This is a genomic window from Caballeronia cordobensis, assembly GCF_001544575.2.
In the GTDB taxonomy this organism is placed as follows: domain Bacteria; phylum Pseudomonadota; class Gammaproteobacteria; order Burkholderiales; family Burkholderiaceae; genus Caballeronia; species Caballeronia cordobensis.
Genome location: NZ_FCNY02000015.1, coordinates 111,826 through 169,378, shown reverse-complemented (window position 1 = coordinate 169,378; position 57,553 = coordinate 111,826). Strand labels below are relative to the sequence as shown.

Annotated in this window: 51 protein-coding genes (2 of these 51 running past the window's edge); 17 read left to right on the top strand and 34 right to left on the bottom strand. The window is 62.6% G+C overall.

Features of this window, described 5'->3' with window-relative positions:
• The 10 genes from cas7e to AWB70_RS26520 form a co-directional block, all read right to left on the bottom strand.
• A protein-coding gene (cas7e, locus tag AWB70_RS26575; RefSeq protein WP_053569686.1) for a type I-E CRISPR-associated protein Cas7/Cse4/CasC crosses the window boundary here: on the bottom strand, positions 1-703 show its 5' portion. The gene continues 479 nt to the left of window position 1, outside the view; the window shows 703 of its 1,182 coding nt (coding positions 1-703); its start codon is at positions 701-703; its stop codon lies off the left edge, out of view.
• 50 nt (positions 704-753) lie between these two features.
• Positions 754-5,523: a CRISPR-associated helicase Cas3' gene (gene cas3, locus AWB70_RS39380; RefSeq protein ID WP_235024355.1), complete on the bottom strand. Its 4,770-nt coding sequence runs from the start codon at positions 5,521-5,523 to the stop codon at positions 754-756.
• A 184-nt stretch (positions 5,524-5,707) separates the two neighbouring features.
• Positions 5,708-7,126, bottom strand: a complete 1,419-nt coding sequence (locus AWB70_RS26555) for an MFS transporter (protein WP_053569687.1) — start codon at positions 7,124-7,126, stop codon at positions 5,708-5,710.
• A gap of 108 nt (positions 7,127-7,234) precedes the next feature.
• Positions 7,235-7,498 (bottom strand): hypothetical protein, encoded by a 264-nt coding sequence (locus AWB70_RS26550; protein WP_014251516.1) that lies wholly within the window; start codon positions 7,496-7,498, stop codon positions 7,235-7,237.
• Positions 7,495-7,932 carry a dihydroneopterin aldolase gene (locus AWB70_RS26545; protein WP_053569688.1) on the bottom strand — a complete coding sequence of 146 codons (438 nt, stop codon included), beginning with the start codon at positions 7,930-7,932 and terminating at the stop codon, positions 7,495-7,497. The genes AWB70_RS26550 and AWB70_RS26545 overlap by 4 nt, the downstream gene beginning before the upstream one ends.
• Positions 7,929-8,591: a sarcosine oxidase subunit gamma gene (locus AWB70_RS26540; RefSeq protein ID WP_045455365.1), complete on the bottom strand. Its 663-nt coding sequence runs from the start codon at positions 8,589-8,591 to the stop codon at positions 7,929-7,931. The genes AWB70_RS26545 and AWB70_RS26540 overlap by 4 nt, the downstream gene beginning before the upstream one ends.
• Entirely contained in the window at positions 8,581-11,583 is a 3,003-nt protein-coding gene (locus AWB70_RS26535; protein ID WP_014251519.1) for a sarcosine oxidase subunit alpha family protein, read from the bottom strand. Before AWB70_RS26535 ends, AWB70_RS26540 begins: the two co-directional genes overlap by 11 nt.
• Complete coding sequence (locus AWB70_RS26530) at positions 11,580-11,879, bottom strand: sarcosine oxidase subunit delta (protein WP_014251520.1); 300 nt, start codon at positions 11,877-11,879, stop codon at positions 11,580-11,582. Before AWB70_RS26530 ends, AWB70_RS26535 begins: the two co-directional genes overlap by 4 nt.
• Before the next feature lie 24 nt (positions 11,880-11,903).
• Complete coding sequence (locus tag AWB70_RS26525) at positions 11,904-13,148, bottom strand: sarcosine oxidase subunit beta family protein (protein ID WP_014251521.1); 1,245 nt, start codon at positions 13,146-13,148, stop codon at positions 11,904-11,906.
• Positions 13,149-13,191: 43 nt separating this feature from the next.
• Positions 13,192-14,586: an L-serine ammonia-lyase gene (locus AWB70_RS26520; protein ID WP_053569689.1), complete on the bottom strand. Its 1,395-nt coding sequence runs from the start codon at positions 14,584-14,586 to the stop codon at positions 13,192-13,194.
• Positions 14,587-14,949: 363 nt separating this feature from the next.
• Between AWB70_RS26520 and AWB70_RS26515 the strand changes: the two genes are divergently transcribed.
• From AWB70_RS26515 to AWB70_RS26505, 3 genes are all read left to right on the top strand, one after another.
• A complete protein-coding gene (locus tag AWB70_RS26515) occupies positions 14,950-15,264 on the top strand; it encodes a hypothetical protein (protein WP_045455372.1) in 315 nt (104 codons plus the stop codon).
• 136 nt (positions 15,265-15,400) lie between these two features.
• Complete coding sequence (locus AWB70_RS26510) at positions 15,401-16,492, top strand: GlxA family transcriptional regulator (RefSeq protein WP_014251524.1); 1,092 nt, start codon at positions 15,401-15,403, stop codon at positions 16,490-16,492.
• Positions 16,493-16,543: 51 nt separating this feature from the next.
• Positions 16,544-17,311 carry a class II aldolase/adducin family protein gene (locus tag AWB70_RS26505; protein ID WP_014251525.1) on the top strand — a complete coding sequence of 256 codons (768 nt, stop codon included), beginning with the start codon at positions 16,544-16,546 and terminating at the stop codon, positions 17,309-17,311.
• 23 nt (positions 17,312-17,334) lie between these two features.
• On the opposite strand, the gene AWB70_RS26500 is transcribed toward AWB70_RS26505, so the two are convergent.
• From AWB70_RS26500 to AWB70_RS26475, 7 genes are all read right to left on the bottom strand, one after another.
• A complete protein-coding gene (locus AWB70_RS26500) occupies positions 17,335-18,282 on the bottom strand; it encodes a choline ABC transporter substrate-binding protein (protein WP_041731969.1) in 948 nt (315 codons plus the stop codon).
• 95 nt (positions 18,283-18,377) lie between these two features.
• Entirely contained in the window at positions 18,378-19,370 is a 993-nt protein-coding gene (locus AWB70_RS26495; RefSeq protein ID WP_014251527.1) for a GlxA family transcriptional regulator, read from the bottom strand.
• A gap of 13 nt (positions 19,371-19,383) precedes the next feature.
• Complete coding sequence (gene choW / locus AWB70_RS26490; RefSeq protein ID WP_014251528.1) at positions 19,384-20,286, bottom strand: choline ABC transporter permease subunit; 903 nt, start codon at positions 20,284-20,286, stop codon at positions 19,384-19,386.
• Positions 20,279-21,442, bottom strand: a complete 1,164-nt coding sequence (locus tag AWB70_RS26485; protein ID WP_053569690.1) for a quaternary amine ABC transporter ATP-binding protein — start codon at positions 21,440-21,442, stop codon at positions 20,279-20,281. Before AWB70_RS26485 ends, choW begins: the two co-directional genes overlap by 8 nt.
• Before the next feature lie 457 nt (positions 21,443-21,899).
• Positions 21,900-22,052, bottom strand: coding sequence for a hypothetical protein (locus AWB70_RS39100; protein WP_167351001.1), 153 nt, complete (start codon positions 22,050-22,052; stop codon positions 21,900-21,902).
• Between the two features lie 257 nt (positions 22,053-22,309).
• Positions 22,310-23,248: a hypothetical protein gene (locus AWB70_RS26480; protein ID WP_053569691.1), complete on the bottom strand. Its 939-nt coding sequence runs from the start codon at positions 23,246-23,248 to the stop codon at positions 22,310-22,312.
• Between the two features lie 206 nt (positions 23,249-23,454).
• Entirely contained in the window at positions 23,455-24,138 is a 684-nt protein-coding gene (locus AWB70_RS26475) for an MgtC/SapB family protein (protein ID WP_041731971.1), read from the bottom strand.
• 137 nt (positions 24,139-24,275) lie between these two features.
• On the opposite strand from AWB70_RS26475, the gene AWB70_RS26470 reads away from it, so the two are divergent.
• A complete protein-coding gene (locus tag AWB70_RS26470; protein WP_082378111.1) occupies positions 24,276-25,388 on the top strand; it encodes an AGE family epimerase/isomerase in 1,113 nt (370 codons plus the stop codon).
• A 12-nt stretch (positions 25,389-25,400) separates the two neighbouring features.
• Here AWB70_RS26470 and AWB70_RS26465 read toward each other — a convergent pair whose 3' ends face one another.
• Positions 25,401-26,942 carry a methyl-accepting chemotaxis protein gene (locus tag AWB70_RS26465; RefSeq protein ID WP_053569871.1) on the bottom strand — a complete coding sequence of 514 codons (1,542 nt, stop codon included), beginning with the start codon at positions 26,940-26,942 and terminating at the stop codon, positions 25,401-25,403.
• Between the two features lie 273 nt (positions 26,943-27,215).
• Here AWB70_RS26465 and AWB70_RS26460 point away from each other — a divergent pair, with 273 nt between their 5' ends.
• Positions 27,216-27,656 carry a PaaI family thioesterase gene (locus tag AWB70_RS26460; RefSeq protein WP_045455378.1) on the top strand — a complete coding sequence of 147 codons (441 nt, stop codon included), beginning with the start codon at positions 27,216-27,218 and terminating at the stop codon, positions 27,654-27,656.
• 20 nt (positions 27,657-27,676) lie between these two features.
• Here AWB70_RS26460 and AWB70_RS26455 read toward each other — a convergent pair whose 3' ends face one another.
• The 10 genes from AWB70_RS26455 to AWB70_RS26410 form a co-directional block, all read right to left on the bottom strand.
• Positions 27,677-28,915, bottom strand: a complete 1,239-nt coding sequence (locus AWB70_RS26455; RefSeq protein ID WP_053569692.1) for an MFS transporter — start codon at positions 28,913-28,915, stop codon at positions 27,677-27,679.
• A gap of 192 nt (positions 28,916-29,107) precedes the next feature.
• Positions 29,108-29,956: an ureidoglycolate lyase gene (locus AWB70_RS26450; protein ID WP_014251537.1), complete on the bottom strand. Its 849-nt coding sequence runs from the start codon at positions 29,954-29,956 to the stop codon at positions 29,108-29,110.
• Positions 29,957-29,995: 39 nt separating this feature from the next.
• Complete coding sequence (locus tag AWB70_RS26445; protein ID WP_053569693.1) at positions 29,996-30,739, bottom strand: SDR family oxidoreductase; 744 nt, start codon at positions 30,737-30,739, stop codon at positions 29,996-29,998.
• 51 nt (positions 30,740-30,790) lie between these two features.
• On the bottom strand, positions 30,791-31,648 hold the full coding sequence (locus AWB70_RS26440; RefSeq protein WP_053569694.1) for an amidohydrolase family protein: 858 nt from the start codon (positions 31,646-31,648) through the stop codon (positions 30,791-30,793).
• Positions 31,645-32,694, bottom strand: coding sequence for an aldo/keto reductase (locus AWB70_RS26435; RefSeq protein ID WP_053569695.1), 1,050 nt, complete (start codon positions 32,692-32,694; stop codon positions 31,645-31,647). Before AWB70_RS26435 ends, AWB70_RS26440 begins: the two co-directional genes overlap by 4 nt.
• 34 nt (positions 32,695-32,728) lie before the next feature.
• Complete coding sequence (locus tag AWB70_RS26430) at positions 32,729-33,997, bottom strand: UxaA family hydrolase (protein ID WP_053569696.1); 1,269 nt, start codon at positions 33,995-33,997, stop codon at positions 32,729-32,731.
• Between the two features lie 8 nt (positions 33,998-34,005).
• Positions 34,006-34,323 carry a UxaA family hydrolase gene (locus AWB70_RS26425; RefSeq protein ID WP_014251542.1) on the bottom strand — a complete coding sequence of 106 codons (318 nt, stop codon included), beginning with the start codon at positions 34,321-34,323 and terminating at the stop codon, positions 34,006-34,008.
• A 9-nt stretch (positions 34,324-34,332) separates the two neighbouring features.
• On the bottom strand, positions 34,333-35,355 hold the full coding sequence (locus AWB70_RS26420) for an ABC transporter permease (protein WP_053569697.1): 1,023 nt from the start codon (positions 35,353-35,355) through the stop codon (positions 34,333-34,335).
• Complete coding sequence (locus tag AWB70_RS26415) at positions 35,345-36,850, bottom strand: sugar ABC transporter ATP-binding protein (protein ID WP_053569698.1); 1,506 nt, start codon at positions 36,848-36,850, stop codon at positions 35,345-35,347. Before AWB70_RS26415 ends, AWB70_RS26420 begins: the two co-directional genes overlap by 11 nt.
• A complete protein-coding gene (locus AWB70_RS26410; RefSeq protein ID WP_053569699.1) occupies positions 36,847-37,848 on the bottom strand; it encodes a sugar ABC transporter substrate-binding protein in 1,002 nt (333 codons plus the stop codon). The genes AWB70_RS26415 and AWB70_RS26410 overlap by 4 nt, the downstream gene beginning before the upstream one ends.
• A gap of 237 nt (positions 37,849-38,085) precedes the next feature.
• Between AWB70_RS26410 and AWB70_RS26405 the strand changes: the two genes are divergently transcribed.
• Positions 38,086-38,862 carry an IclR family transcriptional regulator gene (locus AWB70_RS26405; RefSeq protein ID WP_053569700.1) on the top strand — a complete coding sequence of 259 codons (777 nt, stop codon included), beginning with the start codon at positions 38,086-38,088 and terminating at the stop codon, positions 38,860-38,862.
• Positions 38,863-38,956: 94 nt separating this feature from the next.
• Positions 38,957-39,502 (top strand): hypothetical protein, encoded by a 546-nt coding sequence (locus AWB70_RS26400; RefSeq protein WP_053569701.1) that lies wholly within the window; start codon positions 38,957-38,959, stop codon positions 39,500-39,502.
• Positions 39,503-39,562: 60 nt separating this feature from the next.
• On the opposite strand, the gene AWB70_RS26395 is transcribed toward AWB70_RS26400, so the two are convergent.
• On the bottom strand, positions 39,563-41,983 hold the full coding sequence (locus AWB70_RS26395; protein WP_053569702.1) for a bifunctional acetate--CoA ligase family protein/GNAT family N-acetyltransferase: 2,421 nt from the start codon (positions 41,981-41,983) through the stop codon (positions 39,563-39,565).
• A 352-nt stretch (positions 41,984-42,335) separates the two neighbouring features.
• Here AWB70_RS26395 and parA point away from each other — a divergent pair, with 352 nt between their 5' ends.
• On the top strand, positions 42,336-42,998 hold the full coding sequence (gene parA, locus AWB70_RS26390) for a ParA family partition ATPase (RefSeq protein ID WP_053569703.1): 663 nt from the start codon (positions 42,336-42,338) through the stop codon (positions 42,996-42,998).
• Positions 42,999-43,022: 24 nt separating this feature from the next.
• Positions 43,023-44,087 carry a ParB/RepB/Spo0J family partition protein gene (locus tag AWB70_RS26385; RefSeq protein ID WP_045452508.1) on the top strand — a complete coding sequence of 355 codons (1,065 nt, stop codon included), beginning with the start codon at positions 43,023-43,025 and terminating at the stop codon, positions 44,085-44,087.
• Positions 44,088-44,138: 51 nt separating this feature from the next.
• Here AWB70_RS26385 and AWB70_RS26380 read toward each other — a convergent pair whose 3' ends face one another.
• Positions 44,139-45,503, bottom strand: a complete 1,365-nt coding sequence (locus AWB70_RS26380) for a replication initiation protein (protein ID WP_053569704.1) — start codon at positions 45,501-45,503, stop codon at positions 44,139-44,141.
• Positions 45,504-47,232: 1,729 nt separating this feature from the next.
• On the opposite strand from AWB70_RS26380, the gene AWB70_RS26375 reads away from it, so the two are divergent.
• Positions 47,233-48,432, top strand: coding sequence for a DNA-binding protein (locus tag AWB70_RS26375; protein WP_053569705.1), 1,200 nt, complete (start codon positions 47,233-47,235; stop codon positions 48,430-48,432).
• 15 nt (positions 48,433-48,447) lie between these two features.
• On the opposite strand, the gene AWB70_RS26370 is transcribed toward AWB70_RS26375, so the two are convergent.
• Positions 48,448-49,488, bottom strand: coding sequence for a tyrosine-type recombinase/integrase (locus AWB70_RS26370; RefSeq protein WP_053569706.1), 1,041 nt, complete (start codon positions 49,486-49,488; stop codon positions 48,448-48,450).
• Positions 49,489-49,674: 186 nt separating this feature from the next.
• On the opposite strand from AWB70_RS26370, the gene AWB70_RS26365 reads away from it, so the two are divergent.
• Positions 49,675-51,111, top strand: coding sequence for a DUF2252 domain-containing protein (locus AWB70_RS26365; RefSeq protein ID WP_053569707.1), 1,437 nt, complete (start codon positions 49,675-49,677; stop codon positions 51,109-51,111).
• A gap of 69 nt (positions 51,112-51,180) precedes the next feature.
• On the opposite strand, the gene AWB70_RS26360 is transcribed toward AWB70_RS26365, so the two are convergent.
• Positions 51,181-51,537 carry a DUF2471 family protein gene (locus tag AWB70_RS26360; RefSeq protein WP_014251555.1) on the bottom strand — a complete coding sequence of 119 codons (357 nt, stop codon included), beginning with the start codon at positions 51,535-51,537 and terminating at the stop codon, positions 51,181-51,183.
• Between the two features lie 266 nt (positions 51,538-51,803).
• On the opposite strand from AWB70_RS26360, the gene AWB70_RS26355 reads away from it, so the two are divergent.
• Positions 51,804-51,992 carry a CsbD family protein gene (locus AWB70_RS26355; protein ID WP_014251556.1) on the top strand — a complete coding sequence of 63 codons (189 nt, stop codon included), beginning with the start codon at positions 51,804-51,806 and terminating at the stop codon, positions 51,990-51,992.
• A 117-nt stretch (positions 51,993-52,109) separates the two neighbouring features.
• Here AWB70_RS26355 and AWB70_RS26350 read toward each other — a convergent pair whose 3' ends face one another.
• Entirely contained in the window at positions 52,110-52,712 is a 603-nt protein-coding gene (locus tag AWB70_RS26350; RefSeq protein WP_053569708.1) for a helix-turn-helix domain-containing protein, read from the bottom strand.
• Between the two features lie 155 nt (positions 52,713-52,867).
• Here AWB70_RS26350 and AWB70_RS26345 point away from each other — a divergent pair, with 155 nt between their 5' ends.
• Together AWB70_RS26345 and tdh are read left to right on the top strand one after the other, a co-directional pair.
• Entirely contained in the window at positions 52,868-54,070 is a 1,203-nt protein-coding gene (locus tag AWB70_RS26345) for a glycine C-acetyltransferase (RefSeq protein WP_045452527.1), read from the top strand.
• A gap of 100 nt (positions 54,071-54,170) precedes the next feature.
• Positions 54,171-55,202 (top strand): L-threonine 3-dehydrogenase, encoded by a 1,032-nt coding sequence (gene tdh, locus AWB70_RS26340; RefSeq protein WP_045452530.1) that lies wholly within the window; start codon positions 54,171-54,173, stop codon positions 55,200-55,202.
• Between the two features lie 28 nt (positions 55,203-55,230).
• On the opposite strand, the gene AWB70_RS26335 is transcribed toward tdh, so the two are convergent.
• Positions 55,231-55,869 carry a YceI family protein gene (locus AWB70_RS26335; protein WP_053569709.1) on the bottom strand — a complete coding sequence of 213 codons (639 nt, stop codon included), beginning with the start codon at positions 55,867-55,869 and terminating at the stop codon, positions 55,231-55,233.
• Between the two features lie 182 nt (positions 55,870-56,051).
• On the opposite strand from AWB70_RS26335, the gene AWB70_RS26330 reads away from it, so the two are divergent.
• The 3 genes from AWB70_RS26330 to AWB70_RS26325 form a co-directional block, all read left to right on the top strand.
• Positions 56,052-56,570, top strand: coding sequence for a hypothetical protein (locus tag AWB70_RS26330; protein WP_053569710.1), 519 nt, complete (start codon positions 56,052-56,054; stop codon positions 56,568-56,570).
• Positions 56,571-56,851: 281 nt separating this feature from the next.
• The gene (locus AWB70_RS38460; protein WP_143281705.1) at positions 56,852-57,103 is read left to right on the top strand and encodes a hypothetical protein; all 252 of its coding nucleotides are present in this window, start codon (positions 56,852-56,854) and stop codon (positions 57,101-57,103) included.
• Between the two features lie 179 nt (positions 57,104-57,282).
• Positions 57,283-57,553: the 5' end (the start) of a sterol desaturase family protein gene (locus AWB70_RS26325; RefSeq protein WP_060854214.1), read on the top strand. Its footprint extends 287 nt past the window's final position; 271 of the gene's 558 nt are visible here — the first part of the coding sequence; it begins with the start codon at positions 57,283-57,285; the stop codon falls past the right edge of the window.

Below are 57,553 nucleotides of genomic sequence, written 5' to 3'. Positions count from 1 at the left end.
CCGTATCGAAGATGCCCGCCGAGCCGCGTTCGCCCGTCTCGCGCAGAAGGTCGTCGACGACAGTGAAATAGTCGTTCTCCACTTGCGCCTCGTGCACCGTGAAGGCATGCGCGACATACACGGCGGCATCGCGCGAAGCGAGCACATCCGAGGTCACCATGCGGCCGAACAACGCCGACTCCAGTCCGCTTCCGTGCTTGAGCGCTTCGATGTTCGACTTCTCCTCTTTCAGGAAGGTCTTGATCGCGGCCTTCAATGCGGTCTCGTCCTTGTAATCGCGGGATAACGCCGCGCAGCGCGCGACGAGATAGTCGATCTCGGCCTTCCCGAGCAGTACGGCCTGGCCGGTTTCCAGCGCTTCCTTGCCTTTGAGATCCTTGCCGGCCTTGTCGAGCAAACCCTCGTGACGCAGCGCTTCGGCGGCGGCTTGCGCGAGCGCTTCCGGAACGTTCTGCCTGATCAGCTCATCGCGAATCAGCTTGAGCGTGATGCGCGAGCGAATCGCCATCGGCACGTCGAGCGACGCCAGCGAATGATGATCGTCCGCCACGCGCCAGTGCCGCTTCAGGCATTGCGACGATATGCGCGTGCGGATGGCGTCGCCCATCGGCAGGCGTTTGGCCAGCCCGGCGTCGTCGCGGTTGAGCAGCGCGGCGGGATAACTTTGCAGTGTATGAATCTGAATGAAGCGTGCTTGCGACATGGTGAGTTTCCTGTTCTGCATTGACTTATTGCATTCGATGGCACGCGGTTTTACTTGCGTTCGCTCTTGAGTCTGGCTCTGGCGTAGTCGCGGACGATCGCGATACGCGCCCGCTCGGCGATGCGCTTGCGCAGTGAATCCACCGCACCTTCATTGAGGATGAGCGTGCCCAGCTCGATCCAGTTCGGTGCGACGCCCCGGCTGGCCATCAATCGCACGACGCGCGGCAGGTTCTGGAAAAGCGCCTCGCCCCGCGCGTTGAGCAGACGCGTCACGCGCGCTTCGGATACGCCGGCGAGTTGCAGTTGTTGCCCGAGCCGCGGCGCGGCTTCATTGCGGGAGCAGTGAACGGACAGCGCAATGCCATGCGCGATGAGTCCCCAATGCCGCCATTGCTTCAGGCTGAATCGATCGCACTCGACCTTCGCGCGTTGCAGCACGCGGGTAAGCGCTGCGATCTGCTGCACGGTGAGCGTTTGCGCGTTGGGATCGAGCCGTGCAAGGGCGACATAATCCGCCTTCATCAAACCCTCGTTCCCCTTGCCCGCCTTCATGAAGCCGCTGATTGCGCCTATCTGCGCGTAGAAACTGCGTCTCGATCCGAGCACGGTGTCTTCAATTGATGTCATGTTTAACCTCTCCCATGAATCCAGCTGCGCGTTTCTGCGCGCTTCGTCGCGTCGCTTCAGTATGCCGACGATGCCTCGCGCAACATGCTTCTCCGTGCGCATGAAATCGTGAAAGCACGAGAGCGCGCCGCCTTGCGCGCAATACCGTCTTTCCGCGCTGCGCGGGCCAGCGACAAACGCACGTTCCAGCACCTTCTCCGCGCGATCGACGAGTTCGACGATCCATTTTTCATGCGCCTCTTTCTCGCTGTGAGATTCGACTTCCTCGATGAGATCGTCGAAAAAGCGTGCATCTTCCTCGTGCTCGAATCTGCTCGAGAAGTCGCCCGCCTTCTTCTTCGTGTCGTCGCTGACGCTGGAATCGCCGTTGCCGAGGAGGTTGCACATCGCTATCCATAGGACCCTGCGCACATCGGCTATGGCGGCGATGCGATCTGCCGCGCGCTTCGCGATCTCGTCGGTGTGGCGCATGCGCATGGCGTGGCGAATGCGAGGCGACACGGGAATACGCCGCTCGTGATAGCCCTCCGTCTTGCCCTGTCCGCGCGTGATGCCTTGCGCGAGAAGGTAAAGACCCGTCTTGCCGTCTTCCTCTAGCAGCGTGCTCGCTAGCGTTCGTTCAAATTCGTTCGAGAACGCGAGCGTGCTGGCGAGCCGAAAATCGAAGCCTCTTGCCGTGATGGATAGCGCCTTCGCCTCGGCTATGTGCACCGGCGTCCAAGCATCGCCCGTGACGCCGTTGCGCTCCTTCGCCGCGATGCGCGCAGTCTTGCTGCTCGTGGCGAGCGCGACGAATCTCGTGCCGTCCATCGTCAACCGCACACGCCTGCATATTTCGATGTAGAACGGATCGAGTTCGCCGAGCGAAAGGCTGCTCGTGCCGTCCCAGGGACGCAGCCACACGAGCGCCAGTCCCCCTTTGCTCTTGAGGTCGCACCGTTTGGCGATGCTTGCGTGTTGTTCGACGAGCAGCCGCGTATCGCGCGCCCAGCGCTTGCCCACATGTCCCGCCGGCACCACGCCCAACGCCGGACGGCTCGCAAAGCCTCCGTTCATGCGCGAGATGCCGTAATTGCCCGCGCCGAGAAATCCCTCTTGGGTTTGAAGGCTGACGAGCGCGTAGACCCAATCCTCCGGGGCCGCGTGGATCATGCGTGCGGCTTTCATGTCGTGGTTCTTCGACGTGATCAGCATGTCCACGGCGTCGGGCGTGAGCAGACGCTTCTTCCATGTGCGCGTCTCGCCGCTCTTGCATGGCGCTTGCAAAAACGCGGGGCGATCGTCGGGCGTGACGAGCGAGAAGGCCGCGCCGTCCGGATGGTCCGGAGTCAACGCGAGCAACGCGCGACGCCATTCTTCCGCAGTCTCAAGTGATTCGTTGTGTTTCGCTGTGTATCGAGCAATCGCCGCAATGTGAACAAGAAATGCATGCCACGGATGACGTTGATGCGGACGAACTGCTGGGAAATCGCGAACCTCGTCCTGACCTAGCGCGACCAGTAATTCCGGTAAGCTTGCGTCACACGCTTGGTTATCGACGCTGTGGTAATGAAGCAGACGATTGTCTAGCAAATTGAATCGACGTATCGCTGGAAGCTTCCCGATGCCGAAACGGCCGTACGTGAAGCGAACGTCGCCCAACGAGAACTCCAAGCCATCATCGCAGAGCGAGATGCCGGATGGAATTGCGCTTGGATCGCGGTCATCCGGAAGCATGTGTTGGCGTATGGCAATCTCGCGCACGTCGATACCGAACGGCCCGCGCACGGGCGGATCGAAACGGATCAGGCGATCGGCAACGCCGAGGCGGGTCGCGACGCGCTCATCATTGCCGGGAAAGGCGAGCGCTTCGAAACTCGCGTCATAGTCCAGCGCGTGCAGGCGAGCGACGACACGTTCCGCGCTCTTGCCGCCGTCGAGTTGTTGCGACAACGCCTGCCACGCCGGGCCGAACTCGGCCGCGATGGCATCGAGGCAATCGGGATGCGTCGCGTGCTCCACGAGTTCGCGGTTATCGTCCGGAATCTCGCGTTCGCCTCGTGCTTCGATAAGACGGCGCGTCGCTTCGATCATGCGCAAGTCAGAATAGACGCCACCGCCGTTATGCAGCCGTCCGAGCCCATGGCGCGGGCGTTCGAGGTAAGCGTCGAACGACCCGCTCTCGGGTATGAGCACCCACACGCGCGCTTGGCGGAACGCCTCGGGTCTCTCCGTATCCGGTCGATCATGACGATGCAAACGTCCGATGCGCTGCAGGAGCACATCCATCGGGCAGATATCGGTGATGAGAAGATCGGCGTCGAGATCGAGGCTTTGTTCAAGCGTCTGCGTGCCCACGACGATGCACGGCTTCATGCCATCGCGCTTCTTGCCGATGCGCGCCTCGACTTCCTCGTCGAGCAGCGGGCGGTCCTGCCGGCTGAACCGGCTGTGATGGAGGGTCGCGACGCCTTCCACATCGAACAGCCAGGCGCGATCGTCGACCATGCTTTCGATGGCCTCCTGCGTCGCAATCGCCGATGGCACCGTGTTGCGTACGATCAACACACGCGCGCCTTGCCGCGCCGCATCGACCGCTATCCGGGCGACGTGCGTGAAGTCGTCGATGGCTCGGCATGTTTGCCAGTGAACGTGCTTCTTCGCTCCGCTACGGCCCAGCGCGCTGATGCGTGCGCCGTCGATCAGCGCGGGATACGGCACGTCACAAGCTTCTTCGATGCACGGCGGATGTACACCGTTCTGAAACCTCACGCGCTGTCTCGAACCGAGCGTTGCCGACAGCAGCAACGCATGCCCGCCCGTTGCCAGATGCGCCTTCAGCAGATGCTCCAGCAACTCGGACATGTACGTATCCGACGCGTGTACTTCATCGACCACCAGCAACGAGCGGCTCAGCGCCGCATGCCGCAGATGTGCATGACGCACGCTCAGTCCAGCCAGCAACGCCTGATCGATAGTGCCGACAGCGATCGTCGCGGCGAGAAAACGCTTTGGCGACTCGGCGGCCCAGCGCTTCGACGCTGCGATATCGTCAGGATTGTCGGACCATTGAACCTCGTAATGCGGCAAGGCGATCTTGTCGCTGTCATCGGCGCTTTCGTAGCCCGGCAGCGCGCGAACGACCACGGGCGCATCGCTCGGCCAAAGACACTTGACGAAATCGCGCACGCGTTTGTACACCTGCACCGCAGCGACGCGCGTTGGCAGCGCAAAGTAGAGCGAGTCGACTTTTCCCGCCTCGAAAAGCTTCGCGAAGCGCCACAGCGCGGCCTCGGTCTTGCCGCTGCCGGTCTCGGATTCGAGAATCAACAACGGGCCGAGATCGGTATCGCCCAGTGCGGCTTGCATGGGTCGCGGCGACGACACGCTGAACGCCGATTCGAACGTGATGCGTGCGTTCCGCATCGCCGCGCGCAAGTGCGTTACATCGAGCCCAATTCTCTCGACGGCCTCAGTCGCGTATCGAAGGGCTTCGTCGAACGTTCGCTCGACGCCCGGTTCGCTGTAAGGAAAGAACTGCTTGCTCGACCCGAGCCAATCCGCCAACTGCACGAGGCCGGCGAACAGATGCACGAACGACGGAAGATCAGGCAACGATTCGCCGCCCGGTTCGAATGCTCGCGGCAGATCACGCCGCAGCCGGTCGCCGATTTGCCCGAGCGTGGCCGCAGGGTTATAGACCTCGCGTCCGTCGGCGGCAAAAACGGGTTGCCATAGATGCGGATCGATGCCGACAGGTTCGCGCACCGGCCGCCCATGATGGCCCAAGCTCGCAAGCAAAAGATCGAAAGCCGCGCCGCCCCACGCCGACATTTCATCGAGAGGCAGTCCTGCGAGCAGGTGCTCATCCAGTTCCAGAGCAAGCCGCGCTTCGACGCCGTGCCCCGCATGAAGAGGCCAGCCGCGCGGCGCGCCCGTTCGCCAGCGCTTCGCCTGAAACCCGCTGTTCGCCTTGCCGAAGTCGTGCAGAAATACGAACGCGGCCAGTCGCGCGATGTCTCTGTCGTCAAGCACGCGCTTCGCTGTGGCATGCATCGCCTCGCGGATGCGGCCGCCCTTCGCTGTCAGCGCGATAAAGCACGCCGCCACGTCCAGCATATGATCGCAAAGCGGATGAAACGGCGCGTTCTCGTCACCCTCGCGCGACCGCTTGCCCCAGGCAACATGCTGCTTTCCTTCCTTCTCTTGCATATCCTCAACGGCTACGCGATCCCAGCCTCGACTACTTGACGATGCGCAGCTTTCATTTGTTACGGATACCTATTTTTATCCGCCGAGGAAGATCGATCTATACGAAACCGCCGAATTTCTTAGGCACAAAAAAAGGCCGCGCAAGCGCGGCCCACAAATCGCCCTACTTGAAACACCTGCAAACTCACTCCCTGGCCGAAGCCAGCACTCCACTCCCTTCCTGCTCCTCCGCCTCGGAGACGAGCGTCTCCAGCGTAAGTCCTTTCGTTTCGATTCCCAGCACCCATACCGCCGAAGCCGCGACCACGAAACACGCGGCTCCAAGCGAAAACACGCCCCCTTGCCCGAACACCGGCAACACGACACCCACGACATACGGCCCGATCAGCGACCCGACGCGCCCGATCGCCGACGCGAATCCCGATCCCGTCGCGCGTGCGCCGGTCCCGTACAACTCTGGCGTGTAGGTGTAAAGCACGGCCCACATCGCAAAGAGGAAAAACTGCATCGCGAGCCCGGCGCAGATGAGCAGCGTCGGCGTTTCCGCATGCAGCGCGGTCTGTCCATACACATAGGCCATCACGCCGCTACCCACGAGCGAGGCGATGCAGGTCGGCTTGCGCCCCCACCTTTCGACGAGCCACGCCGCGCATAAAAATCCCGGCACACCGCCGAGCGAAATCAGCACCGTGTACAGCACCGACTTCGTCACGGCAAAACCGGCTTGCTGCATCAATGCGCCCAGCCACGACGTCAGTCCATAAAACCCGAGCAACGCGAAGAACCACAGCGTCCACACCATCACCGTGCGTCGCCGGTATGCCGCGCTCCAGATCTCGCGAAACGCACCGCTGCCGTGCTTCGCTGCCGGCTCCGCAAGCATCGAAGGCGCTGGCAAACGACTCAGCCCTTTCGCCTTCATCACCCTCACTTCGACATCGGCGAGCACGCGGTCCGCTTCATCGATGCGTCCGCGATGCTCCAGCCAGCGCGGCGATTCCGGCACCACGCGGCGCACGATCAGCACGAACACAGCCGGAATCGCGAGCAACGCGAACTCGGTGCGCCAACCGAACGTCGGCAAAACGAAATACGACACCACGCCCGATGCGATGAACCCGAGCGGCCAGAATCCATCCATCAGCGCGATCAGGCGGCCGCGCGAAGCGGTGGGCACGAATTCCGACAGCAAGGTCTGCGCGATCGGAAACTCCATGCCCATGCCGATGCCCAGCAGCACGCGATAAAAAATCAGCGCATCGACGGATTGCGCCGTCGAGCACAGGTACGACGCCAGACCCCACAGCACCATGCTCCACTGAAACACGGGCCGGCGTCCGAAGCGATCCGCGAGCAAGCCCGCGACGGCCGCGCCCAGCACCATGCCGAAGAAGCTCGCGCTCGCCACGAGTCCCGCCGTGGCGGTCGACAAGCCGAACTCGGTCTTGATGGAACCGAGCACGAAAGTCATCGTCCCGAGATCGACGGAATCGAAGAAAAACGCGATCGCGATGATGATGAAGATCGTGCGGTGATACCCCGAAAACGGCAGGCGTTCAAGCCGTGCCGCGGCGCTCGCGCGCGGCTGCGTGGCAACAGACATGTCATCTCTCCCGATGCGGCCTTCGCCGCGCAAGTTCAGATGACTTCAGTAGACGCCAACATAATTCGCCGCACCAGAGGAATTGCGTCATCGAATGTCGCACACGCGTCATGCATCGAAGCGTGCGCGCGCGGTTGCGGCGATCTGCGTCAACGCTTCCATGCTGAGCCGCGCGGCGATGGCCTTCACATAATCGTGATGCCGCGCTTCGAGCGGCGCACCGAGATACTGCGCATGCAGATAGCGAATCAACGCGATGCGCCGATGCTTCAGCGCGATACTGCGATCGAGCAGCGCGAGCGCCGCATGCGCATCGTGCTCCTTGCATGCACGCTCCGACCACTGCGCGGCGATGTCGCGTGACGGATTCATCGCGCCGCTGCGTGAAGCGCGTCCGCCTGCATGCGCCATGCAACGTAGTCCGCGCGACGCCAGTCGAGCTCGAGCCCGAGGCGCTTCGTGCCCTCACGGATCTTCGGCTTGTGCAGCGTGAGCGTGAGCGCATCGAGCGCGGGCCACTCCTCGAATGACAGCGCCGCAATCTCGACCGCGAGCGTTTCGAGCAGGCGCGTGTGCGGCTTCGTTTCGAGAAACGCGCTCACGCGATTGCACCACGCTTCGTAATCGATCAGGCCATCGGTCGATTCCTGCGGCATCTCGCGATACCGCAGACTCGCGTCGATGCAGACAGGCTGCGGCGCGACATGCTCGTGCTCGTACAGGCCGACGCTCGTCTTCACGATCAATTCATCGACGACGATGCGCCAGCCTTTCCCGCCTATGTCGAGCGGCTCGAACGGCTTCATGAAAGCAGCGGCTCGGCGGCGTCGAGCATGATCTTCACGAAGTAATCGGCGAAGCTGCGGCGCACGATGATTTCGTAGCGATCGCCACCGAGCGGCGTCAACGTGATCGATGCCTTGAAAAAGTGGCTCTGCGCACACTGGCCAAGGCCGAAGACCTTCGGATGAAGGTCGAGCGGGCAGCCGCGCGACAGCACTTCACGCGTCTTCGGGCCATCGATTTCGAGCACCGTATAGCCGCTGCCGATATCCACCGCCGCCGAGAACTGGCCGGCGAACGCATCGCGCAGTTTCGCTTCGAGCGGCGCGGGACGGGCCGCGTCGTGGGCCGCGTCCGAATGCACGAGCCATTCGTCGGGGCCGAGCCACAGCATCGTGTAGCCGTTGCCGCGCGCGATGGTGTTCGCCTTCTCGGGCGGCACGCAGCCGATCACGTTCTGCACCGCTTTCACGAAGGCCGCATCGCGCGTATCGCCGCGCACGTTCACGAGTTCGAGGAACGGGCGCTCCGTCAGGCGAAACGCTTTCGGCGAGCCGCTCTGATGCGACTTCATGAGCGCATCGGCGCCTACGAGCGGGCTTTCCTGCCAGGTGCCGCTGAGGCCTTGTCCGCTGATGGCACGGTCGACGACCGTCGCGGATGCCTTGACTTCATTCAACATGCTGACGTGCTCCTTCGCTGTCGTAGAACACCGAACTGGTGATTTTCGCGGTGATGCGCTTGCCGTTCGCAAGCGGGATCAGCACCGATTCGCCCATCTTGTCGAGACCGCCCTTCACGACGGCGAGCGCGATCGAGCGCTTCAAAATGGGGCTGTAATAACTCGACGTGACGTGACCGAGCATCGGCGCGGTGTCGCCCTGGAACGGACCCGATACGATCTGCGCGCCTTCGGGCAGCACGATCGAAGGGTCGTCCGTCAGCAGGCCGACGAACTGCTTGCGTCCCTGCTTCGCCGTATCCGAACGCGTGAGCGAACGCTTGCCGAGGAAGTCTTTCGACTTCGCCACGAGCCCGCCCATGCCGAGGTCGTAAGGCGTCATCGAACCATCCGTATCCTGGCCGACGATGATGTAGCCCTTCTCCGCGCGCAGCACGTGCATCGTTTCGGTGCCGTACGGCGTGATGTCGAATTCCGCGCCCGCGAGCATCAGCGCTTCCCACACCGCGCGTCCGACGTTCGCCGGCACGTTCACTTCATAAGCAAGCTCGCCCGAGAAGCTGATGCGCATCACGCGCGCCGCCGCGCCCGCCACCGTACCGTCGCGATAGCTCATGAACGGGAACGCCGCATTGGCGAAGTCGATGTCGTGACACACCTTCTGCAGCACCTTGCGGCTGTTCGGGCCGACGACCGCGAACGTCGCCCAGTGGTCCGTCACGGATGCGAGACGCACGCGCATGTCGGGCCACTCGGTTTGCAGCCAGCGTTCGAGCCACGTCAGCACGCGCGCCGCGCCGCCGGTGGTCGTCGTCATCATGTAATGCTGTTCGCCGAGACGCACGGTCACGCCGTCGTCGAAGATCATGCCGTTTTCGTCGAGCATCAGGCCATAGCGGCACTTGCCGACTTCGAGCTTGCTCCACGGATTCGTGTACATCCAGTTGAGCAGCTTCGCGGAATCCGGGCCTTGAATGTCGATCTTGCCGAGCGTCGATGCATCCAGAATGCCGACGCTCTGACGCACCGCGAGCGACTCGCGCGCAATCGCCGCGTGCAGGTCTTCGCCGTTCTTCGGGTAGTACCACGGACGCTTCCAGTTGCCGACGTCCTCGAACATCGCGCCGTTTTCGACGTGCCATTCGTGGATCGCGGTCTTGCGCACCGGGTCGAGGAACTCGCCCAACTCGCGGCCCGCGAACGTGCCGAAGGTCACGGGCGTGTAGTTCGGGCGGAAGGTCGTCGTGCCGGTTTCGGGAATCGTCTTGCCGAGCGCGCCCGCGAGAATCGCCATGCCGTTGATGTTGCCGAGCTTGCCCTGGTCGGTGCCGAAGCCCATCGCCGTATAACGCTTGACGTGCTCGACGGATTCGAAGCCTTCGCGCGCGGCAAGATAGATGTCGGCGGCGGACACGTCGTTTTGATAGTCGACGAATTGCTTGGGACCACGCGTCGACAGTTCCTTGTTGCCGACGATCCACAGCGGCATCATCGGCGCTTCGACGATCTCGGCGACCTGCACGGCACTCGGCTTCGCGACAATATGACCCGCTGCGCGCGCCGCGTCCGCGCCCGCATCGACGCCGAAGCGGATGCCGCGCGAGAGCGAGAACTCGCCCGCGCATGCGCCGACGCTGCTCTCTTTCTGCATCGCCTTGCCGGGAACGAAGCACGCCTTTTCGTCGTGCCAGTGCGCCTTGCCGCCCGATTGCGCGAACAGATGCAGCACCGGGCTCCAGCCGCCCGACATCGCGACGAGATCGCACTGCAGGTCGGTCTGCTTCTGGCCGACCTGGCCTTTCGCATACGAGGCCACTTCGACCGACGCCACGCGATACTTGCCGTGCGCGACGGTGATGACCGCGTTGTTCAGCACGCGCACGCCATAGCGGCGCGCGGCCGCGGGCAACGTGCCCTTCGATTCGGCGGGACGCGGATCGACGACGGTCACATCAGCGCCCGCGGCCTTGAGATCGAGCGCGCATTGATACGCGTCGTCGTTGTTCGTGAAGACGACCGCGTTGCGGCCCGGCAGCACCGCGTAGCGATGCAGATACGTCGACACCGCCGACGCCAGCATGATGCCCGGCAGATCGTTGTTGCCGAAGACGATCGGACGCTCGTGCGCGCCGGTCGCGAGAATCACGCGCTTCGCACGCACTTTCCACATCAGTTCACGCGTACCCTGACGGCGCGAGACGGGCAGATGCTCCGTCAGACGTTGCGTGATCGTGACGAGGTTGTGGTCCTGATAGCCGAACGCCGTGCTGCGCGAAAGTACCTTCACGTCGGGCATCTTGCGCAGTTCGGCTTCGATCTTCTGCACCCATTGCAGCGCGGGCTTGCCATCGATCTCGGCGCGGCACGACAAGAGCGAGCCGCCGAGTTCGCGCTGATCGTCGACGAGAATCACCCGTGCGCCGGACAGGCCCGCGGCATGCGCAGCCGCGAGACCCGAAGGTCCGCCGCCGACCACGAGCACGTCGCAATGCGCGAAGCATTTGTCATAGCGGTCGGCATCGAGTTGCTTCGGCGCTTCGCCGAGACCCGCCGCGTCGCGAATCACTTCTTCGTATTTCGGCCAGAGCTTGCGCGGCCACATGAACGTCTTGTAGTAGAAGCCCGCGGGAATGAAGCGCGCGATCTTCTGATTGACCGCCATGCGATCTTTCTCGATGCTCGGCTTCGCGTTCACGCTCGTCGCGACGAGACCCTGATAGAGCTCGACTTCGGTCGCGCGCGCGTTCGGCACGGTGTACGCGCCGGTTTCGAGTTGCACCACTGCATTCGGCTCTTCGACGCCCGCCGTGATGATGCCGCGCGGACGGTGATACTTCCAGCTACGCGCAACGAAACGCTCGCCGTTGGCAAGCAGGGCCGAAGCGAGCGTATCGCCTTCGAAGCCCTGATACGTCTTGCCGTTGAAGGTGAAGGTCACGGGAATCGCGCGGTTGATGCGTCCGCCCGCGCTCATGCGATCTTTCTGGCTCATTTCGACGTGCCTCCGTTGTCTTGCATCACAGCCAGCGGACGGTCGAACGTCTCGTAGCCCTGAATCTCATAACTCACCGTATCGCGCTGCACCTTGAACCAGCGGCGGCAGCCTTGCGCGTGATTCCATTGCTCGCGATGCACGCCGCGCGGATTCTTGCGCATGAAGAGGTAGTCGCCCCATTCCTTATCGGAGAGCTTTTCGGTGTCGAGCGGGCGTGCGATATCCGCTTCGCCGCCGCAAGAAAATTCGGTTTCGGCGCGCGGCCCGCACCAGGGGCATTCGATCAGCAACATGGTTCTTTCCTTGTGCGGTTAGCTTTAGTGAGCCACGGCAGCCGCGCCGTGTTCGTCGATCAGATGACCGGTATAGAAACGATCCAGCGAGAACGGCGCATTCAGTGCATGCGGCTCGTCTCGTGCGATGGTGTGCGCATACGCGAAGCCCGAGCCCGGCGTCGCCTTGAAGCCGCCCGTGCCCCAGCCGCAGTTGAAGTAGAGGCCCTTGACGTCGGTCTTCGAGATGATCGGGCACGCGTCCGGCGAAACATCGACGATGCCGCCCCACTGACGATTCATGCGCACGCGCGAGAACACCGGGAACATCTCGACGATCGCTTCCAGCGTGCCTTCGATGATGTGGAAGCTGCCGCGCTGCCCATAACCCGCGTACTGGTCGACGCCCGCGCCGATCACCAGATCGCCCTTGTCGGACTGGCTGATATACGCGTGCACCGCGTTCGACATGATCACCGTGTTCACGACCGGCTTGATCGGCTCGGACACGAGCGCCTGAAGCGGATGACTCTCGATCGGCAGACGCACGCCTGCCATGTCGGCGAGCGTGGTCGTGCTGCCGGCCGTGACGACCGCGACCTTCTTCGCCTTGATGAAACCCTTGGTCGTATCGACGCCCGTCACCTGATTGCCATCGCGGCGAATGCCGACGACCTGGCAGTTCTGAATGATGTCCACGCCCGCGCGGTCCGCGCCGCGCGCGAAGCCCCAGGCCACCGCATCGTGACGCGCCACGCCGCCGCGACGTTGAATCGACGCGCCCAGCACCGGATAGCGGCTATTGAGGTTGATCGTCGGCTCGATTTCCTTGATCTGCTGCGGCGTGAGGAACTCGGCATCGACGCCATTGAGGCGGTTCGCGTTCACGCGACGTTCCGTATCGCGCACGTCCTGCAAATTGTGCGCGAGGTTCATCACGCCGCGTTGCGAGAACATCACGTTGTAGTTGAGGTCTTGCGAGAGGCCTTCCCACAGCTTCATCGCTTTCTCGTACAGCGCGGCCGATTCATCCCACAGATAGTTCGAGCGCACGATGGTCGTGTTGCGCGCGGTGTTGCCGCCGCCGATCCACCCCTTCTCGAGAATCGCGACATTCGTGATGCCATGCTCTTTCGCCAGATAGTAGGCCGTCGCGAGACCATGACCGCCGCCGCCGACGATCACCACGTCGTACTCGCGCTTCGGCTCGGGACTTCGCCACTGGCGCTCCCAGTTCTCGTGATACGACATGCCGTTGCGCAGCAGGCTGAAGATGGAATAGCGGCTCATGGTGTATCTCTTCCTTCGTGCGGGGTTTGTGCTTGCAATCGATTCAGCATTCGATGACGTTCACGGCGAGGCCACCGCGCGACGTCTCCTTGTATTTCGTTTTCATGTCGGCGCCGGTTTCGCGCATCGTCTTGATGACCGAATCGAGCGACACGTAATGCTTGCCGTCGCCCTTCATCGCCATGCGCGCCGCGTTGATCGCCTTGATCGAGCCCATCGCGTTGCGCTCGATGCACGGAATCTGCACGAGTCCGCCGACGGGATCGCACGTCATGCCGAGGTTGTGCTCCATGCCGATTTCCGCGGCGTTTTCCACTTGTTCGGGCGTGCCGCCCATGACGGCGGCGAGCGCGGCGGCGGCCATCGAGCACGCGACGCCCACTTCGCCCTGGCAGCCGACTTCGGCGCCCGAGATCGACGCGGTTTCCTTGTAGATGATGCCGATGGCGGCCGCGGTCAGAAGGAAGCGCACGATGCCTTCGTCGTTCGCGCCGTGCATGAACTTCACGTAGTAGTGCAGCACCGCGGGAATCACGCCGGCCGCGCCATTGGTCGGCGCGGTGACGACGCGGCCGCCCGCTGCGTTTTCTTCGTTCACGGCCATCGCGTAGAGATTGACCCAGTCGAGCATCGACAGGGGATCGCGCAGCGACTCTTCGGAACGCGTGCGCAACTGGATGGACAAGTCGGCCGCGCGGCGCTTCACGCGCATCGGGCCCGGCAACTCGCCGCGCTCCTTGCAGCCGCGCTCGACGCACGCGGCCATCACGCGCCACACGGCGAGCATGCCCTCGCGCACGTCCTGTTCGGTGCGATTCGCGCATTCGTTCTGCATCGTCACTTCGGCGATAGACAGACCTGTCTCCTTGCAGATGCGCATGAGATCGTCGCCGGTGCGAAACGGATGCGGCACCGTGTTGCCGGCGCGCAAGCCATTGACGCGATCGCCCTCGCGATTCACGACGAAGCCGCCGCCGATCGAGTAATACTCTTTCTCGACGAGCAACTGGCCGTTTTCGTCGAACGCCTGAAAGCGCATGCCGTTGGGATGCACGATGCTCGAACCCGGCGCACCCGGCATCAGCTTGCGATAAAAGCCGATATGCTCGCGCTCTTCGAACGCCACTTCATGCTTGCCGAGCAGGTTCAGGCGCTTGCTTTCGCGTATTTCCTTCAGGCGCGGCGCGATGAGGTCCGGATCGATGAGGTCGGGCAGATTGCCTTCGAGGCCGAGCAGCACGGCCTTGTCGGTGCCGTGGCCCTTGCCGGTCGCGCCGAGCGAGCCGAACAGCTCCGCGCGCACGCGGGTGACGAAGGCGAGCAGATTGGCGTCCTCGATATGCGACGCGAACCGGCACGCCGCAATCATCGGTCCGACGGTATGCGAGCTCGACGGTCCGATGCCGATCTTGAACAGATCGAAGACGCTGACGTTCATTGGCGTGTCCCTGGGTGTGGCGTTGCGCGATGCGCGGCCGTGGTTTCGCGGGGTTTCTCTATGGCGCCTATTGCACCAAACCCTATAAAGACCCGATAGAACAAAAACGCCGTCGAAATGGGATAGCGGCGTCAGCGCTTCGCGGGCGGCGTTTTCCCGGTGATTTCGAACGGCCGATACGACGCGCGTAACAGACCCTTTCGCGATTCGCGCCTTTTTGCGCATCTTCGTTGCACTTTCCATCCTTTTGAGACTGGTCCGAAGCGCCGGGACAGCGTGCATCGGTATATTCCCTAGGTATTCGGCTGAGCCCGCGCTCACGCTTTCCTACCTACCTTCCCCGCTTCTTCCGGTTCGCATTCGATGGAAACTCACGCACTCCCCGACCAGTTCTTCAAATCCTGGGTTCTCGCTTTCCTCGTCGGCGCGGTGGTCGTCGGCACGCTCCAGGCAATCGGCCTGCTTTCGCCCGAGCACGTGCTCACGCGCGAGGCACCCGTCTGGGGCGCGCTCGTGTTGCTCTGCTCCATCGATCCCGTGCTGCGCTACTTCGGCATCTTGAAGGCGGAAATCGAGCAGCGCTGGGGCGATTACACGATCGCGAGCGTGCTCGGCCGCGCGACGGGCGCGCTGATCGGCGGCGTCTTCGCATGGGGCTTCGCCGTGCTCGGCGGCTGAGCGCCGCTTCCTTCTTCCTTTTGCGATTCATGCGGCCGGCGTCACTCGACGCCGGCCGCATCGTTTCCGAGACGCGCCCGCGGCCCGCGGCCGAGTGTTATGCTCGCTGGATAACGTCCAGCCGCATGTCGCCCGCATGAGCCCCGCAGAACCCCTTCCGCCGTCGTCCATCGACGGTCAGTCGAAATCGCGCATTCGCTTCGGCATCATCCTGTTGCCGAACTTCACGCTGACCGCGTTCTCCGGTTTCGTCGACCTGTTGCGCCTGTCTGCCGACGAAGGCGATTTCAGCCGCCCGGTGCGCTGCTCGTGGAGCGTGATCGGCGAGACGCTCGCGCCCGTGCGCGCGAGTTGCGGCATTCAGATCACGCCGTGGGAAACCTACGATCAGGCCGAGCCGTTCGACTACGTCGTCGTGGTCGGCGGCCTGCTGCATTCCGGTCCCGCCACGAGCGAGGCCACGCTTCAGTTCATCCGGCGCGCCGCCGCGACGAATGCGACGCTCGTCGGCATGTGCACGGGCGTGTTCTCGCTGATGCGCGCGGGCGTGCTCGAAGGGCATCGCATCTGCGTAAGCTGGTTTCATTACTGGGATTTCGTCGAGCGCTTTCCGCATGCGGACGAGCAGGCGCTCGTCGCCGATCGTCTCTTCGTGATCGACAGAAGGCGCATTACGTGTTCGGGCGGGCGCGCCTCGATCGATGTCGCCGCCGCCATCCTGCTTCGTCACTTCGAAACGGCGACGGTGCAAAAGGCACTGCGCATCCTGCTCGTCGACGACATGCAGAAGGGCAACGCGCCGCAGCCGCATCCGCCGGGTCTCGCGCCCGCCACGCATCCCAAAGTGAAACGTGCGATCCTGCTGATGGAGCAGCACGTCGGGCGTTCGCTCTCGCTGGATGAACTCGCGCACAAGCTCGATCTTTCGACGCGCCAGCTCGAACGGCTTTTCAAGGCGGAGACGGGCAAGGCGCCGCAGGCCTACGCGAAGCAGGTGCGGTTGCGCACGGCTGCATGGCTTCTGACGAGCTCGGACAAGACCGTCGCGGATATCGCGTCGAGTTGCGGCTTTTCGGACGCATCGCATCTCGGCCGCGAGTTCCGCAAGCAATTCGGCGTGCCGCCGATGATGTATCGCGAGCAGGGTGGCGGGACGCAGGACGCGCAGGAAGCCGCTCACGCAATGGACTACGACGAAGTTTTTCCGGGCCGCGCTCAGGCGATCTAGGCTTTATCCGCTTCACGTTTTCCGCGGCTCGACACACCAAGGAGGAACGGCATGGAGACTCACGGGTATTCGCAGGAAGAATGGCAGGTGCGCTGCGATCTCGCGGCGCTTTATCGCGTGATCGGACACTTCCGCTGGACCGACATGATCTTCACGCACATCAGCGCGCGTGTGCCGGGAGAAGATCATCACTTTCTGATCAATCGCTATGGCGTGCTGTTCGATGAGATGCGCGCGTCGGACCTCGTGCGCATCGATCAGGAAGGGCGTCCCGTCGAGGCGCGTGCGAGCGACGATCCCGAGCGGTATCGCGTGAATCCGGCGGGCTTCACGATTCATTCCGCGATCCACATGGCGCGTCCCGATGTGCTGTGCGTCGTGCATACGCATACGGCGGCGGGCGCGGCGGTGTCGGCGCAGAAACAAGGCTTGTTGCCCATCAGCCAGCACGCGCTGAAATATTACGGGCATATCGCTTATCACGATTATGAAGGCATCGCGCTGGATCTCGCGGAGCGGGACCGGCTCGTCAATGATCTCGGGCCGCATAACGCGATGATCTTGAAAAATCACGGGTTACTGACATGCGGTAAGTCGATTCCCGAGGCGTTCCAGGAAATGTATTTTCTGGAAAGGGCATGCGAGATTCAGATCCGGGCGCTCGCGGGCAATGCGGAATTGAATCTGCCTTCGCAGAAAGTTTGTGAACTGACGGCAGAGCAGTATCGCAGGGATGAGTCCGATGGGATCATGGCGCTGCAGTGGGATGCAGCGTTGAGGATGATCGAAGGGGGCGCGAGGACGGATTATCGGAGTTGACGCGCCCCTGGAGCGTTTCGAGGTCAGTTGCCCGCGGCCACATACGCCTTCACCGCCGGCAACCCCTCCTTCCCATCAAACGTCTTCACGCCCGCGAGCCACTTGTCGAGCACCGCGGGATTCGCCTTCAGCCACGCCCGCGCGGCCTTGTTCGCGTCGGTCTTGTTCATGATCGGCAGCATCACGTGGTTCTCGATATCCGTCGTGAACTGCAGGTTCGACACGAGCTTCGCGACATTCGGGCAACGCGTGTCGTAATCGGTCGGCGTGACGGTCAGCACCTTCGCTTCGCCGTAGTTCGGCCCGAAGACGTCATCGCCGCCAGCCAGATAATCGATCTTCATCTGCACGTTCATCGGATGCGGCTCCCAGCCGAGGAACACGATCGGCTTCTTCTCGCGAATCGCGCGATTCACTTCGACGAGCATGCCCGCCTCGCTCGACTCCACGAGCTTGAACTTGCCGAGCCCGTACATGTTACTGTCGATCATCTTCTTGATGAGCGCATTGCCGTCGTTGCCCGGCTCGATGCCGTAGATCTTGCCGTCGAGCTTGTCGTAGTTCTTCGCGATATCGCTGAAGTTCTTGATGCCCGCCTGATACGCGTAGTCCGGCACCGCGAGCGTGTACTTCGCGCCGGTCAGATTCGGCGTCGCCAGAATCTTGACCTGATTCGCCTTCTTGAACGAATCGATCATCGGGTCCATGGTCGGCGACCAGTAGCCGAGGAACACGTCAATCTGCTTGCTCTTCACACCCGCGAAAGTGATCGGCACCGAAGCGATCGTCTTGGTCGGGTTGTAACCGAGGCCCTGCAGAACCGTCGATGCAAGGCCGGTCGTCGCCGCGATATCCGTCCAGCCGACATCCGCGAAGCGCACGTTCCTGCACGCGGCCGGCTCGGCGGCATACGCGCCTGTCAACATTGCCGTTGCCAGCGAAGCTATCGACGCAATCCACAAGCGCTTCATCGTTCTCTCTCCGAGTTTTTTAAAGGCACGACCCGGCCCGCGCGCGAGGCTTCGATAAAAAGCCCGCGCGGACCGAAGATATAAAAAGAAAAGCGTCAGGCCGACAATCGCCGCTCGACGCTCGGCGCATGGCCGAACTGCGCGCGATACGCCTTGCTGAAATGACAAGGCGAATGAAACCCGCAAATGCTCGTCACGCGCGCAATCGACGCGTCCGTGTTGCGCAGCAGTTCTCGCGCGCGGCGCAGACGCAGCGTCAGGTAGTAATGCGTCGGCGACACGTTGAGGAACATCTTGAACATGCGTTGCAAGTGGCGCTGCGACAGATGCACGAGCCGCGCGAGTTCTTCGAGCGATAAAGGCTCTTCGATGTTCGCTTCCATCAGCCGCACGACTTCGACGAGCTCGGCGCGCGAGAATCCCACGCGCGCATCGACGGGAATGTGCTGGTAATCCGTCGATCCGCGAATCCGCTCGACGATGAACTGCTCCGACACCTGTGCCGCATGCGCCTGCCCGAGCCGCATGCCCACGAGATTGAGCATCAGGTCGAGCGGCGCGGTGCCGCCCGTGCACGTCATGCGATCGCGATCGATCACGAAGAGCTCGTCCGCGAACCGCACATGCGGAAAGCGCTTGTTGACCGGCGACATGTCTTCCCAGTGCAGCGTGCAGCGATAACCGTCGAGCAGCTTCGCCGCAAGCAGCGCATACGGTCCCGTGCAAATGCCGCCGAGCGGAATGCCCGCTTCGTGCGCACGCTGCAATAGTTCGATGACCTTATCATCGACATAATCCGCGACATGCCAGCCCGCGCACACGATCAGCACGTCCGGCATGCCGGCTTCGTCGAGCGTCACCGTCGGCTTCACGGTGATGCCGTTGCTCGCGCGCGCTGGCTCCCCATCCGGCGTGATGATCGACCATCGATAGTGCTGCGTGCGGCCGATGTAATTGGCCATGCGCAGCACCTCGACCGCGCTCGTGAACGCGATCATCGAAAAGTTCGGCAGGGTGAGGAAGCCGAAGTGCGCGAGATTGGACAACGGTGATTCGGTACCCGCTGGGACGATCGCGTCGCGCTTCATGCATGGACCTCGTTTAGCCTTGTTGCGTCGCCGGTGCGCGGCGCACTTTCATCACGCTCTTGAGACCCGCGAACAGCGGGGCGCGCGCCATGCCGGGGGAACGGCCGAAGCTCTCGGTGATACGGTCGAGAATGATCGCCAGCAACACCACCGACAAGCCGCTCTCGAAGCCCAGGCCAATATCCAGACGCTGAATCGAGGCGAGCACGTCGTTGCCGAGACCGCCCGCGCCGACCATCGACGCGATGATGACCATCGACAGCGCCATCATGATCGTCTGGTTCACGCCGGTCATGATCGAAGGCAGTGCGTTTGGAATCTGCACCTTGTAGAGCAACTGGAACGGCGTGCAGCCGAATGCCTGTCCCGCTTCCACGATCTCGCGGTTCACCTGCTTGATGCCGAGTGCGGTGAGACGCACGGCGGGCGGCATCGCGAAGATGACGGTCGCGAGAATCCCCGGCACGCGGCCCAGGCCGAACAGCATCGCGGCCGGAATCAGGTAGACGAAGGCGGGCATCGTCTGCATCAGGTCGAGCACGGGGCGCACGGCCATTTCGACATACTTGCTCTTCGAGGTCCAGATGCCGAGCGGAATGCCGAGCAACAGGCTGATGAACGTGGACGACAACGTGAGGCCGAGCGTGATGACCATCTGATCCCAGAAGTTCGTCGCGTAGATCAGCAATAGCGCGGCAAGCACGAAGGTGGCGAAGCGCCAGCCCACGCGCCATAAACCAATGCCGACGAAGATCGCGATGAGCGCCCACATCGGAACGGCCTGCAGGCCGTGCTCGACCGCGGCGGCGAATGTCTCGATGACCTTGCCGATGGAATCGAACGTCTTCGCGTCGTGATCGAGGAGATAGTGGACGCCGTGGTCCACCCAACTGCCAAGCGGGATGATTTCAGACATGGGAACCTCGATGGTGCGTAAGGACCTTCAGGACATTGGTCTTGTTGATCGACCCGCAGTACGAGCCGTCCGCCTCGACGACGGGCAGCGGCGCGGGGCTCGCGACCACGCGGTTCACGACGTCGTCCAACGCCATGTGCCGCTCGATGCAATCGATATGCTGAACATTGGCGCTCTCGCGCCCGACGAAGCCACGGATGCGGCGCTGCGCATCGAGCACGAACGCATAGTCGGCGCTGCCGTTCAGGGTTTGCGCCACGCTCGACGCGTCGATCTGGATGTTGTGCCGGATGAGCGGCACTTCATCGGTCTGCATCAGATCGCCGGCGGTGAGATAGCGGCTCGTGTCGATGCCTTCGAAGAAGGCCTCCACGTAGTCATCGGCTGGATTCGTGATGATTTCCTGCGGCGTGCCGATCTGCACCACGCGCCCACCTTCCATGATCGCGATGCGCGTGCCGATGCGCATCGCTTCTTCGAGATCGTGCGACACGAAAAGAATGGTGCGGCGCTGCTCGCGTTGCAGATCGAGCAGCACGTTCTGCATTTCCTTGCGCTTGAGCGGATCGAGCGCGGAAAACGCTTCGTCCATGATCATCAGCGAAGGATTGACGGCGAGCGCGCGAGCAAGGCCCACGCGCTGCTGCATGCCGCCCGATAGCTGCGACGGCAGCTTCTGCGCGAACGGCGCGAGACCGACTTGTTCGAGCACGGTCATCGCGCGGGCTTCGCGCTCCTTCTTGCCGACGCCCGCGACTTCCAGGCCGAACGCGGCGTTGGAGATGACGGTGCGCTGCGGCATCAGCGCGAAGGACTGAAACACCATGCTCATGTCCTTGCGGCGCAGTTCCGTGAGTTCCGAGCGCTTGACGGCGGCCACATCGCGGCCATCGATCAGCACTTTTCCGGCGGTCGGCTCGACCAGACGGTTGATGAGCCGGATCAGCGTGGATTTGCCTGAGCCTGACAGGCCCATGAGCACGAAAATCTCGCCTTCCTTGACGTCGAAGGAGACGTTATGGACGCCAACAATCTGTCCGGTGCGCTTGAAGACTTCTTCCTTCGTCGCGCCGCCGGCCAGCATGTCGAGCGCCTGCTTGGGACTGTTGCCGAATACTTTGCACAGTCCTTCGACTACTACCTTGGGGGAATTCATCGAATATCTCCTGGCGAGGGCGGACGTGCGTCCGCGCTGTGCATACATAGTTGCTAGAAAAAAGTCGCATCAGCCGACTATTTGCGACAACCACATGTGGAAATACGACACTTGAATATAGGCCGCTTTCCGCATGTGCGGCGAACGCCATGCTGGATAAGGCTTTGCGGCCGTCGAAGGGCAATGACGCGGAGATTTCGGCGTGTCGCCGGAAGACAAGTCGAGGCGCGTTTTTGCGATGCAAACAGTCTTTTAAGCGCCGTCAGAAAGGCGAAAGGAAGGAAAACTGCGTCGCGCGCGGACATGCGCGGAGAAAAGATGCGCCGGTAAAGATACCGGGACAGCTGAGAATTGCTAGAAAAACTACATGAAAGCGATGAAGCGGCGGGCGGGTCGTACGGCGTTGGCCGTCGTGTGTTGCTGGTGTTGTGTTTCCCGCGCCGCCATCAGCCGCGCATTACAGGCGGATGCCGAAAGCGGTGCCGCGCGACTTGCGCTGACGCTCCGATTCACGGAAACGCGCTTGATACGAGTAGTCCTTGTCCATCGGAAGGTGCGGCGATTCGAACAGCGAAGCAAATTTTTGCAGCAGGGCGAAGAGGTAGCTCATGACTGACTCCGTTTGACGATTGAGGGTTTTCCCTTAGTTCGAATTATAGGGATAGCCCTGCCCGATTTCTAGTGCAATGCAGCATTTCTAAGAAATTTTCCCGTAGTTTTTCTACCTCTCGACCGGTCCTTACTCGAAGCTGAATACAGGGACGGGACGCAAGCGCCCGAGCAGCGGCGTTCCACCGTCAAATGGAACGCATGTGCGGCACGCCGCCGCACTGCGGTGTGTCGCAGGAATGTGACATAAGGGCGGGATCAGCGAGCAGCGGAACCGGCGCGATGGTGTGTGTGGCGCGCTTGCGTTTGCGGCGTGGCCTGCACCGGCGAGGCGTTGCGCGGCGTGTCGGATGGCGGGCGCAGGCTGAAGGTCGCCGAATCGGTATCGAACAGCGAGGCGAGCGTCGCCTGCTGGTTGAGCATCAATTGCTCCGTGCGATCCTGCTGCAGCTTGGCGTCGTGACTCATGCGCAGCAGCACCGCCGTTTGCGCGATGCCGGTCGCGACCGTGACGAGCATCACGCAGACTATGACCGTCAGCATCGTCTTCATGCGGCGCGCGTGGGCCGTGGCGGACGTGCGCTGCTCGGCCATCACGGCGTGGAGCGCGTCGATGGTGTCCGCGAACGCGGTGGCGCGGGCGCGGTCGAGTTCGGGCGCGCTGGATTTCGCGAACGGCTCGGCTTCGCCGCGCGCCGGACGCACGCTCGGCTCGCCGCGATCCTGCGCGATCAGCGCGCGCGCCGCGCTTTCCGGCGCGACGGACGTGCTGATGCTCGCCGAGCGCGGCGCGGCAGCGGCGATCGCGCCGGTCTTGTCCGCGGACTCGCGCTGATCCGGCTGCGATGCGTCGATTTCGGGCGGTTCGTCCTGAAACAAGCCCTGCTCCGGCGCGGACGATGCCGCCGTGCCCCGCGCCAGGCGTTTCGCGGCCGCGGATTCAGCCGCATTGACGCCCGCGGGCGGCGTGCCGCAACTCGACTGCACCGCCGCGAGAAACACGTCCGGCAATTCGAATCCCTCGAACGTGCCCTGACGGATATCGGTATTCAGCGCCTGGAGTTGCGCGCGCTCCGCGTCTTCCGCGAACAGGTCGAGCGTTTCGCCGCCGCGCGCGCCTTCGCTCAGTTGCGCGAGACGCTGCGCCGAGCGCGCGGCGCGGGCGAGCTTCTTCTCGGCGTCGGCGCCGGCCTGCATCGCTTGCGCGCGTCGGCGGCGGGTTTGGGCGGCGGATTCGGCTCGAAGCGTGTCAGGATCTCTTTTTACTGCGGAATCTGGCATAAGTTCGCAAGACGGCAGCTTCCACGGCCGGCGCGGAAGGCACACCGGCGTTTCAGCGGATATTTTCGAGAGGCGGCATTGTCGCACGGCTGCACGGGCAATCCAGCCATCGCGAGGCAAATTCAGCTCACGTCTTCCTCGCGAAACTCGCGCACCACGTCGAGTTGCCGCAAACGCTCGCGGATCGCCTGATATTCGAGCGCCGATGCGCGCGACAACTCCACGCGCACCTCGTCCAGATCGGCCGAATCGTCACTCTGCTGCACGATGAACTGCTTCACGCGCACGCTGCCGGGCCCGAGCGCCTCGTGCAGCGCGTGAAAGCTGAGCGAGCCGCGATCGACGAGCATCGTCAGCTGGCGGCGCTGCTTCACGTTGATGAAGCGGCGTTCGAGCGGCTTGATCCCCGCGAGGATGACGAGAATGATCGCCGTCGCCGCGATCGACGCCGTGTACAGCCCGCCGCCGACCGCAAGCCCGATCGCGGCGACGGACCACAGGCTCGCGGCCGTCGTCAGCCCGCGCACGATCTCGCCGCGCAGCAGAATCGATCCCGCGCCGAGAAAGCCGATGCCCGACACCACCTGCGCCGCGACCCGCGACGGATCGAGCACGACGTGATCGGCCGTCAGCGCATCCGCGAAACCGAACGCCGACACGATCATGAAAAGCGCCGAGCCGACGCACACGAGCATGTGCGTGCGCAGCCCCGCCGCCCACGCGAGCCGCTCGCGCTCGAAACCGATGACGCTGCCGAGCGCCGCGGCCATCACGAGCCGCGAAACGAGTTCCACATTTCCCAACATGTTGTGCGCCCTCCTCGTTTGAAAAGCCCGTTGCCGCACCTGAAAACGCGGTGCGCGCCGGGCCGGTTTTGCTATTCTTTCCTGTTGCGTGACCCTGGCACGGCCATGCGCTTTTCGGACCCAATCAGAGTCTTCGTATGCAGGATCAACAACTCACCGCTTCATCGCCGATGCAATCGACGAGCCCGGATTCCGCCGCGCAGTTGCGCGCCCATTATGCGAACGTCGTGCTGCCCGTCTGGCGCGGTTCGGGGTTCAATGCGTCACTCGGGCTGGCGTACGAAGCCGTCGCTCCCGGCGATCATGCACCGTTACCGCCGAAGCGGTATCGCGCCATGGCCTGCGCGCGGCAACTGTTCGTGTTCTCCGAAGCCGGCGACCTCGCCCATGCCGCAACGCTCTTCGAATCGCTGCGGCACTATTTTCAGGACAGAAAAAACGGGGGATGGTTCTATAGCGTGGATGCGAGCGGTGCGCCGCTCGAGCGCCAGAAGGATCTGTACACGCATGCGTTCGTGGTGTTCGCGTGCGCGCATTACGCGAAAAAAAGCGGCTCCGCTGACGCGCTCGCGCTGCTCGACGAGACCTCGCGGCTCGTCGAGGCGCGCTTTTCGAGCGGCGGCGATCTGCTGAACGCCGCGCTCGCCGAGGACTTCGGCGCGACGCTCGAAACGCCGCTGCAAAATCCGCTGATGCATCTCGCGGAAGCGTGGCTCGCCGCGCGCGAGGCGACCGCCGACCCCGCCTACGACAAGCGTCTCGCGCAGCTCGCAAGATCCGTCGCGGATGCGTTCGTGCATCAGCCGAGCGGTGCGATCGCCGAATTGCCGATGGGCGCGCCAGGCAACCGGCTGGAGCCGGGCCATCAGTTCGAGTGGTATTTTCTGGCGCAGGGCAGTGGTCACGCCGCGTTCGAAGCGGCGGGCCTCAACGAAAAGCTCGCGCGCGCCTTCGATTTCGCGCAACGGCACGGCGTGGACGCGAAAACTGGCGGCGTGTGCGCCGCGCTCGACGAAGCCGGCCACGTGATCGACGGCACGGAGCGCATCTGGGCGCAGACGGAATATCTGCGCGCGCTGGCCACGCGCGGCGACCCCGTCGGCGAGCAGATCGAGCGCTTCCGCGCGCGCTTCCTGCATGCAACCGGCTGGGTCGAATGCCGCTCGGCGCAGGGCGAGATCATCCGCGCCGAGATGCCGTCGACGACGCCGTATCACCTCGCGACGTCGTACGCGGCGTTGCCTGCCTGAGCGGGAACGGACTCAGGCGAGCTGAAACACCGACACCGCCGCCTTCAGTTGCCGCGTCTGCTCGTGCAGCGACGACGCGGCCGCCGCGGCCTCTTCGACGAGCGCCGCGTTCTGCTGCGTCATCTCGTCCATCTGCGTGACGGCCTGATTCACCTGCTCGATGCCCACGCTCTGCTCAAGCGACGACGCGCTGATTTCCGCCATCATCTGCGTGACGCGCGAGATCGACGCCGACACATCGCGCATCGCCGCGCCCGCGCGCTCGACGAGCACGGAGCCGTCGCTGACCTGCGCGACCGATTCGCCGATCAGCTCCTTGATTTCCTTGGCCGATTGCGCCGAGCGCTGCGCGAGCCCGCGCACTTCGCCCGCCACAACCGCGAAGCCGCGCCCTTGCTCGCCCGCGCGCGCCGCCTCGACCGCCGCGTTCAGCGCCAGAATGTTGGTCTGGAACGCGATGCCGTCGATGACCGAAATGATTTCCGCGATCTTGTCCGAGCTCGCCGCGATGCCGCGCATCTTCTCGACGACATCATCGACCACGCTGGAGCCGCGCGAGGTCGCGTCGAGCGCCTGGCCTGCGAGCGTGTTCGCCTCGCGGGCGTGCTCGGCGTTCTGACGCACGGTCGCGGTCAGCTCTTCCATGCTCGATGCGGTTTCTTCCAGCGACGCCGCCTGATTTTCCGTGCGCGCGGAAAGATCGGCGTTGCCGCTCGCGATTTCGTCGGCGCCGAAGTTGATCGAATCCGACGTCTCGCGCACGGTCTTCACGGTGCCCGCGACGCTCGCCTGCATCGTCGCGAGTCCCGCGAACAGACGGCCGATCTCGTTCGTGCCGCGATCCTCGATGCGCTCGTCGAGACGCCCCTTCGCGATGCGCTCGAAATGACGGCCCGCTTCCTCCAGCGGCGCGATCACGCCACGGCGCAGCGCGACGTGCGTCAGCGCGACGCCCGCGACGAGCGCCACGAAAATCACGATGCCCACGGCGCGGAACCACGCGTAACGCGTATCGATCGACGACAGATAGCCGCGGCCGGCTTCATCGCCGAAATCGACGAACTTCTGCTGCTCGGCGAGATAGCGGTCCTGGAAGCCTTGCGTCGGCTGGTCCAGAAACGCCTGAATATTGCCCGCGTCGAGATACTGGACGAGCTCGGAAAGCGCCTTCGAATACTCGGCGTACTTCGCCTTCAGCGCGGTCATGCGCGCCAGGTTCTCGTCGCCGGTCTTCGGCGCGTTCAGAAAGGCGGTGAACGACTTGTCCGCCGCCGCGATCTCCTCGCGCGCGTGCTGGACGATTTCCGTCGGCTCCGTGCCGCCGCGCACCATGCGGGTGCCCGCGCGGGAGAGGTTGATGCGCGCGTCCATCAGATGCTGGGTGGTCTTGTTGACCGCGTTCACCTGCTTGAGCGCGATGTCCGAGAGACTGCCGACATCGTCGTGCGTGCGCGAGAGCGACCAGAACCCGAGCCCTTCGGTCACGAGCTGAAAGAGACAAAACACCACCAGAACGGCCAGCAAACCGGATGAAACCTTGATCTTTCCGAACATCACAAACACCCACACTTTCCGAAATTGAGGCCCGCGCGATGCGGGGACAGTGCGGGTTTACGGCAATCACGCAGGAAAGCTTGAATCGTTTGCCGCCATGGCGTGTCTACGCGAATGAGGGGAATGCGCGGTCCCGGCGAAGCGTCGCCGGAGGGCACGCATGCCGCTCGAAACGCACCATTGCACAATTTTTGCGTGACTTCCTTGCAGTGGGCGCGAACGCTTCCTATTGTCTTTGCAGGACGGCACCGAACCCACCCAAGGAGTGTCCGAATGGCCGAAATCGTCGATATCGCGCGCGGTGCGCTGAATGCGCAACCGTTCAGCGCCTTGCTTGGAACCAAACTGATGCAGGTCGATTCAGCAAGTCTCACGCTGTGCCTGCCGATCAGGGACGAGCTGAGGCAGCAACACGGTTTCGTGCACGGCGGGGTGGTGAGCTATCTCGTGGACAACGCGCTGACTTTCGCGGGCGCGCTGCGGCTCGGGCCGAAGGTCGTCACCGGGGAATACAAGATCAACTATCTGCGTCCGGCCGTCTCCGGCACGCTGATGGCGCGGGCGCGCGTCGTCCATGCGGGCCTCACGCAGGCCACCTGCCAGTGCGATGTATTCGTCACCGACGGCGGCGCCGAGCGGCTCGTCGCGGTCGCGCAGGGCACGATCACGCGGATCGTCGACAGCGCGGCCGCGGAGCCGGTTTATCACGCCTGAGCGCCATCACGGCCGATGCGTCATTCGATCGACGCGTCGCAGGTCCGGTCGAATGAACGTACCTTGACGGCGCGCTCCAGGGCCGCGAGCCGTTGCAATGTCACGAGGCCCAGCAGGGCGAGCGCGAGTCCGAGCATGAAGTCCGCGCGCACGCCCGCGCGATCGACGATCGTGCCGCCCACCGCCGAGCCGGCGGCGATCGCCACCTGAATGATGCTCACGAACATGGCGGAGCCGGCTTCCGGCGCATCCGCCGTCCCGCGCTGAATCCAGACGCTGAAGCACAGCGGCAGCGCGCCGAACGCGACGCCCCACAGCAGCATTCCGGCCGTTTCGCCGATGCCCGAATGTTCGAGCAGCAGCATCGACGACAGGGCCGCGAGCAGCAGCAGGACCATCGCGGCGACGGATTTCTTGAGATGGTCCGAGACGATCATCGACATCAGCGCGTTGGAGAAGAAGCCGATGAGGCCGAACCCGAAGAGCAGGAAGGTGATCGCGCTCAGCGAAAAGTCCTGTTCGAGCAACGGTGCGATGTAGGTGTACGTCGAGAAATGCGCGCCGAAGACGAGCGCGACCATCAGCAGGCTCAGGCGCGTATGAGACCGGCCGAGCAGCGTCCTGAAACTGGCCAGGCGCAAAGCCGATGCCGACGGCAGCGACGGCACGAGCAGCACCTGTGCGACGAACGCCACCGCGACCAGTCCCGCCGTGGCCGCGAACGACGCGCGCCATGATGCGAACGACGCGATGAACGTCCCGAGCGGCACGCCGATGACGGTGGCGAAGGTCACGCCGGTGAGGATGGTGGCGGTCGCCTTGGCCGCGTCCCTGGCCTGCACGAGTCGTGGCGCGGCCGCGGTGGCGAGCGTCCAGAAGCCGCCCAGCGCGGCGCCGAGCAAGGCGCGTCCGACGAGCATGACCGGAAGGTTCGTCGCGATCGCGCACACGATGTTCGCGATCAGCAGCACCGCGGTCAGCATCAGGAAGACGTATCGACGGTCCATGCGCCCGGCGCTGACGATGAGCGTCGGCGCGAAGATCGCGGCCATGACGCCCGGAATCGTGACCATGAGGCCCGCGACGCCGTTCGACACGTCGAGGTCGTGCGCGATTTGCGGCAGTAATCCGACGGGCAGGAACTCGGCTGTCACGAACGCGAACGCGCTCACCGCCACCGCGATGACCGAAAGCCACTGCCGCACGGACGTTGACATGCCCGCCGACGACGCTGGCGTTGCTGGTGTATCGATATGCATGATGAATTGATGCTGGATTCAGGCCTGACACTCTAGGCCGCGTTGCGCTTCGGAAAAAGCGCCGCGACTTGAACAGAGTTGCCGGTGTGGCCGAACAATGTGATGCGGTTCAGTTTTCGCGCTGAACGCTAGAGAGATAGAGAAGCCCGCGCGCTTTGCAGCGGCGGGCCTTTGAAGCAGGAATGACGCGGTTTATTGCGCCGCGACGGTCTTCTGTTGCTGCTCGCCGAGGCCCTGAATGCCGAGGCGCACCGTCTGTCCCGCTTTCAGGTAGACGGCGTTCGGCTTCACGCCCATGCCCACGCCCGGCGGCGTGCCCGTCGAAATGACATCGCCCGGCTGCAGGCTCATCACCTTCGACAGATACGCGACCAGTTGCGCGACCGTGAAGACCATGGTCTTCGTGTTGCCGTTCTGATAGCGCTTGCCGTCGACTTCGAGCCACAGATCGAGCTTCTGCGGATCGGCGATTTCGTCCTTCGTGACGAGCCAGGGACCGATCGGGCCGAACGTGTCGAAGCCCTTGCCCTTGTCCCATTGCGTGCCGTGTTCGAGCTGCCACTCGCGCTCGGAAACGTCGTTGATCACGCAATAGCCCGCGACGTAATCGAGTGCGTTCGCTTCATCGATGTACTTCGCTGACCGGCCGATCACCACGCCCAATTCGACTTCCCAGTCGGTCTTGACCGAGTTGCGCGGAATTTCGACGTTGTCGTTCGGACCGCAGATCGCGCTCGTCCATTTGTTGAAGATGACCGGCTCGGTCGGCACGGGCAGATTCGATTCCGCCGCGTGGTCCGCGTAGTTCAGCCCGATGCACACCATCTTGCCGACGCGCCCGACACACGGCCCGATGCGCGGATTGCCATCGACCACGGGCAGCGTCGCAACATCCACACCGCGCAGTTTCGCCAGGCCCGCTTCGGTCAGCGTCGCGCCGGCGATGTCATCCACGACCTTCGACAGGTCGCGAATCTGGCCCTCGGCGTCGAGCAGACCCGGTTTTTCCTGACCCTTGGGGCCGTAACGAAGCAGCTTCATCTGATTTGATCTCCTGTTTCGAAAAGATTGAGCGATCGGTCAGTTGGACCAGCCGCCATCGATTATATGAATCTGGCCCGTCGTGAACGACGATTCGTCCGAGCCGAGATAAAGCGCCAGCGCGGCGATTTCCTCGGCGCGGCCGACGCGGCCCATCGGCTGACGCGCAACGAACGCGGCCTGAATCTGCTCCACGCTCGCGCCCTGCGCTTTCGCCTGCTCGGCGATGCGGTCCTTGAGCGACGGCGATTCCACCGTGCCGGGGCAGATCGCGTTGCAACGCACGCCGCGCGTGACGAAATCCGCGGCGACGGACTTGGTGAGACCGATCACGGCCGCCTTCGACGCGCCATATACGAAGCGGTTCGCCACGCCCTTCACGCTCGACGCCGCCGACGACATGTTGATGATCGAGCCGCCGCCCTTCTCCAGCATTTTCGGCAGAAACGCGCGGATCGTCCGGTACATCGCCTTTGCGTTCAGGTCGAAGGCGAAATCCCAGTCGTCCTCGCTCGCCTCGAGAATCGAGCCGGCGTGCACGAAGCCCGCGCAGTTGAACAGCACGTCGATCGGGCCGATTTCGTCGGCGAGCGCGTTGATCGCCTGCGCGTCGCGCACGTCGAGCCGCTTCACCTCGAAAGGCTTGCCTTCGAGCGATTCCGTGCGAATGTCGGTTGCGATGACGCGCGCGCCCTCCTTCGCGAAAAGCTCGGCCGTCGCGAGGCCGATGCCTTGTCCCGCCGCCGTGATGAGCGCCGTCTTGCCTGCCAGTCTTTGTACCATCTACTGCTCCAGTCGAATGTGTTTTTGAGACATGCCGGGTATAGCAGCCGATCAAATACGATAGAACGCGCGGGCGTTTCCGCCGAAAATCGCGTCCTGATCGGCTTTTTCGAGATGCGACGTGAGGTTTTGGACGGTGGCGTGCCAGTCGCGGTAGTTTCCGTTCAGGTTCAACACCGGCCAGTCGCTGCCCCACATCAGACGTTGCGGTCCGAAATGTTCGAGAAGATGCGCGACGTAAGGTCTTAAGGTTTCGTCGCGCCAGTTTTCCTTCGATTCCGTCGCCAGGCCGGAAAGTTTGCAGCGAAGATTTTGCGGTAATGCGGCGAGTTGCGCGATGCCGTCGGCCCAGGGTTGCCAGCCTTCGGCGCCATCGCGGATCGGCGGTTTCGCGCCATGATCGACGACGATCCTGAGCTTCGGATAGCGCCCCGCGAACGTCACGATCGACGGAACATGCCGCGCGAAAATCAATGCGTCGAAGGCGAGATCGAGATCGATCAGCCGTTCGACGGCATCCGCGCGCGGGGCGTGTTCGATCCACGCATCGTCGGGCAAATCCTGCAGCATCGGGCGCACGGCCTTGAACTTCGGCTCGCGGGCGAATTCGTCGATGATCGATGCCGCATCGATCGAATCGAGCGGCACCCAGCCGACGACGCCCGCGATCGAATCGTCGGCGCGGGCGAGATCGAGCAAGTAACGCGTTTCATCGACGGTCGGCGCGGCTTGCACGACGACTGTGCGTGCTATGCCTGTTGCCTTGCGCAGCGGTGCGAGATCGTCCGGGTCGAAAACGCGATACAGCGGCTTCATCTCCGGCGTGAGCCAGCCATAATCGCCGCGTGCCGGGTCCCAGTAGTGCTGGTGCGCATCGATGTGTGTTTGCGTCTGCGTTTGCGTGTTCATCGCGGCACCGGCGCGCTCGCATGAAGCAGGCCCTCGGCGCGCAACGCGTCCCACAAAGCGGACGGAACCGGCGTCGCGAACGATGCCGCGTTCTCGCGCACTTCGCCGGGCGTGCGCGCGCCCATCAGCACCGTGGCCACGACTTTATGCGCATAAGGAAACTGGATAGCCGCCGTCGAAAGCGCGACGCCATGTTCGCGGCACACGCGCTCCAGCTTGCCGACGCGTTCGACGATCTCTTTCGGCGCGTCGCCGTAATTGAACTTGAGGTCGCCGTGCGCGTTCGTATCGAGACCGCGCGCGAGAATGCCCGAGTTGAACGCGCCGCCGAGCAAGATGCTCACGCCGCGCTTCTCGCATTCGGGCAATAGATCGTCGAGGGTATTTTGTTCGAGCAGCGTGTAGCGGCCCGCGAGCAGCGCGCAGTCGATATCGAATTCCGCCATCGCCTCCTGCACCGCTGCGCCTTCGTTCACGCCGAGGCCGACCGCTTTCACGCCGCGCGATTGCTTCAACTCTTCGAGTGCGCGAAATCCGCCTTCATCGACCAGTTGCTTCCAGTAATGCGAGTTCGCGTCGCCGTGCGTGACGCGGCCGATATCGTGAATCAGCACGATATCGATATCGATCATGCCGAGCCGCATCTGGCTGTCCTCGAAAGAACGCAGAATGCCGTCGTAGCTGTAGTCGTAGATCGCCTGGAACGGCAGCGGCGCCGCCCAGCCTTCGCTGCCGTCGTAGGGCGTCGTGCGCGGAACGAAGCGCCGGCCCACTTTGGTCGAGAGCACGAAGTCGCCGCGCGGATGGTGCCGCATCGCATCGCCGAGACGATGTTCCGCCTTCGTGTGGCCGTAATGCGGCGCGGTATCGAAAAAGCGGATGCCGGCCTGCCACGCGGCATCGACGGTCGCGCGCGCCTCGTCTTCCGTCAGTTCGTGATACAGCCCGCCGAGCGGCGCGGTGCCGAGCGAGAGCGCCGTGACCTCCAGCGCCGTGCGGCCCACCGTGCGCCGGCGGGAAACTGCCTGCTGCGTTCCTGTGGTCATCTGCAAACCTCGAATGATTTTTAGATGGCGAAACTCAAGCCGCCACAGTAACGCGTCGTGCGCTGACCGGCAAACACGCCGGGCCGACCGGCTCGAAGGTTTTGTAAGTCAGGATGAATTCCTGATGCCCGAGCGACTCGGATTTCGACGCCGCGCCCGCCGCCACCGCGAGCGTGACGTCGACGATCTCGCGGCCCACTTCGTCGAGCGTCGCGCGGCCTTCGAGGATGCGGCCGGCGTCGACGTCCATGTCGCCGGACAGGTTGCGATAGGTGTTCGGATTCGCGCAGACCTTGATGACCGGCGAGATCGCCGAGCCGACCACCGAGCCGCGCCCGGTCGTGAACAGGATCACGTGACAGCCGCACGCGATCAGCTCGCCGATCTCCGCGTTGTCGCTGATGTTCGGAAAGCCGAAGCGCGGTTCGCCGTCCGGAACGACATCGAGCAGATAAAGCCCGCCGGTCGGCGGCACGTCGCCCGGCTTGATGATGCCGACAATCGGCGATGCCCCGCTCTTCGAGTACGCGCCGAGCGATTTCTCTTCCTGCGTCGTCAGCCCGCCGTCCGCGTTGCCGACCGAGAACGAGCCGTGGCCCATCGTCGTGTAATAGCGCGCGGCTTTTTGCACGCATTCGACGATCGCGTCGCCGAGTTCGGGCCGCGCCGCGCGCCGCTTCATATGGAACTCGCAGCCGACGAGCTCGCCCGTTTCCTCGAAGATGCACGACGCGCCCGCATCGATGAACGCATCGAAGGCGCGGCCCACCGCCGGATTCGCCGTGATGCCGCTCGTGCCGTCGGAGCCGCCGCAGATCGTGCCGACGATCAGTTCATCGAGCGCCATCGGCACTTTGGGTTGCGCGGCGAGCGTCGCGCGCGCCTCGCGCACCCAGTCGAGCCCGTTCTGGATCGTGCTGCGCGTGCCGCCTTTCTCCTGAATCGTCAGCACGGCGGCGGGGCGGCCGCTCGCGCGCACGACATCGGCGAGATAGTGCTTGTTCATGCTTTCGCAGCCGAGCGACACGAACAGCACCGCGCCGACATTCGGATGCGTGCAGATGCGCTCCAGCATCTTTTCCGCGTAACTGTTCGGATAGCAACCCGGAAAGCCGATCAGATGCACGGGCGGTGCGTCATCGTGCGCGGCGGCATCGAAATCGTCGAACGAAGGACGAAACTGCGCGACGATCTCGCGCGCAACGTGATGCGCGCATTCGACGAGATACGCCACCGCGACGACATTGCGGATTCCTTTGCGGCCATCCGCGCGGAGATAGCCTTGCAGTACGGAAGTGTTCATGGAAGTGTTCAGTGCTGCACGTAGGCGTGTCCGGCGTCGTGCGTGTAAGTGGGAATGTAGTCGCTGTCCAGATTGTGCGTATGCAGATGCTCCCCGCACGCCACATCGACATTGACGTGACCGATGATCGCGCCGTAGCGCAGCACCTTGTCGTCCTTCGACAACGCGCGCCGCGCGATCTTGTGCGCAAGTTCGATGGTCGTCGCGAGCGTGACCGGCGCGCCTTCGATCATCAGCGTTTCGCCCGCCGGCAAACGCGCGGCGGCGATCAGGCAGTTGTCTTCCGGGCTCAGCAGAATGAGGCGCGGATCGGTGTTTCCTTGCATGTGTGTCTCTCAGTTTTGCGCTTCGCCACCCGCGAGCCGCGCCACCATCAACGAGCCGAGGATGATCGCGCCATAGATCGCCTGAATCCAGAACGACGGAACTTGCGCAAGTGTCAGCAGGTTTTGCACGACGCCCAACAGCAAAACGCCTGACAGTGCGCCGAGCATCGTGCCCTTGCCGCCGTCGAGCGAAATGCCGCCGATGACCGCCGCGGCGAACACCGTGAAGATCATGCCGTTGCCCTGATTCGCGTTGATTGCGCCGACGTAGCCCGTGACGATCAAGCCGCCGATCGACGCGAGCACGCTGCCCAGCACGAACACGCCCCATGTGATGCGTTCGACGCGAATGCCCGCCGCGCGCGCCGCTTCCGGATTGCCGCCGATCGCATAGAGCGCGCGGCCGAGGCGGTGATAGCGCAGCATGAGCGCCGCGACCGCGAACGCCACCGCCGCGAGCCAGACCGAGAGCGGCAGGCCGAGCACGAGCGTCGTTGCGAGCGTGAAGAAGGACGGCGGCATGTCGAACAGCGTGCCGCCTTTGGTCGCGCCGACGAGCATGCCGCGCAGCACGATCAGCATGGCGAGCGTGACGATGAACGCGTTCAGCCGCAGCCGCACGACCAGAAAGCCGTTGACGAAACCGACCAGCGCGCCCACGACGACGATCGCCGCAAGCCCGGCCACCGCGGGCCATTCGAGTCCGAAGCCCGATGAGGCCGCGGGCATCACGAGCATCGCGCCGACGGCGGGCGCGATGCCGACCGTCGATTCGAGCGACAAGTCGAATTTGCCCGTCAGCACGATCAGCGATTCGGCGAGCACGACGAGCGCGAGCGCCGCCGACGCGCCGAGAATGCTGATGAGGTTGGCCTGCGTCAGAAAGCTCGGACTGACGAACGCGCCGATCGCAAGCAGCAACGCAAGCGCGGGCACGAGCGCGAGATCGCGAAAGCGCGCGAGCTCGATGCGCGGGCGCTGCCTTTGCATCGGCACGCCGGCCATCGCGGGACTGGAAACGTCATGCTTCATGGAGACTCACTCCTTCGACGGATGCGATGAGTTCATGGTCCTGCCATCCGGCAGGGAATTCGGCGGCGATCGCGCCTCGGAACATGACGAGCACGCGGTCGCAGGTGCGCAGGTCGTCGAGCTCGCCGGACACGACGAGCACCGCCTTGCCTTCCTCGCGCACGCGTTCGACGACGCCGAGCAGCGCTTCCTTCGATTTCACGTCGACGCCCGCGGTCGGATCGATGAGCACGAGCACGTTCGGATCGGTGGCGAGCGCGCGGGCCATCACGACCTTCTGCTGATTGCCGCCCGACAGGCCTGACACTTCGTGGTCGGGTCCAGGTGTCTTGATGCCGAGCGCGGCGATCATGCGGCGTCCGAAGGCGTTTTTCTTCGCGGGCGTGGCGATTCCGAAACGGCCGAGCGTGCGGGCGATGGTCATCGAGGCGTTTTCCGCGACGGATTGCGACAGCACCAGACCCTCGCGATGACGGTCCTTCGGCACACAACCGACGCCGTTCGCGAGCGCGGCGGGCACATCGCCGGGCGGCAGCGTGCGGCCATCGACGCGGATTGCGCCACTCTTCTGCGCCTTCAAACCGGCGATCGCTTCCGCCACGCTCGTGCGGCCGCTCGTTGTCGCGCCCGTGAGGCCGATGACTTCGCCGCGCCGCACCTGGAAGCCGACTCTGGCGTAGTCGTCGCCGCAAAGGTCGGACACGGACAGCGCGATCGCCGCATCGGCGGGCAAAGGCGCACGCGCGGCGGCATCGGCGACGGCGAGACCGCCCTGCTCGCCCGTCATCGCTTCGATCAGCTTGTCGCGCGGCAAAACCGAGACCGGCGCGCTGACGATATGACGCGCATCGCGCAGGACGGTCACTGCCTGACAGATTTCGTACACTTCCTGCAAGTGATGGGAAATGAACAGAAAAGTGACGCCTTCTGTCTGCAACTCTTCGATACGCCTGAAGAGACGCTTGATCTCTTCGCCGTCCAGCTGTGCAGTCGGTTCGTCGAGAATGATGAAACGCGCGCCGTACGACAGCGCCCGCGCGATCTCGACGAGTTGCCGTGCCTCGACGGTCAGATCGCCGGCGCGTGCGTCCTCGCGCACGTCAATCTTCCAGTGATCGAGCAGCGCGCGGGCGTCGCGGCGCATCGCGCGCCAGTCGATCACGCCGCCGCGCCGATGTTGCCGGTTGATGAAGAGGTTCTCGGCCACCGACAACTCGCGGATGATCGTCGAATGCTGGTAGACGCACGCGACGCGCTCGCGCCACGCATCGCGGTCCGCGAGCGGCGGCGCGGGCTGGCCGCCAAACCGGATCTCGCCGGCGTCGGGTTTGCGCAGGCCGGTGAGCATCGACACGAGCGTCGATTTACCCGCGCCGTTGCGCCCGACGAGCGCGTGGGACTCGCCGGGCAGCACGCGCATCGTGACGTCGGCGAGCGCGGCGGTCGAGCCGTAACGCTTGGTCAGGCCGAGCGCTTCAACGACGGGCGCGCTCATTTGACGGTATTGCCCCAGAGGGACTTGTCGTCGACGTTGGACTTCGTCACGAGCGGCGCGGGCAACTGATCTTCGAGAATGCCGGGCGCGCGCTGAACGATGGTGCTGCCGTGATCGGTGGGACCGGGCTTGAAGGTCTGTCCGGCGAGCGCCGCCTTGATATAGAAGAGGCCGTACTTCGCGTAAAGATCGGCGGGCTGGGAAATGGTCGCGTCGATTTCGCCGCGGCGGATCGCGTCATATTCCTGCGGAATGCCGTCGTTGCTCACGATCACGATGTGCTTCGGATCGCCCGCCTTGAAGAGCATTTGCTTGCGGCGCAGCGTCTGAAGCGTCGGCGACAGATAGACGCCGCCTGCCTGCATGTAGATCGCCTTCACATCGGGATTCGCGGTCAGAAGACTGTCGAGCGCCGTCGCGGCGGCGTCGCCCTTCCACGCGGCGGGAATCTCCAGCAGGCTCAGCGACGGATATTTCTTCAGGCACTCACGGAACGCCTCCGACCGGTCGCGGCCGTTCACCGACGCCAGATCGCCCATGATCTGAACGACCTTGCCCGACTTCACATGCGCGCCGATGTATTCGCACGACTTCGTGCCGTACGCGCGGTTGTCGGCGCGCACGACCATCGCGACCTTGCCCTGCGTCGGCGCGACATCGACTGCAACGACCGGCACGCTCTTCGCCGACGACGCATCGAGCGCGCGGCTGATCGCCGCCGAATCCAGCGGCCCGACGACGATGCCCTTCGCGCCCAGGTTCAGCAGGTTGTTCATGTCGGTGATCTGCTGCGCGGGATCGCCGTTCGAATTGACCGGCGCGAGGATGTCGAGGCCCATGTCCTTCGCGTATTTCGGCAGGTAGTTGTTGTACGACTGCCAGAACGGCGAAGTCAGCAGCGGCAGACCCAGGCCGACTTTGCCGCTATCGGCGGCGTTGGCGAGGCCCATCGTGCTGACCGTGGCGATGGCGACGGCGAGCGTCTTGGTGAACTTCATGCGGTGTCTCCTGAATACGTGCTGTTCTTCGTGACTGCAACGTGGGTGCTGCGGGAAACTTTCGATGCATCTATTCATCAGTGAACGTATTATTCATATACGCACAATTCGAAGTCAAGAACGACCGACGACGAGGCGATCGGTAATTTCCCTAGCCTGGTTTTCGCCGACGGCATCGGCGTTCACTGACAAAAGGCTTAAACTCGGCGCCAACTCATGAATCGACCCAGACTGCACATGGATGTTGAAGACAACGATGCCGATCGCTATCGCGCGCCCGCGCTCGACAAGGGACTCGATATCCTCGAATTGCTGTCCGAGCAGAAATCGGGGCTGACGCGTGCGGAAATCACGAAAATGCTCGGGCGCAATGCGAGCGAGATGTATCGGATGCTGGAGCGGCTCGTCGCGCGCCAATATGTGGTGCGTTCGCCGGAGGGCGATCGTTATTCGCTGAGCCTCAAGCTCTATGCGCTCGCGCATCGACATCCGCCGATGAATCGCCTGATTGCCGAGGCGCTGCCCGTCATGCAGCGTTTCGCCGATGCTGCCGAACAATCGGTGCATCTCGCCGTCTACGATCGCGGCAATCTGCTCGTCATCGCTCAAGTGGACGGGCCCGGAACCTGGGGCATTTCGGTGCGGCTCGGTTCGCGCGTCGGATTGATCGACACTGGCTCAGGCCGTGTGATGCTCGCTTTTCAAACCGGCGAACAGCGCGAGCACATGCTCGCCGAGCATACGAAGGTCAAAGGCGAACTTGCGCTCGATCGCGCGGTGCTGGATGCCGACTACCGGCAGATCTGCGAAATCGGCTATTCGAAGAAAGACAGTCAGCAGACCTTCGGCGTGACGGACGTGACGTTTCCGCTGCTCGGACCGTCGGGGCAGGCGATCGCCGCCCTCACCTGTCCTTACATGCGCCGCATCGATGAATACGTTGCGCCGTCCATCGACGACGTCACTGCGCTGCTGAAGGACGCCGCCGCGTCGCTTTCGATGATGCACGACTGACCGCCGTGCGTTGCGCGCGTTAGAATGGCGGCCCTCTCAAAATGGCGGCGCGCCGTAATCCCGCGTTGCCGCATTCAATCCGACGCATTCTCCGATGGCGAAACTCCTTTCCGATTCCGAATTCCTCCGCTTCAGCGAACTTCAGCAAAAGCAGGCGAACTTCACGATCACGTCCGACGAAGCCGATGAACTGCGCGAGATCGTCGCGCACGCGCAAAAAAAGCGCGACGATCGCGCGGCTGCGATGCAGGCAATCGAAGCCTATATCGCGCAGTTCGATATCACGCCGGACGAACTTTTTTCGGCCGAGCAGATCGGCGACGCGGCGCGTACCTTTGGCTTGATTCCCGCAGCGAAGAAAGAACGCACGCTGCCGCCGCAACTGACGCACAACGGAAAGCCCTATCAATGGACTTCGCGTGCGCTGCCCGATGAGATTCGTGTGCCGCTGTTCGAAGCGTTCACATCGGGGCAATCGGTGAAGCCGTTCATCGCGACGTTGAAGGACACGTCGCGCTGCGCGTTGACCATTGCGAGGCTCGAGAAGGAGACGGGCGCTACGTACACCGAAGCGTTGCTCGACGAGCTTGCGTTGTCGCGTGCTCACGTCGATGAAGCGATGGGTAAGCTGGCAGCGTGACGCGAGGGGTTCGCCGGGGCTTTATGCGCATAAAGCCGGACGGCTCCGCCGCCTGTGACTTTATGCGCGTAAAGTCGAAGGCGACGGCGTCTCGCACAGTCGCAATCTGAAGCCGACGACGCCCGGGTCTTCGGTCTTCGTCAGCTCGAAACCCTTGCTGCGCGCCAGCGCGATCATGCCGGCGTTCTCACGCAGCGCTTCGCCAATCATCCAGCGCGTGCCGCGCTTCGTCGCGTATTCGATGATGCGCGATAGCAGAAGTGCTCCCAATCCTTTTCCCTTCATATCCGAACGCGCGGCCACGGCGAATTCGGCGGTCTCATTGTCGGGATCGGCAATCGCGCGGGCTACACCCAGCGTTTCGTTCATGCCGTCGCCGTTCGCCCGCGTCACGATCAGCGCCATCTCGCGGTCGTAGTCGATCTGCGTCATGCGCGCGAGTTGAGAATGATCGAAGCTGCGCACTGCGCCGAAGAAGCGAAGACGCAAGTCCTCGGCGGTATTCGCCGCAACGAACGCCGCATGCGCTTCTTCGTCTTCGGGACGAATCGGACGCACGGTGATGCGCATGCCGTGCCAGTCGAGCGTCTCTTCGAGGCAGCGCGGATACGGCACGATCGCGAGAGGCTTGCGATGCGCGCCGAGCGTAAGTTGCGGTTCGTGAACGGCAACCGAGTCGCGAGTCACGCGCAGGATGAGGCGCAAGGCAACGATTTCTTCGATATAACAAACGAGTTGCGACAGCGCCGTCAGCGAATTGAGCAGCGAGTCGGCGGGCAATTCGCGTGAGCGCGGCGACCGCATGACGAGATCGCGCGCCAGCGTCGGATTAAGCGGCGGCAAAGCGAACTCGTGAAGGGCGTCGGCGAGCCCGAGCGCGCCTTCGGCTTTGAACTCGAACACCGGACCGAATACGCGATGGTTGAGCAGGCGAGTCTGAATCTCGACGGCATCGCTTGTCAGCGAGTCCGGCGGTCCTGGCTTCACCGTGATGCCGAAGCGGGCAAGCACACGCGCCGCACGTTCACGGTTCAATTCCGTAACGCCGTTTTCGAGCGCATCTCGAATGTCGCGTTGCGCGGCATCGATGTCTTCGGGTATGTCGGCGGGAAGACCGTCGGGTGTTTGCATTAATAACTCGCGCCCTTGCCGAAAATCGACGAGACGCGCGAATCCGCGTGCGAGCCGATGCGGTGTCGTATGCACGGGAATGCCGTTCGCGTGCAGTTCATCGCGCGTCGCGGCATCGACGCAGCCGAAGAAGCACGCCAGCAATCCTCGGTAGGCATGGCGCCGCTCGGCAATCAAGGTTCGCGCAACGTCAGCGACGGGCGCACTGTGAGTCGGCGCATGTACGACGAACACGGTTCCGGTCTCGCGGTGGGACGCTAGTGCTTCGAGCGCTGCGCCGAAATCGGCGGGCGTGGCCGCATCGCCGAGCAGAAGCGGGTTTCCCGCACGCGCGCGGGGCAGCGCGGACGCAATTGCATCGCGCGCCGCGGTGGGCCATTGCGCTAGGTCATCGCCCGCTGCGCCGAACGCATCCTGCGCGAGTGCTGCGACGCCGCGATCGCTCGTGACGACAGTCGCGACATCGCTCGCTGCGACGCGACCGATGCCGAGCGTTTCGATTTCGTCGAGCAAGTCGTCGAGTGAATCGACGCGCACGAGGCCGGCGCGACGGAAAGCGGCGCCGTAGAGTCGATCGAACGGATCGTCGCGACCGGTTCGAAGCACGAGCACCGGCTTGTTCCGCGCAGCAGCCCGCGCGGCGGACATGAACTTGCGCGCCGATCGCACGGTTTCGATTGCTAGCAGGATTGCGCGCGTCGACGCATCGCTGGCGAGAAAATCGAGGATGTCGCCGGAATCGACATCGGCTTCATCGCCGAGGGCGACGATTCGCGAAAAGCCGAGCCCACGTGCACGCGCCCAGCCGAGCACGCCGTTCGTCAAAGCATTCGATCCGGATACCCAAGCGACGCCGCCCGATTTGACGTTGCACGCGGGCGCGCCGGGGCATGCACCGATGGCGGGCGTCACTATGCCAAGACTAGCAGGGCCGACAACGCGCACGAGGAAAGGGCGGGCGGCGGCAAGTGTGCGAGCGGTCCATTCATCCGCGCCTTGCGGATCGTCCTGTCGCGATGCAGATAGTCCACCGCGCTGCGTCGCCTCGCCGACGATCACGACGGCCTTCGTCCCACGGCGACCCAATCGTTCGACGAGATCCGGCCACGTATGCGGTCGCGTGCAGAGCACCGCGATGTTAGGTGCATCGGGCAGGTCATCGATATCGGCATAAACCTTCTCGCCGCCCAGCGACGCGTATTTTGGATTGACGGGCCAAAGCGATCCTTCGAAGCCGGCGCATGAAGCACGCGCCCACACCATCTCGCCGATGCTCCCTGCGCGCGATGAGGCGCCGACGACCGCAATCGATTTCGGGGCGAACAGAATGTCCAGGTTGCGAACGGTCATGACGGCTCCGGCACAGGCGGCGATTAGACAGCGCTTAGCATAGGCGATTTTGTTTTGCAGGTGATGACGTCAACGGCAAAGGTTCGTGGCATCGGGCAAAGGGCGCGCGCTGTTGCAAATCGGGTTTTCAACGGGGGCCTTTCTGCTAGCGAAATCGCCGCTGACTTTATGCGCATAAAGTCGCACGGGCCACGTCCGTCGAACTGGGTCTAATCGAAAACTCGTGCGACGCACCGACTTTATGCGCATAAAACTAGGCCGAATGGCTAACGCGCGTGATTTGTTGTTATTTTCACTGGAAAAATAGAAATGCCAATGTAGAATTCAACAAACTTTAATTTCGGAGTAAAACGTGGCGGCGGAAATCATAGCGATCACGCAGCAAAAGGGCGGCGTCGGCAAAAGCACGATCGCAATGCATCTCGGTGCGGCCCTTCACGAAAAAAAGAAGCGCGTGCTCGTCGTCGACGCGGATGGACAGAACACGTTGATCCATTGGTCGAGCGCTGGATCGGATGGCGCTAGCGGAATTCCTTTTCCCGTCGTCAATCTTTCTGAAGCGGGCGGGCAGATCCATCGCGAGATCAAGAAGTTCGTCAACGACTATGAGTTCATCGTGGTCGATTGCCCGCCGTCGATTACCGAGAAGGTATCGGGCGTCGTATTGCTCGCGGCAAGTATCGCAGTGATTCCGACTTCATCGTCACCGGCGGACTATTGGTCGAGTGTCGGCTTGGTCAAGCTCGTTCAGCAAGCGCAGGTGATGAACGAAGACTTGCGCGCCGTCTTCCTTCTGAACAAGACCGAAGAGAAGCGCATGCTCACGCGTGAACTCAAGGTCGCGCTTGAGGAGCTTGGCTTTCCTTTGCTTAAAACGCAGATTCCCACACGCGAGTGCTACAAGCAGGCGATGGCGCTCGGGCAGACCGTACTGCAGATGAGTGATCGCGGGTCGCGCCTCGCTGCGACGGAGATCCGCGCCGTGGCTGGCGAAATCCTCGACATCCTCTCCTGACTTTATGCGCATAAAGGACCCTGAATGAAACCGTCCCAGTTTGCAAAGGGCTTCAAGGCCCGCCCCGATTCGACGAGCAGCGAAAAGCGCACGGCACTCGATCGTCTCAACGCGATCGATGGCATCGTGGATCTTCAGCACGTGGGACAGATCGCGGCGAACGGCCGGTCGAGCGCATTTGTCGCCGACGAGCAAAACGATAGCGCGACCGATCTCGAGTCCGACGAATATCGGGCGTGGCGACGCGCGAATCGCTATGCAGCGGGGCAAGTGATCGAGCTTCCACTGAAATCGATCAAGACCAGCCCGTTCAACCCGCGCCATTTCTATCTGAAGTCGTCGATTGCGGAACTGGCCGTCAATCTGGCAAAGCAAGGCCAGCAGCAGGCCATTCACGTCATTCCCGACTACGAGAATCCGGGAACGTTCTTCGTCAGTGACGGGGGGCGTCGCGTCCGAGCGCTGAAAGAGGCGAACAAGGAAACCGTCAAGGCGGTGGTCGTCGACCTGCCTATTGGTATTCAAAGCTACAAGCTAGGTTACGATCTGAACGTTCAGCGCGACTCGCAGACCGTATTCGACAATGCCGTGGTCTGGCGCCGCTTCCTCGACGAGCAGCACTTTCAGAGTCAACGTGAACTCGCGGATCACCTGGGCCTCGACGAATCGACGATCGCCGTGGCGTTGTCCATCGCCAAGCTGCCTGAGAACGTCATGCATGAGATGGTCGCGCGTCCGGACCGCTTCGGCTCGAACATGGCCTATCAGATCGCCCGATACCACGCCGCTCGCGGCAGCGACTCCACGCTGCGTCTCATCAACAAGATCACGTCGGACGATCTCAGCACGCGCCAGGTCGCCGACATCGTCAAGGGACGCGCAAGCGCGCAGGACACTCCGAAGACGCCGAGTCGCCAGCGCTATGCGCAGCGCCTCGAGATCAAACTCGACGGCGTCGCGGTCGGCGACCTCAAATCGTATGGCGAGGACCGTCTCGAACTGCGCTTGCGCGGCTTGTCGCGCGAAAAGCGTGACGAACTACTGCATCAGATCGAGTCGATGCTTCAGCCTGTCGAGTCGAAGAAGTGAAGTGATCGGCGACCACCGTGCTTTCTTGCGGTGGTCACGACGTCTGCGGCATCAACCCGCGCGCGACTGATTCAATGTGAATGCCAGCAAGTCGCCGTCCGTGGGCTCGCCCCACGTCTTTCGAGCAAGCCAGTCGAAGAACGACGTTTCGGCGAGCTTCGAATCCAGGCCGCGCTTGCGCCAATCGTCGCGCATGTGCGTGCCCAGCCCCGGGAGCACGTCATCCTCGAACGACTGACGTGCGATCTCCCGTTCTTCCTCACCTTGCTCGTCGTACAGCACGCGCGCTTCCTTGCGACGATAGGCGGAAAATTCGCTCAGCAAGCGAGCCTTGAGATCGTCAGCCGCTGCGGCGGTAGCGCCCGGCGCACGTGCCGGCGCGCCCGTTGTCGCAGGCGGCAACGCTTCCACCGGCGGCGCATAGCCCTTCTTGAGCGCGTCCTTGAAAAGCGCCGCGGCGCTTCGGACCGGCGGTAAGGACGTGCTCCGCATCCGTTGCTCAGTCATTTGCAACGCTGCGCGAATGCGGTTCTCTTCGCTGTCCGCATACAGCGTCTGAGCGTCCTTGAGGGGAATGCCGATCTTGACCATCCGATCGACGAGCGTGCTGTCGAACACGTTCGGATGCTCGTCGAGCGCGAGCATCGGCTGCTTGCGCTCGGTCACGCGGAACTGGATCTCCGCGACGCGCCTTCCCTCGCGATGCTCCACCAGCTCGACGAAAATGTTCGTCACCGCGTTCACTTCGGCGATCGCGGGACGCAGATAATCACGCTTGAAGTATTTGTATTCGCGCTTGGCTTCGTCGCCGGCTTCGGTGTCGGGCGTGCCGGAAAGGATTGGCCGCCACCATTCCCAGGTTTCGCGCATCGTCAGATGACTGGGATTGGTGAGATAGCGAACGCAGATTTCGTAGAGCGCAAGGCCCGCGCTGCTGCGCAACTGGCTCTGAAACTGCAGGCTCAGACGCGCGTATTGGACCGGGTCGAGCAGCTTCTTTTTGATTTTCGGCGCGAAGGAAAATTCGACCCATACCCGGCGGGTCGTCGGGTCTTCCAGAATTTCCGCATCGGCGATCAACGTCGAAATACCCCACTTGCGGCCTGGCTTCTGACTCGATGTGCCCGTACTCCACTCGACCTGCACCGACACCATACGGCGGAGATGTTCTTTGACAAGCGCAGTATCGTTCGAGTCGAACGCCGAATTCGCGACGATGTCCGAAAGCAGCGCACGGTACGTGTCACCGGATTCATCGGCTTGCTGAGCGACCGCGAGCAGCACATTGAAGAGCTTTCGGGTCAGCAGCGTGATTTTGCCGCTTTTGGGCTGAATCGCGATGGCCTCGACCGCCTTGCGCAATTCCGCCGAGCTCGGGCTGACAACGTCGGTTTTCTTTGCGCGCTTGGTGGCCATGCGATGGTCGGGATCGATATTGCGACGAAGGATACCGATTGGGGTGAAGCTCGTCTATAGGGGTGTCTTCACCGTCGTGCGGTGATATGGAACTCATCGCACGGGCTCACTGCGGTGCGCTCCCGTAAACCCTCACCGCTCACCGATCGAGGCCATCTCATATTTGCAGTATCCGCGCGGGTAAACGGATTGCGGGATGTTTTTGTGCTTTCCACGACGCTTTGAGAGCGTCCCGAAAACCCTCACCGCAAAATTTTTTTGGCCTACGGCGTGGCGTGTTGCACATGAGAGACAACGCGATAGCGAGCCCAGCCTAGTCGCGTTGAGACGCCACCGCTGCCCTTTCAGCGATTGAACGAATCACTCGCACGTTGGAGACATGCGCGACTCCCCGAAAAGCCTCACCTTTCGGGCCATCGAGGCTGTTCAGTCAAGCTGCGTGCCGCCTGAACTCAAGCCTTCATGAGGCATGCTATTCCCGTAAAACCTCACCGGTACGGCTTTCAGCGCTACTTTTCGGCCCTGATACGCCTTACCCACACCTCCCGCAAATGCTCACCTTTCCGCGTTGCTGCGGGGAAGTATCAGTCTATCAGGCACTTATCTCGCTTTCTTAGCGCCGTTCGGAGTAAGCGGGTTCCCGTAAATGCTCACCGTGCGACTCCAGGGCCCGGCGCCCGCGCTTATTGGCTGCTCCCGAATTTACTCACCGATGGCGGAGGCGCCGAGAGTAAAGACTGACTAACTGACTGTTTTATCGAGGATTTTGTGGCGAGGTACTTTCGGACATTTGGCGCCGCGTGATCTGCTCGCAGACGATGTTCCTGAAGAAGCTCACCTTTCCATAACTCGTTCGATTCGGCGGAACGAGAAAATGGCACTCTTTTGGTCCCGAAAAACCTCACCTCAGGGTTAAGACGGGCAATAAATCCGGGGCGAAGCGCCGAACTGGCCGACACCAAACGTCCGTCGACGGCTATGGCGACCCGAAAAAGCTCACCTTTGGCCGTGCGGAAGACATCGCTTTCGGAAAATCACTCTCACAGCGCCCGAAAAGCCTCACCCTACGGACCGATTCTGCCCCGGAGAGTCTCACCGATCGGTAAAAACAACCGAAAATGTTTGCTAAAAGACCCTTTCGCTGTGATCCCGAATGATCTCACCTTCAAGAGCCAGAGGCGGTCCGGTCCATCCCCATCAGTCAACGCGATCAGCAAACAGACGTCCCGAAAACGCTCACCTGAGCGTTACGGACTGTCCCCGAATCCGCTCACGATGCTTCCCGCGAATCCTCACCAAGCACCCCGAAGCTCATCACCGATGTCTCCCGGAGAGCTTCACCATAGATCCCGGACAATCTCACCTAGCATCCCGCAAACCCTTGTGGGACAAGGCTTCCGCCTGGCGTTAACTGTTTTTAAAGGGATTCAAGGGTGTTTACTTCTAATACTCTCAACTGACGATGTGTCCTCCGATAAGACACCATCAAACAGCGAGCTCGTGAAACACGCGCATTTAGCTCGAATCAGAATAAAATCTTAGCGAAATCAAGCGTTTGCTAAGGCAAGCTAAGGATGTTTCACGGAAATCCCTTCGGCGTGTAAGCAAATGGCTTCTAGACGCGTCAAATGCGGTCATGGAAATGTCCGACGAGCTAGCCCGATGTTATTCGTAACGTACGACACGTAAAACGTTATGATTGTCACGTTAAAACTGCCGCAGCCTCAGCATGGAACATGATATTCGCGATGCCTTGCGCCAAGAACTCGACGCAATGCGGTCCGCCGGCGCACGGCGGCAAGAGCTTTCGCAGCACACATGTAAGCGCCTTTTCTTCGATTTGGGCATCCGCCCTTCGGTAACGATCGTCCGCGAATTCACGCAAACAGGCAGCGCGAGCGACATTCCCAAAGACATCGAAGCATTCTGGGCCGGCTTACGTTCATCGTTGCGCCAGCGAATCGACACGGGTGCCATCCCGGCGTCATTGCAAGAGCGCGCCGGCGAACTATTGGGTGAGCTATACAACGAGGCACAACGCCAGGCGCGCGCTTCCCTAACCGACGACAAAACCCGTCTTGACGCCACGCTCGCATCGGCGCAGGCCCAGATCCACGAGGCCGATATTCGTCGCGAGGCTATCGAGCAGGCTCATCAACGCGCAGAGGCGCGTGCCGAAGCCGGCGCGGCCCGGATCGCGGCACTCGAAGCGGAGCTGAAGGCGCTGCGCGATCAGGGATCGGAGGCTCACGCGGGCCTGCGCGAGGTCATCGAACGCTGGGAAAAGGAAAGCGAGGCGCTGTCCGTGCGCCTTCGCGAAGAACAGGCTTCGACGGCGCGGCTTCGCGACCGTGTCGATGAGCTGCAGAGCGATTTGCGTCAGAACACGGAACACTACGCCCAGCAGATCAAGGATGCCGTCAAGGAAGCCGAGCGGCGCGTACGGCCGATGCTGGTGGAGCTCGATTCTCTGCGCGGCATGGCCGCTACCTATCAGGCGGGCGCTCGCGACGCGAGTCAGAAAGAATTCGATTTCATTCAACAACTTAGCGCAGCAAGAAGTCGCGCTGACCGGCTCGAATCGCAAGTTCGGGAGCAGTCGGACGAGATCGATGCACTCATCCGCGAACGTGATGCGCAACGGGTGCAGTCCGGCGCGAGCGCCGAAGTCGGCGCGTTGATCGCGTCGATGGCCGCAGAGGGACGCCTGAGCGCCGCCGAAATCGCCGCTCTGGGGACGCAGCTCGATGCGCATGTCGCCGCGCCCGCCGTTTGCCCTGCCTGCGAACTCGCAGAACCCGAGTTGCAGCGTCACGAAGACGAGTATGAACTGTCCTGCCCGAATTGCGAGCGAACCTCGGGCGCGGTGTCGTCGAAGCTCGCGGCTGTCGACGGGTTCAATCGATCCGCGCGTGCCGACGCCCTTTGATCGGATCGCAGCGCATCAAAGGTGAGTGTTTTCGGGACCGTCGATCGGGCTCGGCGAGCCGGCATCTGCAGCCGCACCGGCGCGCGCTTGCGCAAGTTCCCGCTCCCGTATTTGCTCACCCATCCAGTCCTGCCATGCGCGATGCAGACGGTGAACCGAGATCGTCTGCTGGAAACCGAGCCATTGCCCGACGCGATCGGGGTCCGTTCCGTCTTCGAACAGTTCCGCGGCGTACGTGTTGCGCAAGGTCTGCGGGCTCGCGCGCGCAACACGCGACGCGGCCATGCCCGACGCCGCCACGACCGCATCGATCGCGCGCAGCATCGTCGCCTTGTGCATGGAGCGACCCGAAGGCGCGGCTGGAAACAGCAGTTCGCCAGCGATACCGGCCGTCTTGCGTTCGCTGATCCAGTTCTCGAGCAACTCGACGGCGAACGGCGCGAGCCGCGCCTGCCGGATCAGCAACGGATTCGATGCATCCACCGTGATGTACGGTGCGCCCGGCGCGTAGCAATCGATCGCCAACTGGGCCGCTTCGCCCGTTTTCACGCCCCCGCCGAGAAAGACGGCGACCAACGCCCGATCGCGCCGTTCGCGCCAGCGCTGTCCGGCCGGTAACGCGCCGATCGGCGAGAACAAATGCGCGACGAGCAGCGCGCGTTCGTCGTGCGTCAGAAAGCCGGTCGGTTCGTTGTCGCGCGCCTTGCGCCACGCGGCGTTGCCGTCCTGAGCGATGAAGCGCGCCGGATTCGTCGCCGCCGATTCCACTTCGCGCACGTGATCCAGCACGCGCTCGATCAACCTCAGATAGCGCATGCGCTGCGGGCGCCGGATATCCAGTTGCGCGACGAACTGCTCGATGACGGGACGCTGCACCGTATGCAGCGTCGCACGCTTCGCGCTCAGCCATTCGAGAAAGTTGCCCCACTGTGCACGATACACATTGGCCGATGACGCGCGGAACGCCTGCTGCGCGAGCCACGCGTCGAAAGCGGCGTGCGGATCGGCTTGCCAGTCGGCGCGCTGTTGGTCGAAGAGATCGGAAGTGTTCGGCATGGTGTCGGAAGGCGCATCGCCTACTGTATGGCACTGCGCACAGGGTCGGGCTTCGTGCGACTCACGTCAAGCGACGGTGTTCATCGAAGTGTCGATAACCGTCTTGCTGGGCGTAGGGTTTGTCGACTACTGTCGTCTATGCGGCTTCCTGCCACCTTCGCGCTCATGCGCATACTGGAGTGAACGATGGCCCAGCAATCCTGGCAGGAACGCCGCGCGATCGGACGCGCCGCACGCGAGCGCACACCACGGGGCGCGCACGAGGCGATTGGCGATATCGACCGCGATCCCATCGAACTGCTGCGATCGAGCAGCAAAGGGCGCGTCGAAGCGCTCGTTCCGCTGCGCTATGGCCGCATGCTCGTGTCGCCGTTCACGTTTTATCGCGGCAGCGCGATCCTGCAAGCGCACGATCTGGCCGCGACGCCGGACAGCGGCATCGCAATTCAGATTTGCGGCGACTGCCATCTGTCGAATTTCGGCGGGTTCGCGACGCCGGAGCGCGCGCTGATCTTCGATCTCAACGACTTCGACGAAACCGCGCATGGCCCTTGGGAATGGGACGTGAAGCGCCTGGTCGCGAGTTTCACGATCGCCGGGCGTCAACTTGGTCACGGCGATCTTGCGGCCGACGACTTCGCTTTTCTCGCCGCGCGCAGCTATCAGATGCATATGCGCGAGTACGCTGAAATGAGCGTGCTCGATCTCTGGTACGAGCGCATCACGTTCGATCGCATGTACGCCGCCGTGCAGAGCGATGACGCGCGGCGGCGCATCAAGCGCGGCATCGAGCGCGCCTCGCGCCGCACCCACGAGACGATGCTGCCGAAGGTGGCTGATCGAACGGGCGGCACGTGGCGTATCCGCGATGCACCGCCCGCTGTGTTTCACGTTCGCGGCAAAAGCACGCTGATCGACAAGAACGACGAATGGATGAAGCTCAAAGGCAGCCGTGAGGAGATTTTTGCGGCGCTCGTGCGGCAGTATGTCGAGACGCTGACGCCCGAGCGCGCACGGCTCTTATCGCAGTTCACTTTGCAGGACGTCGCTTTCAAGGTGGTCGGTGTAGGCAGCGTCGGCACGCGCTGCCTCGTTTTGCTGCTCACCGATGCCCACGACCAGCCGCTCTTCCTGCAGATGAAGGAGGCGTCGACATCGGTGGTCGCGCGATACGCGAAGCACGCCAAGGATAAAGACAACGACACTATCAATCCCGAACACGACGGTCATCGCGTCGTTCACGGACAGCGCCTGATGCAGGCGGCGACCGACCCGTTTCTTGGCTGGGCGACGGGCCCGCTCGGACGCTCGCTGTACATCCGCCAGTTGCGCGACATGAAAATCTCCGCCGAATTCGAGACCTTCACCGATGACGTTTTTCGCGAATATGCCGCGATGTGCGGCTGGGCGCTCGCCCGCGCGCACGCTAAATCGGGCGGACGCGCGCCGGAGATTTCGGGCTATCTCGGCAACAGCGATCGCATGGCGGAAGTGCTCGTGCGCTACGGACGCAACTACGCGGAGCAGGTGGAAAAGGACTACGAGGTGTTTCGTGCCGCATGCCGGGATGGCAGGCTCGAAGCGCGGTCCGACGCCGACATGTCTGCCGATTTCGCGCCCTGACGATGTCCGTTGCGAGATGAAATGACCTGGGCTCGGCACGCGGATTTGCCCGCGTGCCCGGGATGCGCGTCAGTGCGCGGCGATGGCGAGTTGCGGTCGACCGTGTCGCGCGGCGCGCTCGTAGGCGTCCACGGCGAAGGCGAATACGGCGGGCAAGGCGTCGGAGGACGCGACGTCGACTACGTCGTCGGTTTCAGGGAAATGAAAGTCGTCGGGACGCGCGAACAGTTCGCGCAATGTCGCTTCATGCCGTCCGGCAAAGCCGAGGTCGGCCACGGCCTCCGCTTCGATTGCGTGCAGCAGCCGCCAGGTCAACGGCACGCCTTTGTCGATGTAACGTCCCGCGATCTGGCGCGTGATGCGTTCGAGGTCGCGCACAGCACGGGCAAATTGCCTCTTGCTCAGATTTTCGCCATTCGACTCCATGATCCACCCCTTCCAACTGGTCTTATTGTACTGTACAAATATACAGTACTTGTTGCAATGAAAATAGCGTCTCGCTAGTCGACCTGGGTGTATGTGCGATTCCGCCTACGTGCGTTTCAGACGCGTACGACTATGCGCGTTGGCGAACGAAGCGCATCTTAGAGCCATGCTTGGGACATCTCCTGAGCGGAACGCGCAGACGCTTTTCTGCATTCGTTCGACGGCACAGCGCGGCCGATCGCACTGCAAACCACGGGAGAACTGCAATGAACAAGGATCAAGTCGAAGGCGTTGGCAAGCAGGTCAAGGGCAAGATCAACGAAGGCGTCGGCAAGATGACGGGCGACAAGGCTCAGGAAGCCAAGGGTGATATGCAGCAGGCGGCGGGCAAAGTCCAGAAGGGCGTCGGCGATGCGAAAGAAGATCTGAAGGACAGCATCAAGAAGAACCCGTAAGGACGGGCACGGCGGCGCAGGAGTTTAGGCGTCGCATTTGAGACGGGATACGCTCTTTGCGTGTCCCGTTTTTCTTTGGGCCGGCGGTGCCCATGCCAGAACTTGATGCGCATAAAGTCAGCCGTGGATCACCACCAGCAGCGCCTTCGCCTCAGCGCGCCCCACATTGCGGATCGCGTGCGCTTCGTCTGCCGCGTATCGCGCGGTCTCTCCACTTTTGAGCCGACGCGTCGTGCCCGAGGTTTCCACTTCGATGGACCCGTTCAACACCGTGAGATGCTCGCGCGTGCCCGGCTCATGCGCATTCGACGCGAGCGCCGCACCCGACTGTAATGTGAGTTCGTACCACTCGAACTTGCCGGCGAGTTCTATCGGGCCCCATACGCGCAACTGATAACCGCCGTTGTCGCCGCTCAACGTCGGTATCTCGTGCGGACCGGCGACGCGTATCGCTTCAGCCGGCCTCTGCTGCGTGAAGAGCTGATCGAGGCTGATACCGAGCGCGTTGGTCAATCTCCAGGCGACCGCGATCGTCGGATTGGCTTTGTCGCGTTCGATTTCCGACAGCATCGATTTCGACACCCCCGCGGCCCGTGACAAATCATCGAGCGTAAGTTTCCGTTCGCTGCGCAATCGCTGAATGATTTCCCCGACGCGCGGCGGCGCCGCACCGCCCCCGCTGAATTCGCCTGCTTTTTCCTGTGAACCCGTGCTTGCCATGACTCGACTAATCCCTTAGAGTGTTCGGCATATTGGAAATTCGTTCGAAATATCGAACATGTCCGATGCGATGAATGCACTATAACAGGGCTATGGGCCGCGGCGCGAGCAGCAAAGCACGTGGATGCATGGGCACGTCAAGAACAAGGATTGCGATGAAAGACAGATACCTTTCCCATTTGCGCTCGACGCTCGACGAGATACGCGCCGCAGGGTTCTACAAAACGGAGCGCGTGATTGCGAGCCCGCAGTCCTCGGATATCCGGCTGGCGAACGGGAGCGACGTCCTCAACTTCTGCGCAAACAATTACCTCGGACTTGCGGACGATCGCCGTCTTATCGACGCCGCGAAAGCCGGACTCGATGCCGACGGATTCGGCATGGCATCGGTGCGCTTCATCTGCGGGACGCAGACCGTGCACAAGGAACTCGAACAGGCAATCGCACAATTTCTCGGAACCGAGGACTCGATTCTTTATTCGAGCTGTTTCGACGCGAACGGCGGCCTTTTCGAAACGCTGCTGACCGAAGAAGACGCGATCATCAGTGACGAATTGAATCACGCCAGCATCATCGATGGCGTGCGTCTCTCCAAAGCGCGGCGTCTGCGCTACAAGAACAACGATCTCGCGGATCTCGAAGCGCGCCTTCAGGAAGCGGACGCAGCCGGAGCGCGCTTCAAGCTGATCGCGACAGACGGCGTGTTTTCGATGGACGGGATCATCGCCGACCTTGCCGGGATCTGCGATCTTGCGGACCGCTACGGCGCACTCGTGATGGTCGATGACTCGCACGCCGTCGGTTTCATCGGAGAAAACGGGCGCGGCACGCCGGAACACTGCGGTGTGCTGGATCGCGTGGACATCATCACGGGCACGCTCGGCAAGGCGCTCGGCGGCGCATCGGGCGGATATGTCGCTGCCCGCAAGGAAGTCATCGAACTGCTGCGTCAGCGAAGCCGGCCGTATCTCTTTTCGAACACGCTCGCGCCGAGTATCGCGGCCGCTTCGCTCAAAGTGCTCGAACTGCTCGCCAGCAGCGAAGGCGCAAGCTTGCGTCAACGCGTCCGCGAGAATGGTGCGCACTTCCGCCGCGCGATGTCCGCTCTCGGTTTCGACCTCGTTCCCGGCGAGCATCCGATCATTCCGGTCATGCTTGGCGACGCTCAACTCGCATCGAAGATGGCCGATGCGCTGCTCGACGAAGGCGTCTATGTGATCGGCTTTTCGTACCCCGTCGTGCCGAAGGGACGCGCGCGCATCCGCACGCAGATGAGTGCCGCGCATACGCCGGAACAGATCGATCGCGCGGTCGATGCGTTCGCTCGTGTCGGCCGGTCGCTCGGCGTCATCCGTTGAGCACCGTCTCCGGACTTTATGCGCATAAAGGAAGGCCGGGCCACGAGCCCGCGCTCTTCTCAGAATCACTACGAAGACCATACGTCAGGATCCAAACGCAATGAAAGCCCTCGCCAAACTCGAACGCGCGCCCGGCCTTACCTTGACGCGCGTGAAGCGGCCCGATGTCGGCCACAACGACGTGCTCATCCGTATCCGGAAGACTGCCATTTGCGGCACCGACATCCACATCTGGAAGTGGGACGAGTGGGCGCAAAAGACGATTCCCGTGCCGATGCATGTCGGTCACGAATATGTCGGCGAGATCGTCGAGATGGGCCAGGAAGTTCGCGGATTTGCCATCGGCGATCGCGTGTCGGGCGAAGGGCACATCACCTGCGGATTCTGTCGCAACTGCCGCGCCGGTCGCCGTCATTTGTGCCGCAATACGGTCGGCGTCGGCGTGGACCGCGAAGGCGCGTTCGCCGAATATCTCGTGATTCCGGCGTTCAACGCTTTCAAGATTCCTCCCGATATCTCCGACGATCTGGCCGCGATCTTCGATCCGTTCGGTAACGCGACGCATACCGCGCTGTCGTTCAATCTCGTCGGCGAGGACGTGCTGATCACCGGCGCGGGCCCGATCGGCGTGATGGCCGCGGCGATCGCAAGGCATGTCGGCGCGCGCAATGTCGTCATCACCGATGTCAACGAGTATCGCCTCGAACTCGCCCGCAAGATGGGCGCGACGCGTGCCGTCAACGTCGCCCGGGAGGAACTGCGCGACGTCATGAGCGAACTCGGCATGACCGAGGGCTTCGACGTGGGGCTGGAAATGTCCGGCGTCCCGAGCGCATTCACGGCCATGCTGGAGTCGATGAACCACGGCGGCAAGGTCGCGCTGCTCGGCATTCCGCCGGCGCAAACCGCGATCGACTGGAACAAGGTCATCTTCAAGGGGCTCGAGATCAAAGGTATCTACGGGCGCGAGATGTTCGAAACCTGGTACAAGATGGTCGCGATGCTGCAAAGCGGCCTCGATTTGTCGCCGATCCTCACGCACACCTTTCCCGTCGACGACTATCAGCGCGCGTTCGATACGATGCTCTCCGGCAACAGCGGCAAGGTCGTGCTCGACTGGACAGAGGCCTGAAAGACGCGCCCGACAGGCGACACGCGCATCATTGCGCCGGCTGCGCGGGCGCCTTCGAAAACTCCGCTTGAATGGCGACGTGCACATCGTCGCCCACGGCCGGATACCACGTCGTCAATCCGAATTGGGCACGGCTGAAATGTCCGTCGGCTGAGAAGCCCAGCGTTTCCTGCTTCGTGAGCGGATTGACTGCGTGGCCGTTGAACGTCACGTTCAGCGTGACCGGTTTCGTCGTCCCGCGTATCGTCAGATCGCCGGTCAGTACGCCTTTGTCGTCGCCGGTGCGTTGAAAACCCGTGCTCGTGAAGACAATGCCCGGATAGCGCGCGACATCGAACATGTCCGGCCCTTTCAGCATGCGATCGAGCAGCGGCACGTTAGTGTTGACGCTCGACGCATCGATGTCGGCGCGCACCGAACTGCCGGACATGCCGTCCGCATTCCAGTCGAGTTGCGCCGTCACCTTGTCGAATCGGATGACGAAGCGCGAGTAGTGAAAATGATCGACGTCGAAGCTCACGTTCCAGTGATGCGGATCGAGTTGATAATGCCCCGGCGGCACGCTCGCTTCGTTCGGCGATACGCGATGCGTCACCACCTGCAACGGCGTACATGCCATCAACGCGGTCGCCGTCAGAAACGCAATCAGACGCTTATAAAACTTCATCGCGCGTTGCCTCGAAATAAAAATTAGAACTTCGACAAGTTTCGCCGAGAACGGACAAACGTGCCCAGACCGTCACGCGCTTTTCGCCTGCTCACCCGAAAATGGCGCGATCAGGTAGAGTTCGCCTCGACCACCATCTCAAAAATAAGGCGTCGTCGCTCATGTGCGATGGCGGAGAACACATGCGCATCTGGCCGCTCCGCTTCCGAACCTCTCGTGCCGGCTTTCTGACGGCTGTCGCGCTGGCCGCATCGGCGTGGACGCCTGCCGCGCACGCGGGCTGGTGCGACGATGGTCTTTGGGTCGACGCGATGATCGCCTCGCATCACGTTCATCCGGAGAAGGACTTCGAGGAGTTCAATCCCGGTATCGGGCTGGAGTGCTGGGTCGCGCCGCAATGGGCGGTAACGGGCGGCTACTTTCGCAACTCGCTGTCGAAGCCTTCCTTTTATGGCGGCGGCGTCTGGGGGCCGGACTTCCTGCACTGGAATCACATCAGGCTCGCCGTGATGGCCGGTCTCATTTCCGGTTACGACTACGGCAGTTACGGCATCGGTCATAACCATACGGTCGGGCCCGTGGCCGCGCCGCTCATCATGCTCGATTACAAGCGCGTGGGCGCGAACATCATCCTGATCCCGCCGATTCCTTCAAGCGATCTGCCGTTCACGCTCGGTTTCATGCTTAAAGTGAAGTTCTAAGCGATTTGTGGCGAGACGATAGAGTGTCGACTTTTCGAGAAGCTCGCTCCAACGACAATGATTTAGCTACGTCTCGTTTCACTGCATGAAATGGATGCCTGGCGCTTTGTCACGGCGGGCACGTAAGATCTTCCGAAAAGCGAAGAGGGGAACAAAATCCGACGAAACCTACTTTGTCTCCTGACATATCATTAGGAAAACAAAATAAAATTGTCGATTGATCTCGGCGCAGCCGTGCGCAAATGCCGAATCGATCTCAATAAGATGCGCGCGCAACCGTCATGCATATTGCCTGGGTCGACCTTCCGGACGGGAGCGGTGGTGGACCGCGACGGCTCGATGGCCGATCTGTTGTCATCAGGGCCAATCGATACGCGTCGTATGCGAGCCGCTATCTGTCCTTTCCGCAACAACAATTGACCATCGATCAGTGCTTCGATGAAAGTCCGTTCGAAAGCTACAGGAAGTTCTGCTTCTGCGCCGGTCTGGCAGCGCGCGAGAATTTTCCGGCCAAGCCGCGGCAGCGGAAATGAGCGAGGAGCCGGACGTCCCTGAATTCGTGCTACGTGGCGTAGTCCCTACTCGCGCTTGCAATTGGCTCGCCTATCGTATTTATTTGGATTGACTGCAGAGAGTTGACGATTGCCCGCTCCGGAAACAATCGATGAGCGACGTTCCCTTTCCTCATTCGCCATGTGTTCGCCTGAACAAAATGATCCCGACGTCTATCGATATCGCGCTTTCCACCGCGTTCAGCTACGTGTTTCTCTCCGTGCTCGAATGGTTTCTCCATAGGTATTTCATGCACAGGAGAAACCGCGTCACGGCGTGGAGCGGCTTTATCAAATCGACACACTACAAACATGCCGTCCTGCATCACAACCTCTATTACCAGCAATTCGATCACGAACCCGATCCGCAAGGCCGCTATATCAGCGTAGATCCCGACTTCATCTTTACCGTGGTGCTCGCGGTGCCATTCG

Coding starts and splice junctions, on each gene's coding strand:
- cas3 (WP_235024355.1), bottom strand. CDS start 5,523: ATGCAAGAGAAGGAAGGAAAGCAGCATGTTGCCTGGGGCAAGCGGTCG.
- AWB70_RS26555 (WP_053569687.1), bottom strand. CDS start 7,126: ATGTCTGTTGCCACGCAGCCGCGCGCGAGCGCCGCGGCACGGCTTGAA.
- AWB70_RS26550 (WP_014251516.1), bottom strand. CDS start 7,498: ATGAATCCGTCACGCGACATCGCCGCGCAGTGGTCGGAGCGTGCATGC.
- AWB70_RS26545 (WP_053569688.1), bottom strand. CDS start 7,932: ATGAAGCCGTTCGAGCCGCTCGACATAGGCGGGAAAGGCTGGCGCATC.
- AWB70_RS26540 (WP_045455365.1), bottom strand. CDS start 8,591: ATGTTGAATGAAGTCAAGGCATCCGCGACGGTCGTCGACCGTGCCATC.
- AWB70_RS26535 (WP_014251519.1), bottom strand. CDS start 11,583: ATGAGCCAGAAAGATCGCATGAGCGCGGGCGGACGCATCAACCGCGCG.
- AWB70_RS26530 (WP_014251520.1), bottom strand. CDS start 11,879: ATGTTGCTGATCGAATGCCCCTGGTGCGGGCCGCGCGCCGAAACCGAA.
- AWB70_RS26525 (WP_014251521.1), bottom strand. CDS start 13,148: ATGAGCCGCTATTCCATCTTCAGCCTGCTGCGCAACGGCATGTCGTAT.
- AWB70_RS26520 (WP_053569689.1), bottom strand. CDS start 14,586: ATGAACGTCAGCGTCTTCGATCTGTTCAAGATCGGCATCGGACCGTCG.
- AWB70_RS26515 (WP_045455372.1), top strand. CDS start 14,950: ATGGAAACTCACGCACTCCCCGACCAGTTCTTCAAATCCTGGGTTCTC.
- AWB70_RS26510 (WP_014251524.1), top strand. CDS start 15,401: ATGAGCCCCGCAGAACCCCTTCCGCCGTCGTCCATCGACGGTCAGTCG.
- AWB70_RS26505 (WP_014251525.1), top strand. CDS start 16,544: ATGGAGACTCACGGGTATTCGCAGGAAGAATGGCAGGTGCGCTGCGAT.
- AWB70_RS26500 (WP_041731969.1), bottom strand. CDS start 18,282: ATGAAGCGCTTGTGGATTGCGTCGATAGCTTCGCTGGCAACGGCAATG.
- AWB70_RS26495 (WP_014251527.1), bottom strand. CDS start 19,370: ATGAAGCGCGACGCGATCGTCCCAGCGGGTACCGAATCACCGTTGTCC.
- choW (WP_014251528.1), bottom strand. CDS start 20,286: ATGTCTGAAATCATCCCGCTTGGCAGTTGGGTGGACCACGGCGTCCAC.
- AWB70_RS26485 (WP_053569690.1), bottom strand. CDS start 21,442: ATGAATTCCCCCAAGGTAGTAGTCGAAGGACTGTGCAAAGTATTCGGC.
- AWB70_RS39100 (WP_167351001.1), bottom strand. CDS start 22,052: ATGAGCTACCTCTTCGCCCTGCTGCAAAAATTTGCTTCGCTGTTCGAA.
- AWB70_RS26480 (WP_053569691.1), bottom strand. CDS start 23,248: ATGCAGGCCGGCGCCGACGCCGAGAAGAAGCTCGCCCGCGCCGCGCGC.
- AWB70_RS26475 (WP_041731971.1), bottom strand. CDS start 24,138: ATGTTGGGAAATGTGGAACTCGTTTCGCGGCTCGTGATGGCCGCGGCG.
- AWB70_RS26470 (WP_082378111.1), top strand. CDS start 24,276: ATGCAGGATCAACAACTCACCGCTTCATCGCCGATGCAATCGACGAGC.
- AWB70_RS26465 (WP_053569871.1), bottom strand. CDS start 26,942: ATGTTCGGAAAGATCAAGGTTTCATCCGGTTTGCTGGCCGTTCTGGTG.
- AWB70_RS26460 (WP_045455378.1), top strand. CDS start 27,216: ATGGCCGAAATCGTCGATATCGCGCGCGGTGCGCTGAATGCGCAACCG.
- AWB70_RS26455 (WP_053569692.1), bottom strand. CDS start 28,915: ATGCATATCGATACACCAGCAACGCCAGCGTCGTCGGCGGGCATGTCA.
- AWB70_RS26450 (WP_014251537.1), bottom strand. CDS start 29,956: ATGAAGCTGCTTCGTTACGGCCCCAAGGGTCAGGAAAAACCGGGTCTG.
- AWB70_RS26445 (WP_053569693.1), bottom strand. CDS start 30,739: ATGGTACAAAGACTGGCAGGCAAGACGGCGCTCATCACGGCGGCGGGA.
- AWB70_RS26440 (WP_053569694.1), bottom strand. CDS start 31,648: ATGAACACGCAAACGCAGACGCAAACACACATCGATGCGCACCAGCAC.
- AWB70_RS26435 (WP_053569695.1), bottom strand. CDS start 32,694: ATGACCACAGGAACGCAGCAGGCAGTTTCCCGCCGGCGCACGGTGGGC.
- AWB70_RS26430 (WP_053569696.1), bottom strand. CDS start 33,997: ATGAACACTTCCGTACTGCAAGGCTATCTCCGCGCGGATGGCCGCAAA.
- AWB70_RS26425 (WP_014251542.1), bottom strand. CDS start 34,323: ATGCAAGGAAACACCGATCCGCGCCTCATTCTGCTGAGCCCGGAAGAC.
- AWB70_RS26420 (WP_053569697.1), bottom strand. CDS start 35,355: ATGAAGCATGACGTTTCCAGTCCCGCGATGGCCGGCGTGCCGATGCAA.
- AWB70_RS26415 (WP_053569698.1), bottom strand. CDS start 36,850: ATGAGCGCGCCCGTCGTTGAAGCGCTCGGCCTGACCAAGCGTTACGGC.
- AWB70_RS26410 (WP_053569699.1), bottom strand. CDS start 37,848: ATGAAGTTCACCAAGACGCTCGCCGTCGCCATCGCCACGGTCAGCACG.
- AWB70_RS26405 (WP_053569700.1), top strand. CDS start 38,086: ATGGATGTTGAAGACAACGATGCCGATCGCTATCGCGCGCCCGCGCTC.
- AWB70_RS26400 (WP_053569701.1), top strand. CDS start 38,957: ATGGCGAAACTCCTTTCCGATTCCGAATTCCTCCGCTTCAGCGAACTT.
- AWB70_RS26395 (WP_053569702.1), bottom strand. CDS start 41,983: ATGACCGTTCGCAACCTGGACATTCTGTTCGCCCCGAAATCGATTGCG.
- AWB70_RS26385 (WP_045452508.1), top strand. CDS start 43,023: ATGAAACCGTCCCAGTTTGCAAAGGGCTTCAAGGCCCGCCCCGATTCG.
- AWB70_RS26380 (WP_053569704.1), bottom strand. CDS start 45,503: ATGGCCACCAAGCGCGCAAAGAAAACCGACGTTGTCAGCCCGAGCTCG.
- AWB70_RS26375 (WP_053569705.1), top strand. CDS start 47,233: ATGGAACATGATATTCGCGATGCCTTGCGCCAAGAACTCGACGCAATG.
- AWB70_RS26370 (WP_053569706.1), bottom strand. CDS start 49,488: ATGCCGAACACTTCCGATCTCTTCGACCAACAGCGCGCCGACTGGCAA.
- AWB70_RS26365 (WP_053569707.1), top strand. CDS start 49,675: ATGGCCCAGCAATCCTGGCAGGAACGCCGCGCGATCGGACGCGCCGCA.
- AWB70_RS26360 (WP_014251555.1), bottom strand. CDS start 51,537: ATGGAGTCGAATGGCGAAAATCTGAGCAAGAGGCAATTTGCCCGTGCT.
- AWB70_RS26355 (WP_014251556.1), top strand. CDS start 51,804: ATGAACAAGGATCAAGTCGAAGGCGTTGGCAAGCAGGTCAAGGGCAAG.
- AWB70_RS26350 (WP_053569708.1), bottom strand. CDS start 52,712: ATGGCAAGCACGGGTTCACAGGAAAAAGCAGGCGAATTCAGCGGGGGC.
- AWB70_RS26345 (WP_045452527.1), top strand. CDS start 52,868: ATGAAAGACAGATACCTTTCCCATTTGCGCTCGACGCTCGACGAGATA.
- tdh (WP_045452530.1), top strand. CDS start 54,171: ATGAAAGCCCTCGCCAAACTCGAACGCGCGCCCGGCCTTACCTTGACG.
- AWB70_RS26335 (WP_053569709.1), bottom strand. CDS start 55,869: ATGAAGTTTTATAAGCGTCTGATTGCGTTTCTGACGGCGACCGCGTTG.
- AWB70_RS26330 (WP_053569710.1), top strand. CDS start 56,052: ATGCGCATCTGGCCGCTCCGCTTCCGAACCTCTCGTGCCGGCTTTCTG.
- AWB70_RS38460 (WP_143281705.1), top strand. CDS start 56,852: ATGCATATTGCCTGGGTCGACCTTCCGGACGGGAGCGGTGGTGGACCG.